We start from the raw sequence: 43256 nt of genomic DNA on the forward strand, positions 1-43256 counted from the left end.
GAAGTACACGAACGCGAGCAAAGCGAGAAGAACCGAGAAAACCGAGGCCACCAGCTGGTTTTGTATGGCCTGTTTCAGCAAGCTGTTGGAGTAGTCGAGAAGGGGCTCGAACCACGTCGAAGGGTGGATTAGGTTCGCTATTATCATGCCTAGAAGGGTTGGGAAAGATACGTAGAGCGGCGTAATGCCGTTGATGTTGTTCATTATGTCAGTTAGGGGGATAAGTGTGTATCTGCTAGCGTCGAAAACTATCTGGCACCCCCCGGTTCCACAGATGCCCTGGAATAGGTCCAGGGCGAACTGCCTGTAGGTCTCGTTTCGATCTATGACCTGGTTCAGGAAAACAGAGCCGTCGGACAAGACTACCGTTTCGACGTCTCTCTTTTGCCCATCCAATGTGATACTAGACCACGCGACAGCCCCCGAGACGAGGGTCTTGTTGCCGACGTAGTACTCTCCGAAAACTGTCGCGTTGCCCTCGCCTACTTTGATGTAGGAGGCTACGTCTAGGACTATATCGTATACCTTGCCCGCCACGTTGAACCTGGACACCGGGTAAGGAGGCAGGTACTGCCGCGTTGAAGGGTCGTAGACCAACCGGATTAGGCCGCTCTGCTGAACTAGCACAACGACCTCTGCGACCCTTAGAGGTGCCCCGGCGGCCTTGAGCAGTGCGTTGGATGTGGTGTTCTCGTCGGCTATCAGCAGTTTTATGTCCCTACACCTGGCCAGCGAGCTCAGTATTTCGTTCGCCTCGGCCTCTGTGTATGGCCTCTCGGGGGATACCGTTACGAAGAGACAGCTCCCGGATAGGGGTAGGTTGGCCAGCTCGGACAAATTCGTGATGACGTATACGCTACCGTACCTCTCCCTCAGCATCTCTACTAGGCTAGACGTGCCTATTTCGCCGGTGTTGAAAGGGGCCGCCCCCTTGAAAACTGGTAGTCCAGGCCCTCCCTTCTCAGCTAGAGAGATGAGCCCTATTGCCACCAGAGACAGTATCAGGAAAATAGAGAGCGTGCTTCTAACTCTTACCCTCCACTCGCTCAACTCCGCCTCCCTTCTCTAGAGCGTACACGTACGCCGATATACGCAGAATGTACAAGCCGGCCGAGAGTAGCGTGAAACCTACAAGAGCGCTCAGCAGGCTCGTGGCAACAAAACCAGCCTGCATGTACCCGATACTCCAGAGGAGCGTTAGTATAGACAGCGACAACAGGACTACTCCTATTACCAGGTAGACCAGGAACCTCACTATCTGCCTCAAGGCACAGCACCCAACATCTTGGGTATATACTCTACCAAGCTATAAAACACGGTGTAGTAGCTCTGGTAAGCCGAGACGACGCTTAGGGACCACGTCTCGAAGTCGGGGTGCATGAGAGACAGCCAGAGATCGCCGGTGGCCTTGAAAGTGTAGTATACGCCCCCCGCGTACGTTACCGCCAACATGACCAGGGATGCCGCAAGTAGCTGGCGGGGGGTGTCCATCAAAATAGAGTCCAGACCCCTCAAGACAATAGTGACTAGTATCCAGGAGACCAACGCTAGCACGACACTTGAAACCACAGGGGCGTATTCCTTGAGGAAGTAGAGCTGTCCCGCCAGGTAGTCTCCAAAGACCTCGTATATGGGCTGGTATAGGAGCGGGGCGAACGCGCTCGCGATGATCATTCCTCTCAGGCTCCCAAACACGGGGTTGTAAAACACGTTGATCGACTCCTCGTCTAGCAAGATGCTCAGCGCCATCTTGGCGTTGGGCTTCATGTAGAAGAAGAAGACTGTGAAGAACTCTCTAGCGGTGTAAAGCGCGTAGACTACTACCGCGATCAGAAGAAGCAACTTAAACAAGTACGTAGACGTGAGCAGTATGCCTAAGCCGGACGCCGCCGTCGAAGTAAGCGTCTCGTAGTACAGAACCCACAGCCTTGAAATAAGGAACGCGACCCCCGACAGCGAAGCGACGAATAAGAGTACTTGGAAAACAGCCAGGTGGCCGCTTCCCTGCCTGTACTTTATCCATCCATACTGGTTGATGTTGTAGTTCGAGACGAGGTTGTCGACGAACAGCAAGACGAAATAGCCCGCAAGCGCGGTTACAATCAACTTAAGGTCGCGGCCGGCGGGTAGCAGGGACAAGAAGATTAGAGTGATACCGTAAAACTGCGGCGATGCTGTCACAATAGTCACGACTACCAGGCCCCACGCGATCACAACCGTGAGTGTCGAGACCAGCCCCATGCCGGCGAAATTGATGGCGGGAAGGTTGAAGTTTACTATGACCGTGTAGTAGACTAGAGCGAGCGCGACCAGCCGGGGGACAGCCGCGACTAGGAGACTCCTATAGTTTGGCAACTAGATCACCGTATAGCCTGCGGGCCTCCTCGTCGAGGTCCCTCCTGGAGTCGCCCGCGTACCTCCTCGCCTCGTAGATCTCCGTGAGCCTTCCGAAAGACTGTGACAGCCCTCCCAGCGCGCTCTTCACGGCGTTGTAGTACTCGCGGTGAGTGTTGCTTGGTGAGAGCCTAACACCTGTCGCTCTCTCAACTTTCGCCACCGCTCTCCAGTAGTACTCCACTGCCTCTCCCCACCTCCCAGCATGCGCGATCAGCCTCTTCACTCTCCTCGCGGTCGGAGACCAGAGAGCACTCACCTTACCCACCAGCCTCGGGGCCAAGTAAGATAGCAGAATCGAGGTCGCAACAACCGTTGCAACTAGTACGATGGTCTGTAACCCCTCCGGGATAGACAGGTAGCTCAGTAGCGGAAACGCCGCGCTAGGGAGCCCCCCTATCCTCACGCCGCTTGTTGGGGTTTGGGGCTGACCTAGGTATGGGGGGATGAGGTTCGGTAGCTGGCTGGTTAAAGCCTTTAACGCGTCAGCCGCTACTCTCATAGACTCCGAGTCGAGTCTATCCGACAAGTTCGTGTATCCCTCTGAGCGGGCCAGTATAGAGAGGAGTTTTAGAGCCAGGGCGTAGTCGGCGGGCGTCAGCTTGCCTTGCCTCCAAAGCGTCTCGATCCTTTCGAGGGCGCTTAATATATCGCTCTCAGAGACACTCCTGTTCTCGAACATGTAGGAGAAAAAGAGTGATGTAAGCATGTTTTTCACATCTGTGTTGTTAAGCAGAGACAGTGCGTTGAGTATGTCGCTCTCGGTATAGTTCCCCGAAGAGAGGTGGAAGTAGGAGTACAGTACCTCGAGCGACTGGTTTAGAGAGGAGCTCGAGGCGCCCAGTTGAGAGGTCTGGTTTATCAGCGTTCCTATAGTGCTAGCGGCCTTCTGAGCCTCCGAGGCGCTCAAATTGCCTGATTGGAGCGAGCTTATTATCTCCTGCCAGTCGCTGAGGCTGGAGCCCGTGAAGCCGGGGGTGTGCCTGTAGGTCTCGAGAGCCTGAGCGCTCGCCACGGTGGACAAAGAGACGTATAGAAGGACTAGAAAGACTACCACGCCTCTAGTCAAGGCCTAGGCACCGGTACCCTGTTAGCTATCTCCTCGACAACTCTACTCGCGGTCAACCCCTCTACCTCGTACTCCGGCTTCAGGATTATCCTGTGGGATAGAGTCGGGACGAGGACCTGCTTCACGTCGTCCGGTATGACGTAGTTCCGCCCCTCGAGATACGCCACGGCCTTGGCCATTCTCAGGATGGCGATCCCAGAGCGAGGAGAGGCGCCGAGCCTCACCGCGTGGTGTCTCCTAGTCTCCTCGACTAAATTAGCGATGTACTGGTAAATCGCCTCGTCGACCTTGACGTCTCTCGCGCTCTTTATCTCGTTCAAGACCTCTTCTTTAGTCACGACCGGCTTGATCGACTCGACCCACGCCTCTATCTCGTCGACCTTCTTCAACATCTCGACAAACCCTTTCGTACTCGGGTACCCAGTCTCGATTTTCACCAAGAACCTGTCCAGCTGCGCCTCGGGGAGTGGGAATACGCCCTCCATCTCAATAGGGTTCTGCGTAGCTAGGACGATGAAAGGCTCGTCTAACCGGAATGTTTCGCCCTCAATGGTGACCTGCCTCTCCTGCATAGCCTCTAGTAGAGCTGACTGGGTCCTCGGCGAAGCCCTATTGATCTCGTCCACGAGTAGGATGTTGGTGAAGATAGGGCCTTTCACGAATTTGAACTCGGCTGTCTTCTGGTCGAAGATCTTGTACCCTATTATGTCCATCGGGAGCAGGTCTGGGGTCATCTGGACTCTCTTAAAGTCGAGCGATAGAGTCCTCGCTATTGTTTTCGCTATGGTTGTCTTGGCTACGCCTGGAACGCCCTCGATCAGGACATGGCCCCTGGCTATCAGCGCTGCTAGTATAAGTTTGACCTCTCTCTCCTTCTCGATCAGGTAGCCCGATCCCGTTATATATGAGTAAGCCTGCCTAAGCCCCATCCACTAAAACCCTTACTGACTACTAGGATAGACGGTCAAGATATATAACACTTTTATTGTAAACATTATCCATGGGAATGCTATGGAACAAAACTCAAACAGCGACGACAAGAGGCTTATCGCCTCTCTTATACAGAATACGAGGGCTAACATATCCGCCATATCCAAGAAGACCGGGCTGAGCCCTACCTCGATTAGAAACAAGTTGAAGAGACTCATCGACAAAGACATGCTCCAATTCAAGCCCCTCTTCTCAGCCAGAATGCTGGGAAGCGAGGCCGCTCTCCTCAGGATAAAGGGTGGGAAAAGAGAGGCTATCATACGGGTCTTGACCATGTGTAACCGGGTTCTAGGAGTGATGGTGGTCAACGACAACGAGGTCTTAGCAATGGTCTACGGCAGAGATAAGAGGGAGATCGCCAGCCTCGTGTCATTCATCAAATACATAGGGGAGGACGTAGACGAGGTAGAGATACACTACGGCAGACTTCCCAGCGACTTCATGATACCTCTCAAGAACGACGCCCCCAACTGCCACACATACATGAACGACGCAAACGTGAACTCGTTCTGCGGCAACTGCTTGCCCTCTCTACGTAGGAACAGGGCCTGACCCGTCTAAACGCCCGCCTTGTTGCCTGTTAAGGGTCTCTGAAGTCCTCGCTTGACTGGAGGCTCAATAAGTCTTCTACTAACGACAGTACGCTGTCGTAGTCGCCCTTCTTACGGACTTTGACCACCCGCCTCTTGAGAAAGGGGGCATCGCGTAGTATGTTCCTGACCGCCTCCTCTAGGAGCTTTCTACCCTCGCTGTTCAAGTAGTCGCCACTGAAGTAGACCTCCCTTCCCTCCACCAATATCCTGAGCAACCTGATCGCCTGGTCAATGCTCTTCTTCAACTCAACACCACTACACTATCGCCGTGTAGTAGCTGATTCGCGCGCACAGCCGCGTAAGCGCTCTCAGCAGGGTCGTAGAACACTATGTAACCCGAATAATAGCTGACGAGTTCCAGCGTCTTATCAGACAGCTCGCTAACCTTCCTCTCGGAGACAGCCCTTAGTAAGGCTGGGTCGTCAGCGTCTACTTTAACGAGTTTTCCGACTTCGAGTGCAAGCCCCTGCTGCGACAGCTTCCTGAGCTTGTTGACCAGCACGTTAACGTCTCTGGCCAAGTCCTCTTCTAGTACCTTCCTCAATTCAAACCTCAAGTGCTCCGTCAGCCCGCCGGTCCTTCCTAGTCTGAGCTCGAGACTTCTCGCCTCGTACGAACTCGTGGTCTCAGCTATGACGGTGCTGACACTGTGAGGCTGCTCAGCGAGCCTCTCGATGTACCTCCACGACCTGGTAGAGCCTACCTTGACCTTGCCGTGGAGTACCGTGGCGTACACAGAGTACCTACCCTCCCCCGCTAGAGCCTTGTCTAGCTGCCTGCAGTATTCCAAGCTACCAGTGCCTCCTAGCGTGAAGCACAGAGTGTAGAGCGCCCTAAGCGTGTTACGGTGCTTCGGGCAGAAACCCTGCGGGGTCACGACTGTCTCTACACAGTACTTACGAGAAAGCGGGTCGTCCTTCTCCGCGATGTCGCCCGTGTGCCACAAGCAGAACCTCTGGCTGGGCTCCTTGATCCTCACCTTGGTGCCCGGCCCTACTAAAAAGACGCTATCCGCGCCCACAGGCTGTAGGAGAAGGCCTTTGAAGCCGGTTCTGTACCTATCGATCAGAACCCTGCCCCCGGGCCCTCCACCCGGCACAAAGGACTGGAGGCTGAAAACCTTTACCTCCGAGGTGGACTCCAGCCTGGGCTCGAAGTAGACTAATCTCAGTATCAAGTCTTCGACCACTTCACGTTACACAGGGCTTTATCCTGAGAATACCCTTGTCGACCAGTATCCTCTCGAGTAGCGGGATTCCCTTGTCGCTCCCTATGGTGTTGTCTATCTCTACCAGCAACCTCTTCTCCTTGTAGTACTCTATGATCGGGCTGAACGTCTGGTAGTACACCTGGTACCTCCTCCTTATGACCTCTGGCTCGTCGTCACTCCTCCTCACCAGCTTTGCCCCGTCGTAGTCGCACGTCAAGTCGTTCTTAGGGGGGTTGTAAGTGAGGTTGTAGACCCTCCCGCAGACCGGGCAGACATACCTGTTGCTCAGCCTTCTCACCGCCTCTTCCTCTGAGATGTAAATGTGTATAGCGGCGTCTAGAGGGGTGATCTTCTCCAGCTCCTGGGCCTGCTTAATCGTCCTCGGGAACCCGTCCAAGATAAAGCCGCGCTTGGTGTCAGGCTCGCTCAACCGCCTCTTCACCACTTCGACTACGATCTCGTCTGGTACGAGCTCTCCCCTGTCTAGGTACTCTTTCACTTTCAGGCCCAGCTCAGACTTCTTGGCTACCTCGGCCCTGAAGATGTCGCCGGTGCTGATGTGCGGTATACAGTACTTCTTCGTAAAGTACTCCGAGTAAGTCCCTTTGCCGGCCCCCGGCGGGCCTATTAAGACGACTCTCAACCCCTACACCTATACTGGAACACTCTCTAGATTCCCCTCGGGTCTTTTATCCCTAACCAGTCCAATAGCCTGTAGAACGCCTTGACCTTGCTTATGGCCTTAACACCGGGCGGGCCGGGCCTCTTCGTGTAGAACGCGTTTACTTCGTAGACCGTCCCGTACAACCCCCTCTCCAGCGCTATTTTGCCCAGCCGTATAAGGTCTATTAATACGCCGACTATTGCTGGCTTGTCGTTCACCCTCATTATCACGTAGATCTCGTCCTTGAAATCTCCAAAGCTCATATACTCGATGATCATGGCGACGAACTTTTTGTCCCCGAGCGGCTCCAAGAAACCTGTAGGCCTGATGTAGTTCGGGGCTTCGTAACCCAGTATGTCGGACACCATGCTGCTCTTGGTCTTCTTCTTCATGATGTTCCTCTCGGGCTCTGTTAGGGCCAGGAAGTCGGTGTTGCCCCCGATGTTGAACTGCGCGATGGCTAGGACTCTCCTGTTCCGCTGGAACAAGTGCTCTAACAAGTCCGCTGTCAGGGGCGTCGCGCCCGTGGCCGCGTCGTCCCCGAACACCACCGCGTTGCTTGCCTTGTACAGGTCTACGAAGGCCTGGTCGGTCGCGATGGGCGAGGGTATAGCGTTGATGAAAACAGCCGGTTTAACCCTCCTAGCGTACTGTGCAACGGCGTAAGCGTACGCCTGGGACGCGGTCAGGTAGCCCTCTTTCACCCTCGCCTCGAGCTCGCCCACGTTGTGGATTGGCTCCACGGGCTCCGTGGTAATCACGTTTAAGAACACGTCGGCGTTGAAGCTCTTCCACTCGTCTACGAGCATCTCTATAGACTTTTCGAGCCCGTATTTCTCCTCGAGCCCCCTAGCCTTGTACGGCAACCCCTTCAAACTGCCAAGGTGTATCCCCCTCCTCACCTGGATCTCCTTCAGCCTGCCGGGGATGCTCGAAGAGTTAAAGTACTCCCTCGCTAGCTCGTAGGCCGTCTTGCCTATCTTCCTCTCGTCGACGTCGTAGGCGGCAACGATCTCGATCTCGTCGTACTTGACCGGGATCCAGTCTCTCAAAGGCACACCGTAGTCGGGTATCTCGTTCCTCTTCAGCCTCTCAAGGCCCACCTCCAAGTACGAGGCCGCCATGCCCTGACCTATTACCACGACCCTCATTTCAGACCACCTAGAGCCCTAAGCGTCTCCTCTAGGAACTTCAGCCCCTGGTTAAACGCCTCAATCCCCTTCTCGGTCACCTTATAATACGTCTCGTCCCCACCCGTGACCCTGGCTATAAGGCCCTCCCTGTGCATCCTGTAGACTACCGTGTAGACGGTTATGGCCGGCGGGTTGATATTGAACCTCGACTTGATCTGCTTCCGGACGTCGTAGGCTCTCATAGGCGTTTGGCTGTCGAGCAATACCCTTATCACGTACAACCAGAGGTTCTCGACCGTGAGCTTCCTCTTCAACCTCTCGAGAGCCCTCACTTTATCCAAACGTAGGACACCCTACTAGTGTATATTTACGGCCACAAATAAGGCTTACACCGCGTGCCGTGGACCAAGGGGGGTAAGAGGCTAGATATCCTTATGGGACCAGCCTTGTCCTGTCCCTAACGAAGAGCACCGCTTCCCTGATGTTGCTTAACCCCAGCATCTGCATCATGAGCCTTTCGATACCCAGCCCGAAGCCGCCGTGAGGCGGCATGCCGTACTTGAACGCTTCCAAGTAGAACGAGAAGTTGGCCGGGTCTAGACCCTTTAATCTCAGCGCCTCGACGAGCTTGTCGTACCTGTGCTCTCTCTGCCCACCGCTCGCGATCTCGAGCCCTCTGAAGTCGAGATCGAACTTCCTCGTGTGGTAACCGTCCTCTTCTCTCATGTAGTAGAACCCTGTGGACTGCCACGGGAAGCCTACTATGAAGTAGAGGTCGTGTCCCTTCTCGGACATGATCTTCCCCAGCTCCCTCTCCGCGTGGTCGCTCAGGTCCTCTCCCTCGGGTACCTCTATTCCGTTGCTCCGAAGTATGTCCACTGCTTCCTCGAATTTGAGGCGCTTAAACGGGGTGGAGACGCGGGGTAGCTCTACCCCGAGGACCTCGAGCTCCTCTTTGTTTCTGTCCCTGACGTAGTTGATAATGTAGGCGACCAGGTTCTCTAGCGTGTTCATTACGTCCTCCACGCCCTCTATAAAGCCCTGCTCGACGTCGATACCCCAAGACTCGTTCAAGTGTCTCACAGTGTTGAACTTCTCGGCTCTGAAGTAGGGGGTTATTTCGAAAACCCTCGGGATGGAGGACACGAGTATCTGTTTGTACAACTGGGGGCTCTGGCTCAAGTAAGCCTCTCTTTCGAAGTACTGGACCTTGAATAAGGTGGCACCGCCCTCCGCGCCCGCGGCGACTATCTTGGGGGTGTGGACTTCCATGAAGCCGTTGTTTAACAGGTACTCCCTGGCCGCCTGGACAATGCTCTGCCTGATCCTGAATATGGCCTTCTCGGCGGGGTTCCTTAGAAGTAGCCACCTGTACTTAATCCTGGTCTCTAGCAGAGACGGCACTTTGCCCACTAGCTCGACGGGTAAGGGCTCAACAGGCTCGGCGTAAACTTTGATAGACTTCACCTCGAACTCCGTGCCCCTCTTGCTCTTCTGCTCCTTAGCAGGCTCGCCTTCGAAGCAGACAGCCGAGCCCAGAGGCAGGTTACTCAAGGTTTTGTACAGGTCTGGGTTCACGTCCTGTTTACCTACTAGAACATACGGCCTGACGTCTCCACCCGACACCTCGACGATCACAACCTTACCGATCGTCTTACTCCGCAGTACCCAGCCGCAAAGCCTCATCTCTGACACCACCAAATAGGAGCCGATCAAAATTTATAAAGGATGCTGGGTGTATAATTATTATGAGGCCAGATACCCCCTAAGCCCCACCTATACCCGGGGATTGTCTAGTAGTTCGCTCACGGTATCCATCGATTTCCCCGGACAGGGTGGGGATGCCACCTGTATAGGTGGCGGGGGTAGGCCAGTTCTACGCCCGGCTTCGCCTTATTTAAAGTCTCGCGGTATAAAGTCTCTTGATGGATGGTATACTTGAAGACCAGTAAAGGCGGCAAGGTGAAGTATAAGCCGCTGACGGAGTTTCTCAAGAAGGCCGAACCGGCCCAGGCCAGCCAGCCGGATAGCGCTGGTGATCGCGAGACAGGGCTTTCGAGTATCGAGGAGATCGTAAGGGCTTTCACCGAGGAGAAAATGGCGAAGAAAGCAGAGGTTTCCAAGGAGGTGGAGGCCGAGCAGAAGGCCACCATAGCAGTGGACGTCCTGAGCAAGATAGCTAGTAGTCCGTCGTTCAAGAGGATAGAGTGCGAAGCCAACGGAGTCTGCAAGGACGGCGTCCGGGTGGGAGACAAAATCGTAGACGAGTACGGCATTGAGAGGAAGAGGGGTTTCCTGAACACGACAAGGCTCCCTATCTTCCTGGACTGGGTTTCGGAGACGGCTAACGTAGAGCGCCTCACCGACAAGACGTTAGTCGTGAAGACGAACAGGGGGGCGCTCGCAGTAGTTCCAGACCACTTCTTGTGCGAACTCCAGTACAGGTACGGGATCACTATTCTAGGCCTGGAAGAGAAGTGCAGGGACTACAAGCCCAGTATCGGTAGGCAGTATAAGCCCAAGAGTAGGAGGAAGAAGTAGTGTAAAAAAAACGAGACTGTGCGAGAGTAGGCGTCCGTCTAGGGCTATTGTTCTGGTGGCAGGTAGTAGAACCTGGGCTCCTGGTCTACGGACATCAGCTTCGGCGTCCTCTTCCTCCTCCTCTTCCTCGTTCTCCTAGGCTCCCACTTCATGCCCGGTAGTCCGAGACTTCCGTCCGGGTACTCCATGATGGCTTTCAAGGCCAGGAGGTGGTTTACAGCCTTCCTAACCCTGTCCTCACCGGCTAGACCGCTGAACTCCTTCACGATCTCGTCGAAGTACATTGGACGCCCCTTCTTCTTGATCGCCTCTAGCACCATGTCCGGTAGCTCCTCGTCTCTCGGAGCTATAGCGACGATCACGTCATTATCTTCATGTATGACTTTACCATTAACCATACGTCTCACCCAATATAAGGTAGTGGGATAACAGATATTTAAACTTTGATTATAAGCAAATCCCACAATTTTTTGCCGAAGGTTAAATAGCTTGACCGGCTATTAAGTTTACACGGGCATAGACCTTTTAAGGTGGTGGGCATACCGGTAAAGGCGCTGCTCGCCGAGAAGGGGAGTAGAGTACTCTACATGGGCAACGAGGCTATAGCGAGGGGCGCCCTTGAGGCCGGCGTCTGCTACTTCGCGGCATACCCGGGCACGCCTTCTACCGAGATTCTCGAGTCCGTAGCAGAGGTCGCAGAGGACGTTGGGGTCATAGCTGAGTGGAGTGTCAACGAGAAAGTGGCCTACGAGTCCGCCTACGCCGCGGCCATCGCCGGGGTGAGGAGCCTCACCGCCATGAAGCACGTGGGGGTGAACGTCGCTGCCGACATACTCGTTAGCAGCGGCTACTCGGGTACCAAGGCCGGTTTCTTGGTCGTTTCAGCTGACGACCCCAGCGCGCACAGCAGCCAGAACGAGCAAGACAACAGATGGTACGGGTACCTGGCCCACATCCCGGTGGTGGAGCCGAGTAGCGTGAGAGAGGCGTACAAGCTCGTCAAGGTCGCTCTAGGGTTGAGCGAGAAGTACCAGCAGCCTGTGATGTTTAGGACTACAACCCGCGTTAGCCACAGCCGGCAGTACGTGGAGCTCGAGGACAACATACCAATAACGAGGGTCTGCAGGGGGGTGTTCGACAAAGACTTGACGCGTTGGGTCTTGATCCCGGCGCACGCGCGGCTAATGAAGGAGAGGGCGCTGAAGGTGTGGAGGAGTATTGAGGAAGCGGACTGGGGACCCCCACTAGTCGAGGTCCTGAACCCGGGTAAACGCAAAGCTATCATAGCCTCTGGTCTCGCTTTCGCCTACGTATCCGAGTCGCTCGAGAGGCTCGGGGCCTGGAGCGAGGTTACGGTCTTGAAACTGAACCTCACAGTGCCACTACCGGTTAAGCCTGTACTTAACATAGCTGGTGAAGCAGAAGAGATCCTCGTCGTAGAGGAGCTCGACCCTGTTGTCGAGACTAACGTGAGGAGTGTTCTAGGGAAGCACGGGGTTCGGGCCAGGGTTCTGGGCAAGGAGCTGATCCCGGAGAGCGGAGAGCTCAGCACAGACAGGGTCCTACCGGGTGTAGCCAAGTTCCTGGGGATCGAGTATACGCCCCCGCCCCCGCTCAAGGTTGAGGAGCAGGCTATGGTACCGCCGAGACCCCCGGTCATGTGCCCAGGCTGCCCCCACAGGATGACTTTCTACGTCCTAAAGATAGCGGCGAACAAACTGAAGTTGAGAAACGTCGTGTACACGGGCGACATAGGGTGCTACACGCTCGGCTACCAGAAGCCCTTCGAGACGCAAATGACGTGCTTCGAGATGGGGGGCTCGATCGGCATAGCACACGGCATCAGTAAGGTAGTTGAGGACCCCGTTGTGGCGGTGATAGGCGACTCGACATTCTTCCACGCGGGTATACCAGGCTCTGTAAACATAGTCTACAACAGCGGCAGGGCCATGATAGTCGTGCTTGACAACTACACTACGGCTATGACGGGCCACCAGCCGCACCCGGGTACAGGGCTCTCCGCGACGGGTAGTCGTGCGCCGGTCGTCGAAATAGCGGACGTACTGAGGTCCGTTGGGTTCAGGGTCTATGTCATCAACCCGTTGAGGATCAGAGAATCTATCGAGACGGTTGTTAGGGCCTTCCAGGACTACCTGAACGGTGAGAAGGTCGCTGTAGTATCGAGGATGAGGTGCTCGCTCGAGGCGTACAGGCTTTCAAGGGAGACGGGTATTATGCTCCCCGTCTACGCCATAGACGAGAGCAAGTGCACGGCCTGCATGGCGTGTGTAAACCTCGTCGCGTGTCCAGCTATAGTCGTTCCAGAGGGGGCAAAGAAGCCGGTTATATTGGAGGACATGTGCCTTGGTTGCGGCCTGTGCGCGCACGTTTGCCCGTTCAAGGCAATTTACGTGAAAAGACCGGGTGGTGAGGGCTGGGAGAAACTGTACAGCGAGAGGTTCGTCGAGGGGGCGGGTTGAGGTGTCCGGGAGGCTCAACGTGCTGATAGTCGGGGTCGGCGGTCAAGGAGTCCTCACGCTGGGGAGCCTGATAGCGTGGGCGTCAACACTCTCGGGCATCGATGTTACGGTCGCTGAGACCCACGGTCTGAGCCAGAGGGGTGGAAGCCTGGCAGTCCACGTGAGGCTGAACAACAAGGACGCCCCGCTGATACCCGTCGGCGAGGCAGACCACGTAATAGCGCTGGAAGCTCTAGAAGCGCTGAGGTACCTGTCCTATGCAAGGAGAGGGGCTGTCCTGGTAGTCAACCGCCTAAGGCTGCCCCCTCCTCTCACGAACCCGCCTGGACTAGACGTCATAGAGGGGGCGCTGCGCAAGGCCTTTGACGGGTCAGTCTACGTTTACGACGCCGACAGCGAGGCGAAACAGGTGGCCGGCTCCACTCTCTACTCGAACACGCTCCTCCTCGGAATATCCCTCGCGGTCGACGAGAGGCTGAGGAGAGTGGTCGGCCCGGCCAAGGTGGAGGAGGCGATAAAAACCCTCTTCTCAGGCAGAGCGGCGGAGGCTAATTTAAGAGCCTTCAACCAGGGTTTAAAGATAGGGTTCAGCCTTGCAGGAAGTAGAGGAGCTGGTCAAGCTGCTAGATAGGGCCATAGACTCGATAGACAAGATTGAGGAGCTGGTAGCTAGGCTCACACTCGATACAGAGACGTCGAAGGGGGTCGTCTTCCAGATATATCAAAATCTGGTCGAGGCCAGAGAAAGCGTCGTCAGGGCTAGGCTGATCGCGAGGTCGCTGACCGGCTAAAGTGGTCGTATGATAACCTTCGGAACGAGAGTCTTCGAGAACGTGAAGGACAAGGAGATAGTCCACTTCGGTAGATTCAAGATCAGAGGGTTGTGCGTAGCCGATACTGTTCTACTCCACGGGTCCGGCTCGGGCGACTGGGTTGTAGGTGACACCTGCCTCATCCTAGCGGCCGGGGGGCTCGTCAGGCTGAAGAGGGTCGACTGTGTGAAGGCCTTCTTACTCGGGCTTAGAGGTAAAGTCGTGGTGGACGCCGTCTCCGCCGAGCTGGTCGTCTCCAAGAAGGCGGTTGTGGGCAGCCTCAGAGCAGAAACGGCGGTATTCGGGCAGGAGACTTTCGTCGGGTCTGTAGAGTCGCGTCGAGCCGTGTTCCTCGACCCCCACGTCTGGTTTAAAAACGAGCCGTCGATTAATATAGTTGAGTACAGGTACAGCGTGACCGGTTAGTAGGGCGCCCTCAATGGATCTAGTGGGTATCGACAGGAGAGCTGTCGAGAAGGTCGGAAGGGTTCTCAAAAAGCATTCAATCAACCTACCCAGACTCGACCTCTACGACCAGCGCTTCTACCCACCGGCTACGGCAGACGAGGAGAGCGTTGCAAGGTACTTCGTCGTCATGGTGGCCATGGATCACAGGCTTAGTAGGCCTGGAAGGCCCTACGAGGCCTGCCTGGAAGACGGCTGCTACCACGGGGCCGACCTTTTGTACAGGCTCGGCAAGTTGAAGTTCGACGAAGACCCCTCTTTCTTCGACCCCGCGAGGCTTGCGGAGGTCAAGGTTGAAGACGTGGTGAAGTGGTTGAGCGTAGGGGGTGCCACGCCGCCAGACCCAGAGGTCAGGGCGTTGCTGCTACGGGACCTCGGGTTTAAGCTGACAAGGCTTTGGGACGGCCAGGTAACAAAACTCATAAAGTCCGCTGGAGGGAGGTTGAGGGGGACCCCGAGCGAGCAGGGCCTGGTCGACCTCATGAGGGTTTTCAGGGCCTTCGAGGACCCCGTCGAGAAGAAGACCATGCTCCTAGCGAAATTCCTGGCTGGGCGCGGCTTGTTCAACCCAGTAGACGAGCTCGATGTAGCTGTAGACAACCACCTGACCAGGCAGGCTATTAGGATCGGCCTGGTCGTCGTCTCAGGCGAGCTCTGGGACAAGATAAAACGGGGGGTCGAGATCTCCCGCGACGAGGACGTGTTACTGAGGTTAACGGTGAGGCTGGCTTACAGGCACCTGTCGAGCGCGGCGGGCATCCGGGCCAGCGCCTTAGACGACTTCTTCTGGCTCCACGGAAGGACGGTCTGCTTAAGAGACAAGCCGGAGTGCGACAAGTGTATTCTAAGAAACGTGTGCGCGGCGTTTAGAAACAAGAGTTTCATGGTCAACGAGCCCACGTACTACAACACGTGGTTCTACTAGCGGGGGTCGAACGTGCCGGGCGAGGTCAGGCTCAAAGACGTTTTGTCGATGGGGAGGCTAGAGAGAATCGTGATGGAGTACTTCATCAAGAACATCAGCGTGGGGGAGATCATAGCTCTGATCGAACTGAGGGAGGAGGTTAAGAGGAGGGCTTCGAGAGGGGAGAAAGACCTGGTACCCGAGTTAGACGACGTGGTTATAGAGAGAGAGGTCTCGAGAGTCATATCGAGGCTCATAACAGCGGGGTACCTGGAGTACAAGGGTGGCGTCTACAACTTGTCAAAGCCGCTAATAGAGGAGTTGAAGAAGAAGTTGGGGAGGCTGGACCCAGGGATCCCGAAGAACATAGAGAGCTTAGCCTGATCACTCGCGCAAGGGGTGGGAGCGCCACTTTTAACGCTTAGTGTAGCGGAACCAGTACTGTCTTCCTCGAGCTCTTCCCAAGCCTGTAGTACAGCTCTAGGACTTTGTTCGAGTCCCCTCGAAAGACGAATATGTTGAGGCACACCCCTCTCGTGTGGTTGTGATAGTAGCTAACGACTATGTCCTTGAACTCCTCCAGCCTAAGGCTGGGCTCCCCCTCGGTTACAGCTATGCAGACGCCTAGACACTCGTGCTTGTTCTTAAAGTGGGACATGTCTTCAACGTACTTCTCCAAAGCCGTTGCTACCACGCTAGACCTGTCTAACCCGCACTCTCTCGATATTTTGTCAAGCTCGCAGGCCAGCTCCTCGGGTAGGCTTACGCCAAATCTCCTCCTCTTCACGCCCTCTTCACCAGTAAGCTAGCAATGTACATTAGGAGCATTATTAAGCCGGCCATGCCCGTGGGCGCCAGGTTGAGCAGGATGCTCAGGTGAAGGCCTACCAAGCTGGCGACAAGACTCGATACTACCGCTATGTAGACCGCCCCCCTGTAGCTCCTCGCAAGAGAGAACGCGATTGCTGGGGGCATAAGTATGAAAACGTGTTCCATGATATACCCTGCGATTTTCAACATGCCAACGGTGTTGACGCCGAGGAGGGTGTACGCCAAGAGGTCGTAGACCCTCGTGTCAACCCCTGCGATCTTGACCGCGACTCTGTCCAAACCTATCGAGGCCTGCTCGTGGTATGTGAAGATAAACGCTGCTAGTGTAAGGACGGTCGCGAGTACGCATGTAATCACGTCGCTGTAGGTAGCTAGTAGCGGGTCTCCAATTATCAGACTCGCTATGTTGTACGCCACGGGTACTCTCGTTAAGACAAAGTACGCTGCCAGTACGCTTAGCGATGTAGTGGAGCCTACGAAGACCGATGTGGCAATAGAGGGGTCTACACGCCTGTGTATCATGTAGCCGACTATGTAGGTCAGCCCAAGACCCACTACTATGGAGAGAACGATCTCCAACCCCCTCCACAGAACATACGATAAGTAAATCCCCAGCGTCACAGCTAGAAAGCTGACGTGCGGCATCTCAGAGGCTAGGAAGAAGAGCCTCCTGTAGGCAACGATAACGCTCACGATCGCGAAGCCGACCGATGCGGATACCATCACTAAGACCCACAGGGGGTTGTACATCGTCGAGAGGCCGAGCGCGTAGAGTAGAGTAGCGGTTAGTAAGCCGGCTAACACGAGTTCTTGCTTCATCTACGGCTCACCAAGAGGTATACCGCGAGGCCAACTAGCACCACTGCGGCTAGGACTATCATGATAACGCCTAACCACGAGGGCCCGGACGGCGTAATCTCGTGTACGGTCTCCGTAGCCGTGGTCAGCGACGTGTTGGCGATCTGGGTGTAGACGTAGGCCAGCTTGTCGAGGATGGAGTTGGGGTAGATCGCGCCATACAGCTTTATTACTTTTACGCCGTATGAAGCAGCCACACTCTCCAACCGAGTCGAGGCCGTCGGGTTACCGCTTCCATAAGCTGTCACGAGCACGTACGCAATACTGCCGTTTCTCATCATTTCCTGGTACGTGGAGAGCTCGCCCGGTGTGGCGGGTAGGCCCTCCTCCTTCATCACTAGGCCAACCATGTCGAGCCCGAGCCATTTAGCGACGTAGACCGTGTAAGGCAGGTCTCCAATGGCCTTACCTCTGAGAGGGGGCGTCGACACGTACAAGCCGGCTACACGGGCGGTAACGTTTAGAGCCCTGCTCATATAACACTGGGACGCCGCTGGGTTCAAAGAGGCGAGGGTCTCGGAGACGTTTCTAACGAAGGCAATGTAGTTTAGAGGGTAGTATATTGGCATGTGGTAGTCTGGCTGCCCAGTAGATGGGTTGGTGAAGATCGTAAGCCCTGGTATCTCGAGCACATCGATTAGCACTCCCTTGATCACTCCACTCCTCCAGAGTTCTTCTATCTTCTGCTCGAAGCCAGTGTGACCTGTAGATACGATCAAGTCGGCTTGCTGCAACTTAGCTATGTCTCCCGGCGTTAACGAGTACTCGTGCGGGTCTACACCGGGGGGTAACAAGCTTTCAACAACGTCCCCTTCACAAACTAGGTTCTGGACGTCGTACTTAAGTCCTGGAAACGTCGTAATTACCCGGATAGTTCTATTAGTAGCGGCGCTACCAGGAGCACTAGCAAGCAGTACTACCGCGACTAAACTAATAGCAACGATGGCGAGGTACCTCACGGGCAACCCCGTTGTGCACAATCTATTGTGTGGGTTTAAAAGGCTTGTGCACAATTAGAATACGTCAGGGTGGTCCGAGTAGTGGAGATCACGCTTGTTGATTTGACGGTCAAACGGGATAACACGCTTGTCTTAAGCGACTTGAACGTGGATTTTAAAGGGCCGGGGTTGGTTCAGGTCATAGGCCCTAATGGCGCCGGTAAGACCACTCTCCTCCTGGCAATACTTGGGTTTGTTAAGCCCGTCAAGGGGAGGGTCTTGATAGATGACGTCGACGTCACGTCTAAGCCTGAAATGTTGAAGGGGAGGGTCGGGTACATGCCCCAGACCTCCGAGTTGGAGTTGAACGCGCCTTTTACGGTCTGGGAGCTCGTGGACTGCTGTTATAGACTGTATAGGCCTTGGCCCCGGCTATTCAAGAGAGACAGCAAGGCCGTTAGAAACGCCCTCTTGAGGGCCGGCTTGACCGAGGAGTTGTGGCATAAGAGGGTGTCTGAGCTTTCTGGTGGGGAGAGGCAGAGAGTCTTCCTTGCGAGGACGCTCGTTGCCGACCCACCTATACTCCTCCTCGACGAGCCGCTGGCGAACATAGACCCTCAGGGTAGGGCGCTGTTGGCAGAGATCCTCGGAAGGCTGAGCGAGGAGAAGTTAATAATAGTCACGTCCCACGACCCATTGATCATGGTGAAGTGGACTAAGATGATCCTCATACTGAACAAGACGCTGTACGCCTACGGTCCCCCCGAAGAAGTGCTCGTGCCAGAGGTCTTAAGCAAGTTCTACGGCCTCGGCTGGGAGTGGGTGGAGAAGGGGGTCCACATATACGACACCCACAGGTAAACCCCTGCTGAGGGCCCTCGAAGGAGAGTTTGTTGTATACGATGGCCACGGGTGGTTGGTGAAGGGGTTCCAGCACAAGCCCGGTTGGCTCGTCGCCTACCCCAGATACGACCTCGTCAACAGGAGGAAAATGGAGCGCCGTGAGATCGAGAGGCTTCAAAGCTCCCACGAGTCGTGGTGGGACTGCCTTAAGTTGAGATTGCCGTTGATACCCTTAGACAAGGTCTCAAAGCCATTCACGGGACTGAAAACTCCCGTCCTCCGGCTTCTCTCGTATCTGCTAGACTTCGACGAAGAGGATATGGAGGTGACTGGGAGTTATTTAGTCGACCCCCACGAGGCCGGCGATGTCGACATCGTATTATACGGCGCTGACGAGTCTACAGTGGAAAGGCTCGAAGCACTGGTATCTAGAGGGGTCTTGAAGAGGGCCGGGCTCTGGCACTCGCTGAGAGAGTACTACACCAAGCACGTGGGTCGGGTCGACCTCGACCTATACCTGGCATTGAAGGCCAGGACGCTACTCCACCTGTCAGTACATGGCGTCGTCGTGAACTTGAGACCGTATAGGTACAGAGCCGGTTGGCACACATGCGTAGACAGGGTTGTAAAAAGGGCTAGCGTAAGGGGTGTCATCGAGTTGAGGGACAGGGCGACCCCTATACTGCCAGCTCGTAGAAGAGCGTTTATTGGTGGTGAAGAAGTCGTGTTCGAGACGCACAGGGAGCTCTACGCAGAGCTGCCACCGGGGGTGTACTACGTCGAGGGGGAGATAGAGTATAGGGAGAGCGGGGTGTACATAGTAGCCGACAGAGGAAGGGTGTGGATGAAAGGGAGGGTATGAGTGATGAAAGAAAAAGAGGTCTGGTGAAAACTCTACGGCTTCACGCCAGCCTTCTTTATAACGTCGTACACGTAGTCGGGCGTTAACGGGTGTTTGTTGACGAGCTTGTTGGCCTGCTTGCTCCTGAGGGCGTTCACCACGGCGTTGGCGATTGAGGGGGCTATAGCCACTATAGATGGCTCGCCCAGCCCCTTCGCGCCGAACGGCGCGTGGTAGTAGCCGGCCTCGACGAAGTAAACGTTGAACTTCTCGGGGACGTCCATGGCCGTGGGTATGTGGTATGTGCTCAAGTTGTTGTTCATAAGCCTACCCGCCGAGTCGTAGTACAGGTCCTCCATCAGTGCGTAGCCCATGCCCTGGATGTAGCCTCCAATAGCGTGAAGCTCCGCACCGGTCCTGTTGATAACCCTGCCGATGTCGTAGACGGTGGTCGCCTCCTTTACTCTCACCACGCCTGTCTCGAGGTCTACCTCGACGTCGCTCACAACGGCACCGAAGGTGTACGTGAAGTACGGCGCGCCAGTACCGGTCTCCTCGTCCCACTCGGCTGGCGGCGCCCTGTAGAAGCCGAACTCCTGGAGCGGCACGCCTTTCCAGAAGGCCTGCTCGACTAGCTCCCTCCAGGTGATCGCGTGGGACGGGTCGTCCTTGCAGTACACCTTGGGTGCCTCGATGACAACGTCGTCGGGTGAGGCGCAGCCGAGAAGCTCCGCAGCGAGCTTGTTCAGCCTCTGCCTCAGCTTGTATGCGGCTACGAGCGTAGCGTTGCCGCCCATGACCGTCGACCTAGACGCCACCGTTGGACCGGCGTCCGGCGTCGCGGCCGTGTCGGCCGCCTCCACTTTAATGTAGTGAGGCGGTACTCCCAGGACCTCTGCGAGGATGTTGATCAAGCCCTGTATCGCGCCTTGGCCCATGTCTGTCAGGCCGGTCCTGAATATTATAGAGCCGTCCCTCTGAATGATCACGGAGGCGCTGGAGTAGTCGGCGCCCTCGGCACCGATGCTGTTCCCGTGGTAGAATATCGCTATGCCTATACCCCTCCTCACGGGGCCTGCGAGCGAGGCGTACAGTCTCCTCTTCTCGTACCAGCCGCTCAGCTCCACAGCCTTCTTGATGACCTCTTCCGCCCCGACGCCGTGGTCTAGTAGCTGGCCGTGTACGGTCCTGTCGCCGTTCCTCAGCACGTTCTTTAGCCTCAGCTCGACTGGGTCCATGCCGAGCTCTTCTGCGAGCAGGTCCATCTGCCTCTCGACCGCAAAGGTGACTTGTGGGTTGCCGAACCCTCTGAACGCACCGCCGGGTATCTTGTTGGTGTACACCGCGACTACGTCGACTTTGGCGTTCCTGACCCTGTAGGGCCCGGTGCTGTGTACTACTGCTCTCCATGCCACGAACGGGCCGAGGCTTGCGTAGGCGCCCTTGTCTAAGATGACCTTCGCCTCGACCGCTAGTAGAGTCCCGTCTCTGGCGGCCGCGTGCCTGTACCACGATATGGTTCTGTGCCTCTTCGTGTGGCCTATGATCGACTCCTCCCTCGTGTGGATCAGTACGGCCGGCCTCTTCAGCCTGGTCGCAACGAGTGCGACCTTCGCCGCTATCTCGTTGCCTACGTCTTCAGCTCCGCCGAAGCCGCCTCCTAGCGCGGGGGCTATGACTCTGACCATGTTGTACGGTAGGCCCAGGACGTTGGCCACGGCCTTCCTAGTGTCGAAGGGGCACTGAGTCTTGGCGTATATGGTAACGCCTCCGTCGGGCTCCGGTATAGCAATAGCCGCCTCGGGCTCTAAGTAGGCGTGTTCTTGGAACGGCGTTTCGTACTTGTTCTCTACCACCACCGCGGCCTCCTTAAAGGCCTTCTCCACGTCACCCACTCTGATCTTGTACCTCGTCAGTATGTCCGTGCCGCGCTCGTCGTGTATCAGCTCGTGGGGCTTCTCCTCGAGGGTCTCGGGGTCGATTATCTCGAGCGGGTCCAGGTAGACTTTGAGGGGCTCGTAGTCGACCTGTACGAGCTCGCCCGCTTCTCTAGCGTTCTCTAGAGACTCCGCTACTACTAGCGCCACGGTGTCGCCTATGTACCTTACCTTCCTGTCCGCGAGCAGTGGTTGGTCTGGTATCACGTAGCCGACGTCGTTGATCCCGGGGACGTCTTTGGCCGTGAACACGGCGAGTACTCCTGGATACTTAAGGGCGTCGCTGTAGTCAACGCCCTTGATCTTCGCGTGGGCGTACTTTGCCCTCACGCTGTAGACGAACACCGGGTTCTTGACGAACTTTAGCAGGTCAGCAGTGAATATCGGCTGGCCTGTTATCTTGGCGATCGCGTCCCAGCGTACGACGTTCTTGCCTATATACTTGAACTCCTCTGTCTTCTTGTCCTTGTACTTGTAGAACACCTCCTCGACGATCTCAACGTAGTCGGGCTTACTCATGCCCGTCACCTCGCGAGGACCTTGAGGTGGTACTTCTCCTTGACCTCCCTCTCGTCAAAGTATACTTTACCCTCCTTGAGGTACTTAGCGGCCCTCTTCACGGCCTCGAAGTAATACGGGTAGCTACCACACCTGCACAACACGCTTGACAGCCACTCACGTATGGTCTTATCGTCGGGGTCGCTGACTCTGTCCAGTAGCGCCTTCGTCACCATGATGAAGCCTGGTGTACAGAACCCGCACTGGACACCCCTTGCTTCAATGAAAGCCACCTGTATAGCATGCATCTTACCGGCAGGTGCCAGCCCCTCTAGTGTCGTTATCTCAGCACCGTCCAGTCTCGAAGTCAACGCGAGGCAGCTGTGAACCGGGTTTCCGTTGACCAACACAATGCAGCTACCGCACTCTCCCCTACCACAGCCCTCTTTGACGCTCATGAGCCCTAGCCTGTAGCGGAGGGTGTCGATGAGCCTCTCCAGCGGAGGGACGTCGAGCTCGTACTTAACGTTGTTGACTGTGAGAGTGACCTTGACCATCTACCTCACCCCCTTCACCCTCTCGTACGCGAGTTTCAGACCCCTCTTCAAAGAGACCTTGGACATTTCAAGCCTGTAATCGGCTGTTGTCCACCAGTCTGTAATCCTCGACATCTCCGAGGGTAGCACCTTCTCCGCTGCCTCCTCTAGTAGGTCGCTCGTGAAGGTCTTCCCCCTCAAGAACTCCTCGGTCTTCAGAGCCCTCGCTGGGATCCTCTTACCTGCGACCATGTCGAAGGATATCCTGACGTCCTTTATCGTGTCTCCCTCTAGGTGTAGGTAGGTCGCCTCGGTGACTATGCCGGCTATCAGTATCTCCCTCCTATCGAACTTGACGAAAGAGCTGCTCGAGTCCAGCGGGGGTTCCCTGAAGACCACTTCTGTGACGAGCTCGTTGGGGTTGAGAGCCGTCTTCCTCTTGTCGAGTACGAACTCGCTGAGCTTGAGCTCTCTCACGCCCTTCACGCTCTCTAGCCTAACGGACGCGTCGAAGACGAGCAGTAGCGTAATGTAGTCGCTGTACTGCGTCGCGGCGTTCAGGTTGCCGCCGATCGTAGCCTCGAACCTGAGCGCCATAGTCCCAAACTTGTCGTAGACGTCTACGAACCCGGCGAACCTCTTGTCTCTGTGTAGGATGCTCTGGCTCAGCTCGTACACCGTGGTCAAGGCGCCGATCCTCACGATGCCGTTCTCGACCTTGACGTAGGATAGCTGCTTTTTCAACGGGTACAAGTCGAGGAGGTACTTAGGCGGCTTTATCTTCTTGTCCCTTATCAGCAGCAGTAGCTCTGTGCCGCCCGCTATGGGCTTTACATCGGGGGCGTTCTTGTCTAGGAACTCGAGGGCGTCGCTGAGGCTCTTCGGCTTGTATATACTAACAAGCTCTATACCCACCACCCTTAGTTGTCAACCCTTTATAGAGGGGCTGGTATAAAATTCTTTACATTTGTCCACCGCGTAACGGGAAAGTAAGCAATTTATACTCAACCTCGTTAATAGTCTAGGGCGAGGCGAGCTGGGTGAAGGTCTGTAACAGTATACTGGACTGCATCGGGAACACGCCGATCATAAGGCTGTCGAGGGCTGTCCCCAGCGACGTGAAAGCCGAGATATGGGGTAAAATGGAGTTCTTGAACCCGACCGGCAGCGTGAAAGACAGGATGGCCTACTACATGATAAAGAAGGCTATGGAGAAGGGCGAGCTGAAGCCCGGTATGACGCTGGTAGTGCCGACTACCGGTAACACCGGTATAGCGTTCTCCGCGATCGGCTCGTTCATGGGCTTCAAGGTCCTGATAGTCATACCCGAGGAGATGAGCGCCGAGAGGTTCATGTTAATGAAGCTGTTCGGAGCAGACTTCCTGTTCACGCCTGGTGGAGAGAGCGATGCCGGGCTCGCGTTGGAGAAGGCCAAGAAGCTCGCCGCCGAGAACCCTGACAAGTACTACTTCTTCGACCAGTGGAGCGATGAGGCCAACGTGCAGGCACACTACGAGACCACGGGTAAGGAGATACTACAGCAGGTGGGGTGCCCCGACGCCTTCGTGGCCCAGGTGGGTACAGGCGGGACTCTGATAGGAGTGGCCAAGAGGCTGAAGGAGGAGTGCAAGAAGGTGATAGTTGTAGGAGCAGAGCCCGCCGAGTGCCCTGTCGCGGCGCACTGGTTCAAGGAGGGTAAGCCGGGGCCCTGGGGTAGGCACGAGATCGAGGGTGTAGGCGACGGCTTCGTCCCGGACATTATAATGAGGTACAAGCACCTCCTAGACGACTTCGTGACGGCCAGTAGCGACGAGGCGATTCAGATGGCGAGGAGGATTGCCAGGTTGGAGGGCCTGCCGGTCGGGATCAGCAGCGGCGCCAACGTGGTCTCCGCGATCAAGGTGGCCCAGAAGTACAACCTCGGCAGCGGCTCGAAGGTCGTCACCATACTCCCTGACTACGCAGCGAGGTACTTCTCCACAAGGCTATTCAAGAAGAGGAGAGAGATCGCTAGGAGAGACCAGCTTTTAGGCGAGCTAGACCTATAGCCTTTTTTCTCATTTCTCTACTCTCACTCCTCTCCACTCGCCTCCTGAACTTGGGTTTAGAGACCCCTGTTTTAAGTGAACGGCATACCCATCTAGTTGAGGGGCTTACGTTGACGGGCACTAGCAACGACGCCGAGAGGAGTAAGCGGTATTTCCAGTTCGAGACTACGTCGTACAATTTCTCCGTCAACCTCTCCTCGGGGCTCGCGAATGCTTTCGCGTTGAGAGTCCTGAACCTGGACATCCTCGACATCGGTATTCTGACCTCCACAAGGATCTTCACATACGCCCTTTCACAGTTACCCGGCGTCTTCTTCGCGAGCTACATTAAAAGGAACAGGAAGCTCCTGTGGAGCATTGGCGGCGCCTTGAACAGGATCGGGCTGTCACTGTCCATACTAAGCATCCTCCTACCCTACCCGTACAACTTCGAGTATCTACTCGGACTTACGACGCTAACACAGTTCGCCGGTGGTATAGCAGGGATAGCCGCTGGGGACCTGCTGGGCGACTTGGTCTCCCTTGAGGAGGCCGCGGGTTTCTGGGCTAGGATAAACAAGCTCAACTACGTCGCGATCGCTTCATCCATGCTCACGGGCACCCTAGTCTTCCTCACGATAAGGAACCTGCTAGAGGCGTACACCGTAGTCTACCTCGTCTCGCTAGCGGCTGCTGTCTTCTCCACCGTCGTGCTCCTGTCCATCAAGGACCCCGGACACCGCAACGACGGTAACGGGATAGCGCCGTCCCTGAACAACTCGAGGAGTAGAAACAGCAGAGTACCTTCCATCTCGAGCAGCGCGTCGAAGTACCTGGCGTTGCAGCTGCTGTTCAGCTTCTCGGTCAACATACCGGCGCCTTTCTGGGACTACCTCGTCCTAAACGTGCTCGGGGGTAACGAGGTGGTGATACTCTTCAAGAACATGGCGGGGCTTATGGTGAAGTTCTTCACGATAGACTTCTGGAAGAAGAGGCTGAACTTTCGCGGCTCCAGGAGAACCATGAGCCTGGGAATGGCTACAACGAGCCTCGTCCCTGTAGCCTACATCACGGTACCCAACTCTTGGATGACCGTCTTGGCCGAGGCTTATAGCGGGTTCGCCTGGTCGTCGCTAGACCTCACAGGCGCACTCTACACGTTCTACATAACGCCCAGCGAGGAGAGGCCTATCTTCATCTCGCTACTAAACCTGTCGTCAAACCTGATAGCCTCGGTAGCCTCTTTCACGGGCTCGGTGATCGCGAGCTTGACCGGGCTCGTCTACGCGCCTTTCATGATATCCTCCGTGCTGAGAGTCATCAGTAGCGGCGTAGCGTACAGGTTCGCCCCTGAGGTCGTCAACAACAACTCTAACAAGCTACGGTAGAAGGGGTACGGGTCTAACCGCCTTTTATTAAGAGGAATTAGGATAGAATCGGTTAGACACGAGTGGAAGAACCCTCATGAGCGGGGCTCGCACGTACCCCTCCAACTTGTGCGTCCTGTGTAGAGGCAGGGGCTGGTGCGGTCTATCGTATTGTCCAATACTCGTCAAACAGTATGTGTCTTTCAAGTTGAGCAGCCTGGTTACGAAGAGAGAGGTCTTCGGCTCGTCACCCCCCTCGGTCTTTGTAGGGAGAGTCGGGTACCCTGTGGTGAGAGTCGGTTTGAGCGTGCCCCCCGAGACGGGCGACACTGCCATCTACGACTACCCCGAGCAGTGGATCGACCTTGACCTCAACACCATATTGAACTATAGGTTGACCCTTGTACTTGGGTTTAAGCTTAACAAGAAGACCGAGGTCGACAACCCCGTCCTCAGTAGGATCCAAGAAGTCGCCTTGAGCACCAGGCCTGTAGACGTCGAGCTAAAGCTGGAGAAGCCTCCGAAGACAAACATTCTTTTCGACGAGACGAACCCTCCGATAGGCCCTAGAAGCCCTTTCGAGTCCTTCAGGGTCGACTCCAACCCTAAAGTACCCGGCATAGTCGACAGGCTGATAGCCGACGACGTAAAGGCCTCTACTGCGGTTATCGAGTTGTACAAGAGCGGTCTCCCGGTCTCGTACATCCAGAGAGCTCTCAGCATAGGCGTGCTCGGGAGGAGAGGCAGTAGAGTGCTAGTACCTACTAGGTGGAGTATCACTGCGGTGGACTCGATAATCTCCGAGAAACTTGTAAAGGAGGTGAAGAGGTTCGAGCCCATCAACGAGTTCAGGGTGTACGAGATCTCCATACACGACAACCTGTTCATCGCAATCCTGGCACCGAGGAAGTGGGGGTTCGAGTGGATGGAGGCGTGGTGGCCGGGGTCGACCTGGAACCCGCTAGGTAGCGAGGTGAGCGTGGAAGGAGACTACGAGCTGTACAGGGGCAGAGACGAATACCCGTCTATTGGCGGCTGCTACTACGCGAGCAGGCTCGCCACTGCCGAGCACCTCCACAAGTTGAGGAGGCAGGCTATGGCGGTGTTGCTCCGGGAGATATATCCGGGGTTCAACCTCGCGATCGGGGTCTGGTTTGTGAGGGAGTCGCTCAGGAAGGCCTACGATAGGGGCCCTGTCTTGACGACGAGTGATGTGAGAGAGGTGCTGGCCTACCTGGACAAGAGGACTAAGCTGGGCGCGAAGAGGTGGCTTAAGTCGTCTAAGCTGCTCCAGACTATAGTCGCCACGGAGGAGATCACAAAGTTCATGTCCAGCCGAGGTGCGTAGCCATCAAGATTTTAGAGGTCAAGGTTACGAGAGCGCTCTCTAAGAGCGGGTTACCGGACTTAGACTACGCTCTAAACCCGTACCTCGGCTGCTACCACGCCTGCACGTACTGCTATGCTAGGCTCTACACTAGGATACGCGAAGTCTCAGAAAACTGGGGTGAGGTCGTCGCCGTCAAGACAAACATAGTCGAAGTGCTTAAGAAGGAGGCCCCCAGCAAGCCTAGAGGGGTTGTGGGGCTAGGCACTATAACAGACGCCTACCAGCCCGTCGAGGCCACCTACCTCTTATCGCGGAGGTCGCTAGAGGTCCTCCTACCACTGGGGTTCAAAGTGAGTATTCAGACAAAGAACCCGCTCGTGACCAGGGACGTAGACATACTCGCGGCGTACAAAGACAGAGTAGACGTGGGCTTCACTATTACGACCCTCGACAACAAGGTCGCCTCTTTTATCGAGCCGAGGGCACCGCCACCGAGCGAGAGAGCCAGTGCCCTCAAACACCTCTCAGAGAGAGGGATCAAGACGTGGCTGTTCTACGGACCGATAATACCAGGTCTGAACGACAGCGAGGACAACATAGAGGCTCTACTCAGGCTAGCTGAGTCGACGCGCTCAGACTTCTACTACGACAGTCTGCACGTCAAGCCGTTCATGTCGGGAGGGCACGTTTTAGCCCCTTACGCTAAGAGGGCTACCTCTTACGACTGGGGAAGCCTGTTCAACTACATAGAGTCTAAGTGTAAAGAATACAACGTTAAATGTTTACCTGGCTTTGCGAGAAACAACCCTTCCCTCTCGATCAGGTCGTTCATTAAGCCGGCGCAAAGCTAATTATCACCTGTTTCTCATTCGGTCCTCTCGGTGCCCGAGGTTGCTGTGCTACAAGACCGCAGGTATGGAAGAGTGGCCCGGAATTCTAGCGGTGTACGATTGCCCGGTTAACGTCGTCTTCAACGACGTGGAAGACGTCAAGTCCTTCGTGGAGGGTGTACTAAAGGGGGCCGGCCTAGAGGGGGTCCTGGAGTTCTCGAGTAACGAGGCGATCGGCTCTAGGACAGTCCTCTTCAGGCTACACTTTAAGCCCGACGCATCCGCCCGCGAGTACGTCGGCATAAGAGTCGTCGCCGTCGACAACGTTGTGGCACGAGTATTGTTTGTTGTACCAAGGGAGCTGGAGAGCGTATCCAAGGCGTTGGAGAGCGTGCTGACGATCGGCAGGTACAACCCAGACAAAGACATGAACGAGACCACCCAGGTAGCAGACCAGCAGGTCTACATACCGTACCCCGTGATATATGCTGTAAGGGGCATTCCCAGAGTACAGCCCAGCGAGTGGTACCTTGAGGTAGCCGGCCTAGTCGAAAACAGTCTTATACTCCACTACAACGACCTAGTTAAGATGCCTATGGCGTCGATCACGACGGACTTCCACTGCGTGACAGGCTGGAGCGTTAGGTCGGTCCGGTTAAAGGGTGTCGAGACTAGGCTCATCACCGAGTTGGCAAAACCCTTGAAGGAGGCTAAGTGGGTGTACATAACAGGGTACGACAGCTACTCCGCTATAGTCCCGGTCGACGAGTTCTCGAAGGGGATCCTAGCACTCTACATGGGCGATAAGCCCCTCCCGCCCGAGCACGGGGGTCCCGTGAGGCTCTTCTTCCCCGGCCTCTACGGCTGGAAGAGCGTTAAGTGGGTGAAGAGGCTGGAGTTCACCAGCGAGTACAGGGACGGCTACTGGGAGGTCATGGGTTACCACCCGAGAGGCAGAGTTGAAAACTCGGAGAGGTTTAAGAGGTTTTGACGCAGGCTACTAGGGACCTTGTAGAACGCTACTCAACGCTCCTAGCGTTCTCTATCGCCCTAGAGGTCTCGGCCTACCCTAAACCTGGCAACACGCACAGGCTGTCCGAGTACAGGGACAAGCCCTACCTAGCCTTCCTCTTGAACTCTATTGCGTTGAAAGACGTCTTCGAGAGAACCATACGCGGCGCGATCACAAAGAGGGTGAGCCTTGGTAAGGTGGTGTACAGGGCCGCTAGGGCCACTGTGGTGTATAGCGGTTTCAACACGTCTCTTGGGCAGATCTTGCTGCTCTCACCTCTAGCAATTTCTATAGGGAGGTGCGTGGGGAAGAGCACCCCGTCTTACGAGTGTTTTATCGGGAACTACAAGGCCGTAGTAGAGGAGACGACGGTCGAGGACTCTGTATGGTTCTATAGGGCTGTCCGGCTAGTTAAACCCAGCTACATCAGGAGGGGTGATGTAGACAGCGGGTTTGTTGACGTGTGGGACCCCGGCTTCGCAGACAAACTTCGGGCCAGGGGGCATAGGCTTGTCGACGTCCTCCAGTACGCGTCGAGGATAGACATCGTGTCAGACGAAGTGGTCTCCGGTCTAAAGAGAAGCAGGGCGCTCCTAGGCGTGCTCGAGAAGTATGTAACAGCCTTCAGGGACTGGAATAAGGCCGTCGTAGCGACCTTTATCGAGCTCTTGTCCACGGAAGTCGACACCCTCGTCTCACGGAAGCACGGCTACACAGTAGCAATAGAAGTGAAGAGAGAGGCCGAGAAGGTGAAAGAGCGTCTATTTGACCCGTCTTTCGAGGAGAGGGTGTCCGAGCTCGACAGGTCTCTCAAGAGTAGGATGATTAACCCGGGGAGTCTCGCCGACCTGCTGACCTCGACAATAGCCTTGTTCCTGTTGAAGAACGGCGTCGGGCCCGTGTTCACGTACAGTGTTTAGAGGGGGTGCGGCAAAGCGGGGTCAAATGACGTTTAAAAACCAGCCTGGATATGAGCCGTTGTGGAGAGGGAGTACTTAGTGAAAAGCGTGAAGGCCGCAAAGGCCATGGCAATAGCAGGCGTCTACACAGCCTTAACAGTGGTACTCGGCTACTGGTCGTTCGGGCCTCTACAGTTCAGGGTGGCCGACGCTATGCTCGTACTGCCGTATTTAACATCAATGGGGTTCGAGTCCGTGGCGGGCCTGACGATAGGCGGCTTCTTAGGCAATATACCAAGCCCCTTCGGGTTGTGGGACTGGCTATTCGGCCCCGTCACCAACCTAGGGGCCTCCCTGGTATTCTACACCGTAAAGAGAGTCGCGGGCAGAGGAGCCATACCCTTCATCCTCGGAGGTCTACTTAGCGCTACGTGGATAGCGTTCGCGGTCGGCTACCTCGAGCTCGTGGCGATTTTCGGCCTGCCCACATGGACATTCCTGTCAGTGCTGGCAAGCGAGCTCGTGATTCTCGAGGTATTCGGAGGACTACTTGTGAAGTTTGCGCAAAGGATTGGGCTATGACGGACATAGTATTCGAGAAGGCGACGATCGGGTACTTGAGGACTAAACCCCTAATTGTCGACGTCGACCTCGTTCTTAAGCCTGGTCTACACATCTTGCTCGGCCCGAACGGGTCGGGTAAGAGCGCGCTCCTGAAGACGGTCGCGGGTCTTATCAGCCCCCTCTACGGGAGGGTGCTGGTCGACGGTATTGAGCCCTACAAGGAGAGAAGGCGCAGGGTTGCGGCCGTTGTCGGGATAACGTGGCAGGACCCGTACTATGGGTTCGTCGAACCGACTGTTAGGGACGAGGTAAACCTCATACTGCGACAGTTGAGAGCGAGAGGGAACATAGAACTCGCGGACAGGCTCGTACCCCAGCAGCTGTGGGACAGGGACCCGTTCTCTCTAAGTGGAGGTGAAGCCAAGAGAGTGAGCCTGGCGAGCGTGCTCGTAGCAGACCAACCGGTCTGGCTCTTGGACGAGCCCTTCGACAACCTCGACTTGGACGGTGTCCGGCGCGTATCCGAGATCGTGAGGGAGGGCAAGCAGAGGGGGAAGAACATTGTCGTGGCACTCCACAACCCGTTCTACTTGGAGGTCGTCGAGAGCGACAGCGTCCTCATCATAGACAAGGACAAGAGGTCGCTGGAAGTGTTCAAGGGCGGTGAAGTCGACGACTCGGTGTTGGAGAGGTACGGCGTTCTCTCGAGGAGGATGATATGTCGGTAGCCAAGTCGCTACTAAGGCACTGGGCTGAGTCCGAGGAAGTGGGCAGGGGCTCTGGGAGGGCCTGGCTTTACCTCAAAACCGCTTACTTCATAGCCACTCTGGGGATAGGGTACTTCAACAACGTTGTAGCAGACGTCTTGAACCTCCTCTTGTCCGCCGCGCTACTGGTAGCCGGCGGTTGCCTCGACTTGCTCGCGTACTCGCTAGCCGTTTTCCTCCCGGCCGGGGGTGTGATGTTGGGGCTCAGCTACTCTGTCCACGGGTACACGCCTGCTATACTACACAACTACTTGTTCGGCTACAACACGTTTCTCTCGCTGATGCTCGTAGTGGCTACAACCAGCCCAAGGCTACTCGTCAGCGCCATGGACCGCGTCGGTCTCGGCCTCGCGATAAGGCTCATGAAAAACGTGGTCTGGGAGCTAGACGAGGTGCTGGACTCTAAGAGGAGCCGGGGTATAGAGTTGAGGTGGAGTCTCCGCGGGCAACTGGTGGGGTTGTTCGACGCAACAAAAGTACTGGCTAGAAGGCTGGGCGTCCTCGAGTCCTCTTTGAAGGCGCGCGGCTTCGACTGAGCTACTCCACATTAGCGTGTCTCTCCTTTAGATCGTCCTCCGAAACGCCGAGCTTCTCCATCAACTCTACTATGACGCCGTCCAGGAATATCATTGCGGTGTCTTCGAACAGCGTACCCAGAGGCGTCAGCGGCTCGTGCAGACCCATGACCTGCCTGACGTAGTAGTCGTCCTCTCTCGCCAACTTCGTTCTACCGGGTATCAGCACCACGACGTCGCCGAGCCTTGCGAGCGGGGAGTCCAAGTACGTGGTGATGCTCACGATCACCGCCCCAACAGACTTAGCCGCCTCCGCTACAGACACCACGGACTTGGTCCTGCCCGAACCCGACAGAGCTATCAGGACGTCGCCCTTCTTCATGCTCGGGACGATCGTCTCCCCCATTACGTAGACCTGGAAACCCAGGTGCATCAACCTAAGGGCGAAAGCTTTGATCACAAGCCCGCTCCTGCCAGCGCCCGTGACAAAGACTTTACTACCCCTCCTATAGGCGTCGACGAGGGTCTCTATCAGCCTGTCCTTGTCTTGGTCGCTTATGACATCTATAGACTTAGTAACGAAGTCTATTATCTCCAACATCGCGCGCCGAGTTAGACCAGTAACCATGAGAGCCCTGAGTCAGATATTTTGAAGTGCGTATTTAAACATAATCGCCTCAAGCAGGCTGTATGTAAAAACGACCGCCAGCTGACGAGATTAAAAGTCTCCTCTTCCAATAACTCTTATTGGCCCCGCTCTCTCACGCCTCTGGAAGAAACCTCACGGTTGATGATTGTGAGAGAGATGCGGTCGAGCGGGGCACACCCCCTTACAGGGGGCAGAATTGGATATAGGTAAATCAGCACCTTACGGTGACACCAGGAAGCTGAGTGTACTGAGGCCGTTCGACCCCTGGAAGTCCCCTCTGTGTACGTGCCCGTTGAAGTATAGCTTACACCCCTACACGGGGTGTAGCCACTTTTGTCTCTACTGTTACGCAACCTCCTACATCGGGAGGAGGCCCAGCACTCCCAAGAGGGGTTTCCTCGAGAGGCTTAGAAAGGACTTGAATTACGTGAACCCCAGGCTGGTGATCGAGCTCAGCAGTAGTAGCGACCCGTACCCCCCTCTCGAGGAGTGGCTGAGGTTGACGAGGAGGACACTACAGGTCTTGTCAGAGAGGAAGTTAAAGGTGCTCATCACTACGAAGGGAGACATCGTAGTGAGGGACATCGACATCCTAAAAGAGACGCCTAGCGCAGTAATGATAACCATAACGACCATAGACAACTCGCTAGCGTCTAAGCTAGAGCCCGGCGCCCCCAGCCCATCGAGGAGGTTGAGAGCCGTCGAGAAGCTGAGTGAGGCAGGCATACCTGTCGGAGTCAGGATCGACCCTATACTCCCCGGTCTCAACGACGACCCGGCCTCGATCAAGGAGCTGGTCGATGCCGTGGCCAACGCCGGCGCTAAACACGTGGTTACGTCGACCTACAAGCTCAAACCAGACAGCTACAGGAGGATCGTAGAGGCCTTTCCAGAGCTAGAGAAGTTGTACAAGAGGCTCTACTTCGAAGAAGGGGAGCTAATACAAGGCTACAGGTACCTCAGCAAACCCCTCAGAGCAAGGATGCTCGCCCCCGTCATAGAGTTCTCTGTGGCGAGGGGCCTGACAGCGGCTGTCTGCAGAGAGGGGCTGGGGGCAGGCTTTTTAAGGGCCCCTAGTTGTGATGGATCCCATCTCGTAGCGTCCAGGGTCCCCTATGAACGAGGTTGAGCAGCAACCGAGGCCCCTCAAGATCCTCGAGTACAAGGCGCGCTGCCCGCTCTGCGGAAAGGAGGGTGTCGTAGAGGAGTTCTTATACAAGATACCCTTCTTCGGCGAAGTGCTGTTGTCGACCTTTAAATGCCCCCACTGCGGGTACAAGCACAGCGATGTAATGAGCCTCGAGGAGAGCGAGCCGGTTCAAATCTTGTACAGGATAGAGAAGCCTGGTGACGAGCGGGCTCTTTTCATTAAGTCCTCTGCGGCGACGATCAAGATCCCCGAGGTCGACATCGAGGTCTCCCCGGGTCTCTTCTCCCAAGGCGAGATAACAACGGTTGAAGGGGTCATCATGAGGGTAATAGACGTGCTGAAATACGCGTGCGAGAACCCGTCTCCCGCGTGCTCCTCGAAGATCGAATACCTCGAAGGGGTTCTTAGAGGCCTCAAGCCGGTCACGATAGTAGTGTCAGACCCGACAGGCGTCTCGAGGATCTTAAGCGAGAAGGCGATAGTGAAAAAGCTGAGTGAGTAAGGGGTTTGCGAGCCAGCCTATTCGAGGAAAAGGGGTACGAGCTTAGCGTTCATGACGTCAACAAGTCCTTTGTCTGTTATTCTCAGCTCTGGGATGACCGGTAGGGCGACCAGTGCTAGCGTCATGAAGAAGCTCTCGAACTCTACATCGAGCTTCTCCCTGAGCCTGTGCACGAAGTTCTTGTACTCGGAGTACACCTCCTCGGGCTCTTTCACGCTCATCAAGCCCGCCAACCTCAACTCGACGAGCCCGAGTACCTCCCTCTCGTGGACCGCCACTATTCCACCCTGTATCTCCGCCAGCTTCTTGACCGCCAGGCTCATGTCGACAGGGTCTCGCCCGGCAACGATGACGTTGTGTGTGTCGTGAGCTATGGTCTGGGCCAAGCCGCCGATCCTGACGCCTAGACCCCTTATAATGCCCCTCCCTATGCTCCCGCTACCCTTATGTCTCTCGATCACGCTCACGTATAGCTCGTCTTCACCCAGCACCGGCCTGTGGTCGACCACCTCAACGTCCTCCCTTACCCACTTCGTCAGGGCCGAGCCGGGCTTGACCTCTATGATGTTGGCTTTTACAGTGCCCTTAGGCACGCTAGCCCGCGGAACCAAGTCCTCGGGGGCCGGGAGCCGCTTTAAGTTCACCGTCTTCAACGCGTAGTCGGGGTAAACAGGCTTCACGAACTCCTTCTTCAACTCCCCCTTGTAGTAGATGACCTCGCCGTTCGCGATGACGGTCTCCGGGACGACGTACTCCAGCCTACTGAAAATGAACATGTCCGCCAGCCTCGCGGGGGCCACAACGCCTATGTGCTCCTGTAAGTGTAGCCTAGTGGCGGGTCTCAAGGTCGCGTACTTGATCGCCTTCACTGGGTCCATCCCGTTCTCGATCGCCTCGTTCACGATTCTGTCCATGTGGCCCTTCTCGAATAGGTCCACTACGTTCAAGTCGTCGCTTGTAAAAGAGCAGACCTCGCAGTCCACCTTGGAGAGGCTCTGTAGTAGGGGCTCTAGGTCCCTCCAGGCGCTACCCTGCCTTATGAACACGTGCATACCCCTCCTAGCCTTCTCCAGGGCCTCCAAGCCCTCGGTGGACTCGTGGTCGCTGAAAATCCCCGCCGATATGTACGCGTTCAGCATGTCCTCGGGCAGTAGCGGGGCGTGGCCGTTAACCACTAGCCCCTTCTCGTAGGCCACTTTGACCTTCTCTAGAACCTCCTCAGAGGAGCTCACGACGCTCACGAAGTCCATTACCTCGCCCAGCCCCACCACGTTCTCGAGGTCCGCGAGTTTCTCTATGTCCCGGGCCGTGATCACGTGAGCCGTGGTCTCCAGGCCCATACTGGGCGAGGTGGCCGGTACACAACTAGGTATGTCTATGAGGATCTTGAGGGGGAGCTTCAGAGAGGCCTCCGCAAATATCCTTACGCCTTCAACCCCTAGAACGTTGCCTATCTCGTGAGGGTCGGCTACCACCGTCGTTGTCCCGTGCCTTAGAGCTACCTTGGAGAAGCCGTAGGGGTCGAGGAGGCTGGACTCGATGTGTATGTGGGGGTCGATGAACCCCGGTGCCACGTACCCACCTCTACCGTCGATTACCAGCGTGTCCGGACCGATGTACCTGCTAACACCGTTGGAGCTCACTATGCCAGCGATCCTCCTCCCCTTCACCAGCACCGCTCTGTTCTCGAGAACCTCGCCAGTAGTCACGCTCACGACGTTCGCGTTCACGACGACGATGTCGGCGGGGAGGAGGCCCCTCGCAGTCTTTATAAGGTTGGCTCTCTCGGATATGTCGTACTTGAATAAGCTCCTCATGAGTACTCCTCGTGGGGTTTTACTAATTTCTCTCAACATCACCTTATTAATTTTCACGGCAAATACGCTAGTGAAGGTGGAGGCCGTGGCAGACATATACGTAAGGGGCGGATGGATCATAACGATGGACCCGCAGAGGAGGGTGATCAAGGACGGCGCTGTAGCGGTGGAAGGGGGCGTAATAACCGCGGTAGGGAAGAGAGAAAACCTGGACCCGCAGTACAAGTCCTACAGCGACGTGGTGATCGACGCACGCGACGGCGTGGTGATACCGGGCCTCGTCAACACGCACGTCCACCTCGCCCAGGGGCTCTTGAAGGCTTGCGCCGACTACAAGAGGCTCATCCCCTGGCTCAAGGACAGGGTGTGGCCGCTACAGGGCAACTACAAGCCGGAGGAGGCGCTGGTCTCGGCGAAGCTGGTGGTCGCCGAGATGCTGAAGTCGGGTGTCACGACATTCCTCGAGACGGGCCTAGTGGGTAGGTACGGCGTAGACGCCATAATCGAGTTCCTACACGACAGCGGTATCAGGGCAGCTGTCGCTAGGCATGTAATGGACTTGAAAGGGTACGCTTTAGAGGAGAACGTCTTACACGAGGGCCTCGTAGAGCCGGGGGACACCAGCTTCAACGACACGATAAGGCTCTACCACAAGTACCACGGCTGGGACTCGAGGATATGGATCTGGTTCGGTCCGAGGACCCCCGGCGCGGTGTCCGTGGAGCTGTACAAGAAGATTTCCGAGAAGGCCAGGGAGCTGAAGACGGGGATCACGATGCACCTAGCCGAGGTCAAGGAGGACGTGGACTACACCGTCAAGGTTTTCGGTAAAAAGCCTGTCGAGTTTGCTCACTGGGTCGGCCTAACCGGGCCTAACGTAGTCCTGGTCCACGTAGTCTGGGTGACAGACGACGAGATCGACCTGCTGGCTAAGACCAAGACTAGCGTGAGCCACAACCCCTCGTCCAACCTGAAGCTCGCCAGCGGGGGCGCCAGGGTCTCGGAGATGTTGAGGAGGGGGGTCAACGTAACTCTGGGCACGGACGGCGGCCCGAGCAACAACGACTACGACCTTATCAGGGAGATGAAGGTGGCCGCGCTACTCCAGCCCCTCCTGACCGGGGACCCCGAAGCGATAAGAGCAGAGCAAGTACTCGAGATGGCGACGATAAACGGTGCGAGGGCCCTGATGATCGACCACTTAGTCGGTAGTATAGAGGTCGGTAAGAGAGCCGACCTCGTGGTGGTCGACTTCCACAAGCCACACCTAAAGCCGCTAAACAACCCGGTGTCCCACCTCGTCTACTCGGCTATGGGTAGCGACGTCAAGCACGTCATAATAGACGGCCGGCTTGTAGTTTTCAACAGGCAGATACTGACTTTCGACGAGGAGGAAGTCCTCAGGAAGGCCGACGAAGCCGCGTTCAACCTCTACGAGCGAGCAGGGGTCTGCAGGGAGCCCGACCTAAAGTGGCCCATCTTTTAACCAGTTTTTCCTTCCATTAAATTTTAACACTCTACTTTTTTATGAACACTTTACTGCGCTACGGAATACTGTTTAAATGCTTAAAGTAATCCGTGTTTTCAATTTAAACTCGATCCCTACAAGGAATGATTCTGATTAATGATTTAATATTTAATGTTATTGGTGTTACTTTATGTGTCTCAAATACTGATTAATTTCCGAGCAATAAATTTATATATCCCCTCATTCTACAATTAAAAGTGAAAATAAAAGTGTAAGAGGGTCGGATCATGGCCGAGAAGCTAAAGTTCTTCGACCTGAAGGCGAAGAAGTACTACGAGACCGACCAGTACGAGGTCGTCGTCAGGGAGACTAAGAGGGGCAAGATCAAGATAGCGTTCGCTGTAAGCCCCTACACCGGCAAGAAGTTCGCCAGGATCCTAGGCCCGGCCAAGTAAGCTCGTTAAACCCCTAACCAAGAAAAACCTCTTTTTTACCCCTTCCATCGTTCCCCTGCTCCTAACCTCCTGTACACACAGCTTCTACAGGCTTGGACTTCAGAGCCTCCTTCAACTCGATGACTCTCCTCAGGACGTCTATGAAGTAGTCTATCTCCTCGTGCGTGTTGTAGATGTAGAAGCTGGCCCTAACAGAGCCGAAGATCCTCAGCCTCTCGTCGGCGCTGTCGGGGACCTTGTCTGGGGGAGGGTCTAGGTAGGTCATCTTGAGCCTGTAGTGCAGTGGGTGGGCGCAGTGCATGCCCGTCCTCACGGCGATACCGAAGAAGTCGAGCGCCATGCCCACGGTGTGGTGGTGCAGCCCCTTCACGTTGAACGCCACGACGCCGGTCTTGTCGTCAGGCCTCCGAGGCCCGTAGACTACGACCTCGTCGGGGAACTCCTCCTCCAGCCTCTTCAGCATGTACTCGACGAGCCTCTTCTCGTGCTCCCTCACGTTCTCCATGCCGAGCCTGAGCAGGTACTCGGCCGCGGCCGCCAGGCCTATACCGGCCTCTATGTTCGGCGTGCCGGCCTCGAACCTCCACGGGATGTCGAGCCACACGACGTCGTCCAGCGTCACGTCCTTGATCGTGTCGCCGCCGACCTTGAACGTACCCAGTCTCTCGAGGAGGTCTCTCCTACCCCACAGGACGCCGCTCCCCGTCGGCCCCAGCATCTTGTGGCCGCTGAAGGCCATGAAGTCTAGACCCAGCTCCCTCACGTTGGTGGGGATGTGGGGGACGTACTGGGCGCCGTCGCCTATCACGATCGCCCCCACCTCTCTGGCCCTCTTCACGATCTCCTTGACGTTGTTGATAGTCCCGAGGACGTTGCTGGCCATCGTGAACACCACTACTTTAGTCCTCTTCGTGATCGCCTCGTCTAAAGAACTGTAGTCCAGGTACCCCTCGGGCGTGACGTCTATGTACTTGACCTTGGCCCCCCTCATAGCGGCTATCTTCCTCCACGGCAACATAGTGCTGTGGTGGTCCATCACGGTGGTAACCACCTCGTCTCCCTCCCTCAGGTTCTCGAGACCCCACGCGTACGCCAGCAGGTTCATGGCGTCGGTCGTGTTGTTGACGAAGACCACCTCTTCCCAGGAGTACGCGTTGATGAACTTCGCGAGGGTCTCGTGGGCCTTCTCGTACATCTCGCTAGCCTCCTGGCTCAGCGTGTGGAGGCCCCTGTGGACGTTGGCGTAGTGCTTGCTGTAAAACTCGACTATTCTGTTGATCACCTGGACGGGCTTCTGCGTCGAGGCGGCGTTGTCAAAGTACACGAGCTTCCTGCCCTTAACGACTCGCTCGAGGATGGGAAAGTCCTTTCTGACCTCGAGTGGGTCAAACATCTGGAGTCCCAGAATTTCATATCCCAGCATGACAATTATACTTTTACTCGGAGCTGAAGGGTGCCAGGTGGTCACTTGAGGGTGGCCCTCGTAGCGAGCGGTGGGGGGCACACAAGCTTCGCCGTCGCTCTTGCCGAGCGCCTCCTAGACCTCGAACCGGGGCTCGAGATCGAGGTCATCGCGCCGGCGGGCGACACCAACACTCTAAGGCGCTTGGCCTCGAGGCTGCGCGGCCGCGGCGTCAGAGTCTCGACATCGCCCAAGCCGCTACACCCCCAGGAGAGGCTGTACAGGGTCTTGACGAGAGCCCCGCACGCGCTCGTAAAGGCGTCGGCTCTCGCGAGGGGTGTGGACGCCCTCGTCTGCACCGGCTCCAACCACAGCGTACCCCCCTCGCTGGCGGCCCTCGCCAGGGGGGTGCCGGTCTTCTGCGTCGAGGACCCGTACAGGGTGTTCGAGAAGAGCAGGTCGGTGGGGCTGCTCCACGGGCTGGGGGCCTACGCGCTCCTGCAGTGGGAGGAGCAGTTGAGACTCTACAGGAGTAGGGGTTTTTACGTCGGGCTGATCTACGAGAAGCCCGTCTACAAGCCGGAGAGGGGTGGTTACGTCCTCGTCACCACCGGGACCATGGGGCACCGCCTACTCTTTAGGACGATCGCGAGAGGGGGGCTGAGGGGCTACAGGCTGGTCATCCAGGCGGGCAAGTACTGGGCGGAGTACCTCAAGAGGAGGCTGCCGGGTAGCGTAGTGTTCGACTACGACCCCGACATAGACAAGTGGATCGCGGGGGCAGACCTCGTCATCACGCACCAGGGGATAGCGGCCATACAGGCCAGCCAGGCCTACGGTAAGCCCGTTGTGATCGCCTTCAACCCCGACATACCGCTGGCCGGGGGGAGGGCGGGCGCTGAGTTCGTGGCGCGGAAGCTGAACTTGGGCTACATAACACCGGACCCAGGCGACCCCTCTCAGCTGGACAGGGTCGTGGAGGAGACGCTCTCAAAAAGGCCTGCTACCTTCGGCGACGGAGCCGCCAGGGCGTCGAAGGTGGTCCTCGACTTCGTCAAGGGGGCAGGACGCCGGGTAGCCTAGGGTGTAGTGTGGCGTAGGCTACGTGCTCCAGGCCCAGCATGAACCTGACGAGCCTCTCCACCCCCAACCCCCAGCCGCAGGACGGCGCGATACCGCCGTTCAGCGCTAGCTCCAGGAACCACCCGTACTTCCCGACGTCCTCGTTCAGGCTCTTTATCCTCTCCAACAGCCTGTCGTACCTGTACTCCCTACAGCCGCCGTCCAAGACCTCGCCGAAGCCCCAGGGGAGTATTAGGTTGAAGTCCATGTTGAGAGCTTCGTTGCCCTCCAGGGGGTAGTAGTAGAAGCCCCTGCTCTGCTTTGGGAAGAACATCAGCCAGAAGGGCCTGTTGACCGCGTTGGAGATGGCCGTCTCCGCTTCGATGCTGAGCTCGCGCCCCCACTCCTCTTTGAAACCGAGTTCGGCGGCCTTCTTGAGAGCCTCCTCGTACGTTATGACCGGGAACGGGGGGTTGAAGAGGCTTTTGTCGAGCAACCTCTCGTGGAGTACGTCGGGTGCCTCCTCCAACACCCTCTTGTGGACGTAGTGTAGGAGCCGCTCTGCCAGCCCCTTGACGTCCTCGAGGCTCGACAGCCCCCACTCGACGTCCAACTGAGTGAACTCGAACAGGTGTCTTCCACTGGACTGGTTCTCGGGGGGCTCCTCTCTCACGTTCCTAGCGACGTAGTAGATCTTCTCGAACACGCTGGCCATCAACTGCTTGTACATTATCAAGCTGCTCATCAGCTCCAGCCTGAAGCCGTAGGCCTCTGTGACCAGCTTCCTAGCGCCCCTAAGACCGGGGTCGCTCACCACGCCCACGACGGGGGGCTCCAGCTCGATGAACCCGTTGGCGTCCAGGAACTCCCTCGAGTACTTCAGTACCAGGCTCCTGGTTAGCGCGACCCTCCTGAAGCCGTCGCCCCTGACGTACCAGTAGTAGAGCTCGGCGTACCTCCTCGGGTCCGGCGGCGGGGTTAGGTAGTCGACCGTCCTCTCGACCAGCGGCCTGTTAACGACCGCCAGGTCCTCGACTACTATGCTCTCGCCTTCCACCCTGCCCCTGACCCAGACGAGGGTCTCGAGAGGTAGTGCGAGCAGCTGTTCCCCCAGGGGCCCCGTAGGCCTCAGCTCCCGCGCCCCCGAGGGGTCTCGGAGAACGAGAGAGCGCCCCTTTTTCCCGGCGATCCAGGCGAGGAATTCTCCCGGCCCCTGCTGGTTCAGGAGCCTGGTCCTCTTGAACCTAGACCAGGGCGGGTTAGGTAGCCTTGTTAAATGACATCCCCTGGCCACCGGTCCTACTATGATAGGACCTAAGCTTATAAACCTATATTCTCAAGAGGGCGAGTATGTCTTGAGGACCCTGTCTCCGGAGATCGCGTACACCTCTACGTACTTCCTCAGCGGCGTCGTCTTCAGCTTCGGCATGAGCACCTCGTCTACCTGGAAGACGCCCGCTGTCTCGTCCATGTAGACGAGTATCTTGACGGGGCTGCTCTCCCCCTCCAGGATCTCGACGCTCTTGATGCTCAGGGCAGACAAGCTGTGGATGTTGATGTTCCCTAGAGAGTACGGGACTCTAGCCCTCCCCTCCGCCATGTCCAGCCCGTCCCCGACCTTTACGCACCCGGCCTCCACCGTGAGGCAGTCCACGTCGTAGGCGGTGCAGTATATGCTGTGGAGTATCTCCTGCCTCAGCCTGACCCTCTTACGCGGGTCGTCGATCAAAGAGCCTAGGAGCCTCGAGACTATCGGCTCGGAGAGCAGGGCGCCGACCCTCTCGTGGTTGTCTCTGTGGACGGAGTTCCCCACGTCGTGTAGCAGTGCGCCGACCAGCGGGACCAGGGCTGCCTCCTCCTCCGTGTCGACTATCCCGTCCTTGAGTAGCGTGGACTCGACGCCCCTCTTCCTGAGCAGCTGGTATAGGTAGAGGGCCGCGCCCGCTGCTATCTGCGCGTGTACGGGGCCGTGGTCGTTGTACCTCAGCCTCTTGACTGCCATGACGTTGGCCATCTCCCACAGGGCCTGCACCTCCACGTCGTTCAGCAGGGTGTAGTAGGCCTCCTCCAGCAGCCTGCTGCCGGCCACAAGCGTCTTCACCAGCTGGGGGCTGACCACTACCACGCCCGACCACCTAACGCTTAATTACTTTACTTGCCCTAGTTAATTACGTAGAGCGCGTTTTAAACGTGGGTCTGGAAGGGTTGATCAAGGTCAAGAAGAGAGGCCTCATACCGGGGCTCAAGGCCTTCTTCTACACCTGGAGCGGCGAGTCCCCTCCCCAAGACACCTCCGGCCTGACGCCGGTCGCGACAGCCGTCCACAGCAGGGTGGACTTCACCTGGTGGGACTCGCCCATGAGGGGTGTACCGCCCGAGTTCTTCATGGTCGAGTGGAGGGGCTTCCTGAGGGTGGACGAGCCCGGCCCCTACAGGTTCTACGTGGTGACGGACGACGGGAGCAGGCTCTACCTGGACGGGAGGCTGTTGATAGACGCCTGGAGAGACCAGCCGCCGACGCTCTACGTGAGCGAGGAGGTCTACTTGAGGAGGGGCTTCTACAAGCTGAGGCTCTTGTTCTACTGCAGGTACAGGTTCTCGCAGATACGCCTGGGCTGGATAGCAGGCGGGAGGACCGAGGTGCTTTCCAGCGACCGGCTCTACCACGCGATATCGGACAAGGCCTTCATAGAGGCCGGGGCGCCGGGCCTAGCGGTCGAGGCCGTGTCCCTAGACGGGGAGAGGACCGTGTGCGAGGTCCTGCCGTGCGCCCTAAAGCTCCCGAGCGCCGACGACTACGTACACGTCAAGATCAGGGTCTTTAAAGAAGGGCACCTAGTGTACGACACGGGGGAGTACCTCACCCTCTTCGGCGGAGACAGAGTCGAGGTCGAAGCGTAGCG

At 56.5% G+C, this 43256-nt stretch carries 48 protein-coding genes (1 of these 48 running past the window's edge); 25 read left to right on the forward strand and 23 right to left on the reverse strand.

Going from position 1 to position 43256, the window contains the following annotated elements:
• The 5 genes in view from ACP5VX_RS01300 to ACP5VX_RS01320 are tightly spaced (each overlapping or abutting the next) and all read right to left on the reverse strand, a layout consistent with a single transcriptional unit that may run on beyond the window.
• Window positions 1–1050: the 5' portion of a DUF4350 domain-containing protein gene (locus ACP5VX_RS01300; protein ID WP_428724092.1), read on the reverse strand. It extends 420 nt beyond the left edge of the window; the window shows 1050 of its 1470 coding nt (coding positions 1–1050); it begins with the start codon at window positions 1048–1050; its stop codon lies off the left edge, out of view.
• Complete coding sequence (locus ACP5VX_RS01305; protein WP_428724093.1) at window positions 1025–1267, reverse strand: hypothetical protein; 243 nt, start codon at window positions 1265–1267, stop codon at window positions 1025–1027. Before ACP5VX_RS01305 ends, ACP5VX_RS01300 begins: the two co-directional genes overlap by 26 nt.
• A complete protein-coding gene (locus ACP5VX_RS01310) occupies window positions 1264–2355 on the reverse strand; it encodes a hypothetical protein (protein ID WP_428724094.1) in 1092 nt (363 codons plus the stop codon). The genes ACP5VX_RS01305 and ACP5VX_RS01310 overlap by 4 nt, the downstream gene beginning before the upstream one ends.
• A complete protein-coding gene (locus ACP5VX_RS01315) occupies window positions 2342–3463 on the reverse strand; it encodes a DUF4129 domain-containing protein (RefSeq protein WP_428724095.1) in 1122 nt (373 codons plus the stop codon). The genes ACP5VX_RS01310 and ACP5VX_RS01315 overlap by 14 nt, the downstream gene beginning before the upstream one ends.
• On the reverse strand, window positions 3460–4392 hold the full coding sequence (locus tag ACP5VX_RS01320) for an AAA family ATPase (protein ID WP_428724096.1): 933 nt from the start codon (window positions 4390–4392) through the stop codon (window positions 3460–3462). Before ACP5VX_RS01320 ends, ACP5VX_RS01315 begins: the two co-directional genes overlap by 4 nt.
• An 82-nt stretch (window positions 4393–4474) precedes the next feature.
• Here ACP5VX_RS01320 and ACP5VX_RS01325 point away from each other — a divergent pair, with 82 nt between their 5' ends.
• Window positions 4475–5005 carry an AsnC family transcriptional regulator gene (locus tag ACP5VX_RS01325; RefSeq protein WP_428724097.1) on the forward strand — a complete coding sequence of 177 codons (531 nt, stop codon included), beginning with the start codon at window positions 4475–4477 and terminating at the stop codon, window positions 5003–5005.
• Window positions 5006–5033: 28 nt separating this feature from the next.
• Here the strand turns inward: ACP5VX_RS01325 and ACP5VX_RS01330 are convergent, their stop codons facing one another.
• The 6 genes from ACP5VX_RS01330 to aspS form a co-directional block, all read right to left on the reverse strand.
• On the reverse strand, window positions 5034–5291 hold the full coding sequence (locus tag ACP5VX_RS01330; protein ID WP_428724098.1) for a hypothetical protein: 258 nt from the start codon (window positions 5289–5291) through the stop codon (window positions 5034–5036).
• A complete protein-coding gene (locus ACP5VX_RS01335) occupies window positions 5288–6223 on the reverse strand; it encodes a hypothetical protein (protein WP_428724099.1) in 936 nt (311 codons plus the stop codon). Before ACP5VX_RS01335 ends, ACP5VX_RS01330 begins: the two co-directional genes overlap by 4 nt.
• Before the next feature lie 13 nt (window positions 6224–6236).
• A complete protein-coding gene (locus tag ACP5VX_RS01340) occupies window positions 6237–6899 on the reverse strand; it encodes an adenylate kinase (RefSeq protein WP_428724100.1) in 663 nt (220 codons plus the stop codon).
• 26 nt (window positions 6900–6925) lie between these two features.
• On the reverse strand, window positions 6926–8071 hold the full coding sequence (locus ACP5VX_RS01345; RefSeq protein WP_428724101.1) for an inositol-3-phosphate synthase: 1146 nt from the start codon (window positions 8069–8071) through the stop codon (window positions 6926–6928).
• A complete protein-coding gene (locus ACP5VX_RS01350; RefSeq protein ID WP_428724136.1) occupies window positions 8068–8385 on the reverse strand; it encodes a PadR family transcriptional regulator in 318 nt (105 codons plus the stop codon). The genes ACP5VX_RS01345 and ACP5VX_RS01350 overlap by 4 nt, the downstream gene beginning before the upstream one ends.
• A 100-nt stretch (window positions 8386–8485) precedes the next feature.
• Entirely contained in the window at window positions 8486–9739 is a 1254-nt protein-coding gene (gene aspS, locus ACP5VX_RS01355) for an aspartate--tRNA(Asn) ligase (protein WP_428724137.1), read from the reverse strand.
• A gap of 252 nt (window positions 9740–9991) precedes the next feature.
• Between aspS and ACP5VX_RS01360 the strand changes: the two genes are divergently transcribed.
• Complete coding sequence (locus ACP5VX_RS01360) at window positions 9992–10594, forward strand: hypothetical protein (RefSeq protein WP_428724102.1); 603 nt, start codon at window positions 9992–9994, stop codon at window positions 10592–10594.
• A 44-nt stretch (window positions 10595–10638) separates the two neighbouring features.
• Here the strand turns inward: ACP5VX_RS01360 and ACP5VX_RS01365 are convergent, their stop codons facing one another.
• On the reverse strand, window positions 10639–10992 hold the full coding sequence (locus ACP5VX_RS01365) for a hypothetical protein (protein WP_428724103.1): 354 nt from the start codon (window positions 10990–10992) through the stop codon (window positions 10639–10641).
• A 132-nt stretch (window positions 10993–11124) separates the two neighbouring features.
• Here ACP5VX_RS01365 and iorA point away from each other — a divergent pair, with 132 nt between their 5' ends.
• From iorA to ACP5VX_RS01395, 6 genes are read left to right on the forward strand one after another with little or no spacing between them, the layout of a single operon-like run.
• Entirely contained in the window at window positions 11125–13074 is a 1950-nt protein-coding gene (gene iorA / locus ACP5VX_RS01370) for an indolepyruvate ferredoxin oxidoreductase subunit alpha (RefSeq protein WP_428724104.1), read from the forward strand.
• Between the two features lies 1 nt (window position 13075).
• Window positions 13076–13705, forward strand: a complete 630-nt coding sequence (locus ACP5VX_RS01375; RefSeq protein WP_428724105.1) for an indolepyruvate oxidoreductase subunit beta — start codon at window positions 13076–13078, stop codon at window positions 13703–13705.
• On the forward strand, window positions 13668–13865 hold the full coding sequence (locus ACP5VX_RS01380) for a hypothetical protein (protein WP_428724106.1): 198 nt from the start codon (window positions 13668–13670) through the stop codon (window positions 13863–13865). Before ACP5VX_RS01375 ends, ACP5VX_RS01380 begins: the two co-directional genes overlap by 38 nt.
• Before the next feature lie 9 nt (window positions 13866–13874).
• Window positions 13875–14312 carry a hypothetical protein gene (locus tag ACP5VX_RS01385; protein ID WP_428724107.1) on the forward strand — a complete coding sequence of 146 codons (438 nt, stop codon included), beginning with the start codon at window positions 13875–13877 and terminating at the stop codon, window positions 14310–14312.
• Between the two features lie 13 nt (window positions 14313–14325).
• Window positions 14326–15276: an iron-sulfur cluster loop gene (locus ACP5VX_RS01390; RefSeq protein ID WP_428724108.1), complete on the forward strand. Its 951-nt coding sequence runs from the start codon at window positions 14326–14328 to the stop codon at window positions 15274–15276.
• A gap of 12 nt (window positions 15277–15288) precedes the next feature.
• A complete protein-coding gene (locus ACP5VX_RS01395) occupies window positions 15289–15639 on the forward strand; it encodes a PolB1-binding protein PBP2 family protein (RefSeq protein ID WP_428724109.1) in 351 nt (116 codons plus the stop codon).
• Window positions 15640–15676: 37 nt separating this feature from the next.
• Here ACP5VX_RS01395 and ACP5VX_RS01400 read toward each other — a convergent pair whose 3' ends face one another.
• The 3 genes from ACP5VX_RS01400 to ACP5VX_RS01410 are packed head-to-tail and all read right to left on the reverse strand — an operon-like array spanning window position 15677 to window position 17903.
• On the reverse strand, window positions 15677–16042 hold the full coding sequence (locus ACP5VX_RS01400; protein ID WP_428724110.1) for a CopG family ribbon-helix-helix protein: 366 nt from the start codon (window positions 16040–16042) through the stop codon (window positions 15677–15679).
• A complete protein-coding gene (locus ACP5VX_RS01405) occupies window positions 16039–16905 on the reverse strand; it encodes a metal ABC transporter permease (RefSeq protein WP_428724111.1) in 867 nt (288 codons plus the stop codon). Before ACP5VX_RS01405 ends, ACP5VX_RS01400 begins: the two co-directional genes overlap by 4 nt.
• Window positions 16902–17903, reverse strand: coding sequence for a metal ABC transporter substrate-binding protein (locus ACP5VX_RS01410; RefSeq protein WP_428724112.1), 1002 nt, complete (start codon window positions 17901–17903; stop codon window positions 16902–16904). The genes ACP5VX_RS01405 and ACP5VX_RS01410 overlap by 4 nt, the downstream gene beginning before the upstream one ends.
• A gap of 81 nt (window positions 17904–17984) precedes the next feature.
• Between ACP5VX_RS01410 and ACP5VX_RS01415 the strand changes: the two genes are divergently transcribed.
• Together ACP5VX_RS01415 and ACP5VX_RS01420 are read left to right on the forward strand one after the other, a co-directional pair.
• Window positions 17985–18743 (forward strand): metal ABC transporter ATP-binding protein, encoded by a 759-nt coding sequence (locus tag ACP5VX_RS01415; protein WP_428724113.1) that lies wholly within the window; start codon window positions 17985–17987, stop codon window positions 18741–18743.
• A gap of 58 nt (window positions 18744–18801) precedes the next feature.
• Window positions 18802–19587, forward strand: a complete 786-nt coding sequence (locus ACP5VX_RS01420) for a hypothetical protein (protein ID WP_428724114.1) — start codon at window positions 18802–18804, stop codon at window positions 19585–19587.
• Between the two features lie 32 nt (window positions 19588–19619).
• Here the strand turns inward: ACP5VX_RS01420 and ACP5VX_RS01425 are convergent, their stop codons facing one another.
• From ACP5VX_RS01425 to ACP5VX_RS01435, 3 genes are read right to left on the reverse strand one after another with little or no spacing between them, the layout of a single operon-like run.
• The gene (locus tag ACP5VX_RS01425) at window positions 19620–22022 is read right to left on the reverse strand and encodes a xanthine dehydrogenase family protein molybdopterin-binding subunit (RefSeq protein WP_428724115.1); all 2403 of its coding nucleotides are present in this window, start codon (window positions 22020–22022) and stop codon (window positions 19620–19622) included.
• A gap of 5 nt (window positions 22023–22027) precedes the next feature.
• Complete coding sequence (locus tag ACP5VX_RS01430; protein WP_428724116.1) at window positions 22028–22558, reverse strand: (2Fe-2S)-binding protein; 531 nt, start codon at window positions 22556–22558, stop codon at window positions 22028–22030.
• Window positions 22559–23455: an FAD binding domain-containing protein gene (locus ACP5VX_RS01435; protein WP_428724117.1), complete on the reverse strand. Its 897-nt coding sequence runs from the start codon at window positions 23453–23455 to the stop codon at window positions 22559–22561.
• Window positions 23456–23577: 122 nt separating this feature from the next.
• On the opposite strand from ACP5VX_RS01435, the gene ACP5VX_RS01440 reads away from it, so the two are divergent.
• The 9 genes from ACP5VX_RS01440 to ACP5VX_RS01480 all read left to right on the forward strand — a co-directional run bounded on the left by ACP5VX_RS01440 (window position 23578) and on the right by ACP5VX_RS01480 (window position 31869).
• The gene (locus ACP5VX_RS01440) at window positions 23578–24585 is read left to right on the forward strand and encodes a PLP-dependent cysteine synthase family protein (RefSeq protein WP_428724118.1); all 1008 of its coding nucleotides are present in this window, start codon (window positions 23578–23580) and stop codon (window positions 24583–24585) included.
• A 110-nt stretch (window positions 24586–24695) separates the two neighbouring features.
• Window positions 24696–25952 (forward strand): hypothetical protein, encoded by a 1257-nt coding sequence (locus ACP5VX_RS01445; protein ID WP_428724119.1) that lies wholly within the window; start codon window positions 24696–24698, stop codon window positions 25950–25952.
• Between the two features lie 76 nt (window positions 25953–26028).
• The gene (locus ACP5VX_RS01450; RefSeq protein ID WP_428724120.1) at window positions 26029–27279 is read left to right on the forward strand and encodes an Nre family DNA repair protein; all 1251 of its coding nucleotides are present in this window, start codon (window positions 26029–26031) and stop codon (window positions 27277–27279) included.
• Window positions 27280–27287: 8 nt separating this feature from the next.
• Window positions 27288–28112 (forward strand): SPL family radical SAM protein, encoded by an 825-nt coding sequence (locus tag ACP5VX_RS01455; RefSeq protein ID WP_428724138.1) that lies wholly within the window; start codon window positions 27288–27290, stop codon window positions 28110–28112.
• 40 nt (window positions 28113–28152) lie between these two features.
• Window positions 28153–29082 carry a molybdopterin-dependent oxidoreductase gene (locus tag ACP5VX_RS01460; protein ID WP_428724121.1) on the forward strand — a complete coding sequence of 310 codons (930 nt, stop codon included), beginning with the start codon at window positions 28153–28155 and terminating at the stop codon, window positions 29080–29082.
• The gene (locus tag ACP5VX_RS01465; RefSeq protein ID WP_428724122.1) at window positions 29079–30023 is read left to right on the forward strand and encodes a triphosphoribosyl-dephospho-CoA synthase; all 945 of its coding nucleotides are present in this window, start codon (window positions 29079–29081) and stop codon (window positions 30021–30023) included. The genes ACP5VX_RS01460 and ACP5VX_RS01465 overlap by 4 nt, the downstream gene beginning before the upstream one ends.
• A gap of 60 nt (window positions 30024–30083) precedes the next feature.
• Window positions 30084–30584 carry a QueT transporter family protein gene (locus tag ACP5VX_RS01470; protein ID WP_428724123.1) on the forward strand — a complete coding sequence of 167 codons (501 nt, stop codon included), beginning with the start codon at window positions 30084–30086 and terminating at the stop codon, window positions 30582–30584.
• Entirely contained in the window at window positions 30581–31294 is a 714-nt protein-coding gene (locus ACP5VX_RS01475; RefSeq protein ID WP_428724124.1) for an ABC transporter ATP-binding protein, read from the forward strand. The genes ACP5VX_RS01470 and ACP5VX_RS01475 overlap by 4 nt, the downstream gene beginning before the upstream one ends.
• Window positions 31285–31869 (forward strand): hypothetical protein, encoded by a 585-nt coding sequence (locus ACP5VX_RS01480; RefSeq protein ID WP_428724125.1) that lies wholly within the window; start codon window positions 31285–31287, stop codon window positions 31867–31869. The genes ACP5VX_RS01475 and ACP5VX_RS01480 overlap by 10 nt, the downstream gene beginning before the upstream one ends.
• A gap of 1 nt (window position 31870) precedes the next feature.
• Here the strand turns inward: ACP5VX_RS01480 and hxlB are convergent, their stop codons facing one another.
• Window positions 31871–32476 (reverse strand): 6-phospho-3-hexuloisomerase, encoded by a 606-nt coding sequence (gene hxlB, locus ACP5VX_RS01485; RefSeq protein WP_428724126.1) that lies wholly within the window; start codon window positions 32474–32476, stop codon window positions 31871–31873.
• Window positions 32477–32693: 217 nt separating this feature from the next.
• Between hxlB and ACP5VX_RS01490 the strand changes: the two genes are divergently transcribed.
• Both ACP5VX_RS01490 and ACP5VX_RS01495 read left to right on the forward strand, forming a co-directional pair.
• Window positions 32694–33626 (forward strand): SPL family radical SAM protein, encoded by a 933-nt coding sequence (locus ACP5VX_RS01490; protein WP_428724127.1) that lies wholly within the window; start codon window positions 32694–32696, stop codon window positions 33624–33626.
• Entirely contained in the window at window positions 33613–34149 is a 537-nt protein-coding gene (locus ACP5VX_RS01495; RefSeq protein ID WP_428724128.1) for a ZPR1 zinc finger domain-containing protein, read from the forward strand. Before ACP5VX_RS01490 ends, ACP5VX_RS01495 begins: the two co-directional genes overlap by 14 nt.
• 17 nt (window positions 34150–34166) lie before the next feature.
• On the opposite strand, the gene ade is transcribed toward ACP5VX_RS01495, so the two are convergent.
• A complete protein-coding gene (gene ade, locus ACP5VX_RS01500; RefSeq protein WP_428724129.1) occupies window positions 34167–36005 on the reverse strand; it encodes an adenine deaminase in 1839 nt (612 codons plus the stop codon).
• 46 nt (window positions 36006–36051) lie between these two features.
• On the opposite strand from ade, the gene ACP5VX_RS01505 reads away from it, so the two are divergent.
• Together ACP5VX_RS01505 and ACP5VX_RS01510 are read left to right on the forward strand one after the other, a co-directional pair.
• Window positions 36052–37452, forward strand: coding sequence for an amidohydrolase family protein (locus ACP5VX_RS01505; RefSeq protein WP_428724139.1), 1401 nt, complete (start codon window positions 36052–36054; stop codon window positions 37450–37452).
• A gap of 269 nt (window positions 37453–37721) precedes the next feature.
• Window positions 37722–37889, forward strand: a complete 168-nt coding sequence (locus tag ACP5VX_RS01510) for a hypothetical protein (protein WP_428724130.1) — start codon at window positions 37722–37724, stop codon at window positions 37887–37889.
• Window positions 37890–37950: 61 nt separating this feature from the next.
• On the opposite strand, the gene ACP5VX_RS01515 is transcribed toward ACP5VX_RS01510, so the two are convergent.
• The gene (locus ACP5VX_RS01515; RefSeq protein WP_428724140.1) at window positions 37951–39282 is read right to left on the reverse strand and encodes an aminotransferase class V-fold PLP-dependent enzyme; all 1332 of its coding nucleotides are present in this window, start codon (window positions 39280–39282) and stop codon (window positions 37951–37953) included.
• A gap of 81 nt (window positions 39283–39363) precedes the next feature.
• Between ACP5VX_RS01515 and ACP5VX_RS01520 the strand changes: the two genes are divergently transcribed.
• Window positions 39364–40374 carry a glycosyltransferase gene (locus ACP5VX_RS01520; protein WP_428724141.1) on the forward strand — a complete coding sequence of 337 codons (1011 nt, stop codon included), beginning with the start codon at window positions 39364–39366 and terminating at the stop codon, window positions 40372–40374.
• On the opposite strand, the gene ACP5VX_RS01525 is transcribed toward ACP5VX_RS01520, so the two are convergent.
• Both ACP5VX_RS01525 and ACP5VX_RS01530 read right to left on the reverse strand, forming a co-directional pair.
• On the reverse strand, window positions 40346–41647 hold the full coding sequence (locus ACP5VX_RS01525) for an asparagine synthetase A (protein WP_428724132.1): 1302 nt from the start codon (window positions 41645–41647) through the stop codon (window positions 40346–40348). The two genes, ACP5VX_RS01520 and ACP5VX_RS01525, sit on opposite strands and share 29 nt — an antisense overlap.
• Before the next feature lie 42 nt (window positions 41648–41689).
• Window positions 41690–42478: an HD domain-containing protein gene (locus ACP5VX_RS01530; RefSeq protein ID WP_428724133.1), complete on the reverse strand. Its 789-nt coding sequence runs from the start codon at window positions 42476–42478 to the stop codon at window positions 41690–41692.
• A gap of 65 nt (window positions 42479–42543) precedes the next feature.
• Between ACP5VX_RS01530 and ACP5VX_RS01535 the strand changes: the two genes are divergently transcribed.
• Complete coding sequence (locus ACP5VX_RS01535; RefSeq protein ID WP_428724134.1) at window positions 42544–43254, forward strand: PA14 domain-containing protein; 711 nt, start codon at window positions 42544–42546, stop codon at window positions 43252–43254.
• Window positions 43255–43256 lie beyond the last annotated feature (2 nt).

Source organism: Thermogladius sp., assembly GCF_049970955.1.
Taxonomy (GTDB): Archaea; Thermoproteota; Thermoprotei_A; order Sulfolobales; family Desulfurococcaceae; genus Thermogladius.

Coding starts and splice junctions, on each gene's coding strand:
- ACP5VX_RS01345 (WP_428724101.1), bottom strand. CDS start 8,071: ATGAGGGTCGTGGTAATAGGTCAGGGCATGGCGGCCTCGTACTTGGAG.
- hxlB (WP_428724126.1), bottom strand. CDS start 32,476: ATGGTTACTGGTCTAACTCGGCGCGCGATGTTGGAGATAATAGACTTC.
- ade (WP_428724129.1), bottom strand. CDS start 36,005: ATGTTGAGAGAAATTAGTAAAACCCCACGAGGAGTACTCATGAGGAGC.
- ACP5VX_RS01480 (WP_428724125.1), top strand. CDS start 31,285: ATGTCGGTAGCCAAGTCGCTACTAAGGCACTGGGCTGAGTCCGAGGAA.
- ACP5VX_RS01510 (WP_428724130.1), top strand. CDS start 37,722: ATGGCCGAGAAGCTAAAGTTCTTCGACCTGAAGGCGAAGAAGTACTAC.
- ACP5VX_RS01430 (WP_428724116.1), bottom strand. CDS start 22,558: ATGGTCAAGGTCACTCTCACAGTCAACAACGTTAAGTACGAGCTCGAC.
- ACP5VX_RS01325 (WP_428724097.1), top strand. CDS start 4,475: ATGGAACAAAACTCAAACAGCGACGACAAGAGGCTTATCGCCTCTCTT.
- ACP5VX_RS01365 (WP_428724103.1), bottom strand. CDS start 10,992: ATGGTTAATGGTAAAGTCATACATGAAGATAATGACGTGATCGTCGCT.
- ACP5VX_RS01405 (WP_428724111.1), bottom strand. CDS start 16,905: ATGAAGCAAGAACTCGTGTTAGCCGGCTTACTAACCGCTACTCTACTC.
- ACP5VX_RS01515 (WP_428724140.1), bottom strand. CDS start 39,282: ATGTTTGACCCACTCGAGGTCAGAAAGGACTTTCCCATCCTCGAGCGA.
- ACP5VX_RS01450 (WP_428724120.1), top strand. CDS start 26,029: ATGAGCGGGGCTCGCACGTACCCCTCCAACTTGTGCGTCCTGTGTAGA.
- ACP5VX_RS01425 (WP_428724115.1), bottom strand. CDS start 22,022: ATGAGTAAGCCCGACTACGTTGAGATCGTCGAGGAGGTGTTCTACAAG.
- ACP5VX_RS01385 (WP_428724107.1), top strand. CDS start 13,875: ATGATAACCTTCGGAACGAGAGTCTTCGAGAACGTGAAGGACAAGGAG.
- aspS (WP_428724137.1), bottom strand. CDS start 9,739: ATGAGGCTTTGCGGCTGGGTACTGCGGAGTAAGACGATCGGTAAGGTT.
- ACP5VX_RS01390 (WP_428724108.1), top strand. CDS start 14,326: ATGGATCTAGTGGGTATCGACAGGAGAGCTGTCGAGAAGGTCGGAAGG.
- ACP5VX_RS01475 (WP_428724124.1), top strand. CDS start 30,581: ATGACGGACATAGTATTCGAGAAGGCGACGATCGGGTACTTGAGGACT.
- ACP5VX_RS01495 (WP_428724128.1), top strand. CDS start 33,613: ATGAACGAGGTTGAGCAGCAACCGAGGCCCCTCAAGATCCTCGAGTAC.
- ACP5VX_RS01320 (WP_428724096.1), bottom strand. CDS start 4,392: ATGGGGCTTAGGCAGGCTTACTCATATATAACGGGATCGGGCTACCTG.